General features: G+C 61.3%; 46 protein-coding genes and 4 pseudogenes (2 of these 50 running past the window's edge). 31 read left to right on the top strand and 19 right to left on the bottom strand.

Annotated features, from left to right (window positions below; translation table 11 throughout):
* Together OWC48_RS38250 and OWC48_RS38255 are read left to right on the top strand one after the other, a co-directional pair.
* Positions 1–1,378, top strand: the 3' portion of a protein-coding gene (locus OWC48_RS38250) for a molybdopterin oxidoreductase family protein (protein WP_282524626.1). The gene continues 713 nt to the left of window position 1, outside the view; 1,378 of the gene's 2,091 nt are visible here — the last part of the coding sequence; its start codon lies off the left edge, out of view; its stop codon occupies positions 1,376–1,378.
* A gap of 129 nt (positions 1,379–1,507) precedes the next feature.
* Complete coding sequence (locus OWC48_RS38255) at positions 1,508–2,290, top strand: enoyl-CoA hydratase/isomerase family protein (RefSeq protein ID WP_282524627.1); 783 nt, start codon at positions 1,508–1,510, stop codon at positions 2,288–2,290.
* A 77-nt stretch (positions 2,291–2,367) separates the two neighbouring features.
* On the opposite strand, the gene OWC48_RS38260 is transcribed toward OWC48_RS38255, so the two are convergent.
* The 3 genes from OWC48_RS38260 to OWC48_RS38270 all read right to left on the bottom strand — a co-directional run bounded on the left by OWC48_RS38260 (position 2,368) and on the right by OWC48_RS38270 (position 6,606).
* A complete protein-coding gene (locus tag OWC48_RS38260) occupies positions 2,368–2,796 on the bottom strand; it encodes a heme-binding protein (RefSeq protein WP_282524628.1) in 429 nt (142 codons plus the stop codon).
* Positions 2,789–5,764, bottom strand: coding sequence for an FAD-binding and (Fe-S)-binding domain-containing protein (locus OWC48_RS38265; protein ID WP_282524629.1), 2,976 nt, complete (start codon positions 5,762–5,764; stop codon positions 2,789–2,791). The genes OWC48_RS38260 and OWC48_RS38265 overlap by 8 nt, the downstream gene beginning before the upstream one ends.
* Before the next feature lie 104 nt (positions 5,765–5,868).
* The gene (locus tag OWC48_RS38270; protein WP_282524630.1) at positions 5,869–6,606 is read right to left on the bottom strand and encodes a GntR family transcriptional regulator; all 738 of its coding nucleotides are present in this window, start codon (positions 6,604–6,606) and stop codon (positions 5,869–5,871) included.
* Positions 6,607–6,739: 133 nt separating this feature from the next.
* Here OWC48_RS38270 and OWC48_RS38275 point away from each other — a divergent pair, with 133 nt between their 5' ends.
* The 4 genes and pseudogenes from OWC48_RS38275 to OWC48_RS38290 all read left to right on the top strand — a co-directional run bounded on the left by OWC48_RS38275 (position 6,740) and on the right by OWC48_RS38290 (position 11,434).
* Entirely contained in the window at positions 6,740–7,942 is a 1,203-nt protein-coding gene (locus tag OWC48_RS38275) for an alanine--glyoxylate aminotransferase family protein (RefSeq protein WP_282524631.1), read from the top strand.
* A 54-nt stretch (positions 7,943–7,996) separates the two neighbouring features.
* Positions 7,997–9,279: pseudogene (locus OWC48_RS38280) on the top strand (MFS transporter).
* A gap of 116 nt (positions 9,280–9,395) precedes the next feature.
* Entirely contained in the window at positions 9,396–10,595 is a 1,200-nt protein-coding gene (locus OWC48_RS38285) for an alanine--glyoxylate aminotransferase family protein (RefSeq protein ID WP_282524632.1), read from the top strand.
* A gap of 41 nt (positions 10,596–10,636) precedes the next feature.
* On the top strand, positions 10,637–11,434 hold the full coding sequence (locus OWC48_RS38290; protein WP_028156590.1) for an enoyl-CoA hydratase/isomerase family protein: 798 nt from the start codon (positions 10,637–10,639) through the stop codon (positions 11,432–11,434).
* Between the two features lie 83 nt (positions 11,435–11,517).
* Here the strand turns inward: OWC48_RS38290 and OWC48_RS38295 are convergent, their stop codons facing one another.
* Positions 11,518–12,129, bottom strand: a complete 612-nt coding sequence (locus OWC48_RS38295; RefSeq protein ID WP_282524633.1) for an A24 family peptidase — start codon at positions 12,127–12,129, stop codon at positions 11,518–11,520.
* 411 nt (positions 12,130–12,540) lie between these two features.
* Here OWC48_RS38295 and OWC48_RS38300 point away from each other — a divergent pair, with 411 nt between their 5' ends.
* The 7 genes from OWC48_RS38300 (at position 12,541) to OWC48_RS38330 (ending at position 17,814) form a co-directional block, all read left to right on the top strand.
* Positions 12,541–13,515 carry a tripartite tricarboxylate transporter substrate binding protein gene (locus OWC48_RS38300; RefSeq protein WP_049826303.1) on the top strand — a complete coding sequence of 325 codons (975 nt, stop codon included), beginning with the start codon at positions 12,541–12,543 and terminating at the stop codon, positions 13,513–13,515.
* Between the two features lie 204 nt (positions 13,516–13,719).
* Positions 13,720–14,262, top strand: a complete 543-nt coding sequence (locus OWC48_RS38305; RefSeq protein WP_282524634.1) for a tripartite tricarboxylate transporter TctB family protein — start codon at positions 13,720–13,722, stop codon at positions 14,260–14,262.
* A gap of 9 nt (positions 14,263–14,271) precedes the next feature.
* Entirely contained in the window at positions 14,272–15,786 is a 1,515-nt protein-coding gene (locus OWC48_RS38310) for a tripartite tricarboxylate transporter permease (protein WP_282524635.1), read from the top strand.
* A gap of 92 nt (positions 15,787–15,878) precedes the next feature.
* Positions 15,879–16,259, top strand: a complete 381-nt coding sequence (locus OWC48_RS38315; RefSeq protein WP_282524636.1) for a hypothetical protein — start codon at positions 15,879–15,881, stop codon at positions 16,257–16,259.
* Positions 16,260–16,265: 6 nt separating this feature from the next.
* Positions 16,266–16,496: a hypothetical protein gene (locus OWC48_RS38320; RefSeq protein ID WP_282524637.1), complete on the top strand. Its 231-nt coding sequence runs from the start codon at positions 16,266–16,268 to the stop codon at positions 16,494–16,496.
* Between the two features lie 121 nt (positions 16,497–16,617).
* Positions 16,618–17,481 (top strand): leishmanolysin-related zinc metalloendopeptidase, encoded by an 864-nt coding sequence (locus tag OWC48_RS38325; RefSeq protein ID WP_282524638.1) that lies wholly within the window; start codon positions 16,618–16,620, stop codon positions 17,479–17,481.
* Between the two features lie 60 nt (positions 17,482–17,541).
* On the top strand, positions 17,542–17,814 hold the full coding sequence (locus OWC48_RS38330) for a hypothetical protein (protein WP_245285670.1): 273 nt from the start codon (positions 17,542–17,544) through the stop codon (positions 17,812–17,814).
* 89 nt (positions 17,815–17,903) lie between these two features.
* Here the strand turns inward: OWC48_RS38330 and OWC48_RS38335 are convergent.
* The 3 genes and pseudogenes from OWC48_RS38335 to OWC48_RS38345 form a co-directional block, all read right to left on the bottom strand.
* Positions 17,904–18,092, bottom strand: a pseudogene (locus OWC48_RS38335) (CoA transferase); the annotation flags it as partial.
* A 186-nt stretch (positions 18,093–18,278) separates the two neighbouring features.
* Positions 18,279–19,277, bottom strand: coding sequence for a bifunctional 2-polyprenyl-6-hydroxyphenol methylase/3-demethylubiquinol 3-O-methyltransferase UbiG (locus tag OWC48_RS38340; RefSeq protein WP_282524639.1), 999 nt, complete (start codon positions 19,275–19,277; stop codon positions 18,279–18,281).
* Complete coding sequence (locus OWC48_RS38345) at positions 19,274–20,245, bottom strand: fatty acid desaturase (RefSeq protein ID WP_282524640.1); 972 nt, start codon at positions 20,243–20,245, stop codon at positions 19,274–19,276. Before OWC48_RS38345 ends, OWC48_RS38340 begins: the two co-directional genes overlap by 4 nt.
* A 237-nt stretch (positions 20,246–20,482) precedes the next feature.
* On the opposite strand from OWC48_RS38345, the gene OWC48_RS38350 reads away from it, so the two are divergent.
* A complete protein-coding gene (locus OWC48_RS38350; RefSeq protein ID WP_282524641.1) occupies positions 20,483–20,665 on the top strand; it encodes a hypothetical protein in 183 nt (60 codons plus the stop codon).
* Positions 20,666–20,870: 205 nt separating this feature from the next.
* Positions 20,871–21,062 carry a hypothetical protein gene (locus tag OWC48_RS38355; RefSeq protein ID WP_282524642.1) on the top strand — a complete coding sequence of 64 codons (192 nt, stop codon included), beginning with the start codon at positions 20,871–20,873 and terminating at the stop codon, positions 21,060–21,062.
* A gap of 7 nt (positions 21,063–21,069) precedes the next feature.
* Here the strand turns inward: OWC48_RS38355 and OWC48_RS38360 are convergent, their stop codons facing one another.
* From OWC48_RS38360 to OWC48_RS38375, 4 genes and pseudogenes are all read right to left on the bottom strand, one after another.
* On the bottom strand, positions 21,070–21,753 hold the full coding sequence (locus OWC48_RS38360) for a class I SAM-dependent methyltransferase (protein ID WP_282524643.1): 684 nt from the start codon (positions 21,751–21,753) through the stop codon (positions 21,070–21,072).
* An 8-nt stretch (positions 21,754–21,761) separates the two neighbouring features.
* The gene (locus OWC48_RS38365; RefSeq protein ID WP_248888709.1) at positions 21,762–22,760 is read right to left on the bottom strand and encodes a glycosyltransferase family 2 protein; all 999 of its coding nucleotides are present in this window, start codon (positions 22,758–22,760) and stop codon (positions 21,762–21,764) included.
* Between the two features lie 298 nt (positions 22,761–23,058).
* Positions 23,059–23,248: pseudogene (locus OWC48_RS38370) on the bottom strand (CoA transferase); the annotation flags it as partial.
* A gap of 885 nt (positions 23,249–24,133) precedes the next feature.
* A complete protein-coding gene (locus OWC48_RS38375) occupies positions 24,134–24,397 on the bottom strand; it encodes a hypothetical protein (protein ID WP_306664657.1) in 264 nt (87 codons plus the stop codon).
* Between the two features lie 461 nt (positions 24,398–24,858).
* Here OWC48_RS38375 and OWC48_RS46990 point away from each other — a divergent pair, with 461 nt between their 5' ends.
* Positions 24,859–25,011 carry a hypothetical protein gene (locus tag OWC48_RS46990; RefSeq protein ID WP_306664658.1) on the top strand — a complete coding sequence of 51 codons (153 nt, stop codon included), beginning with the start codon at positions 24,859–24,861 and terminating at the stop codon, positions 25,009–25,011.
* 483 nt (positions 25,012–25,494) lie between these two features.
* Here the strand turns inward: OWC48_RS46990 and OWC48_RS38385 are convergent.
* From OWC48_RS38385 to OWC48_RS38395, 3 genes and pseudogenes are all read right to left on the bottom strand, one after another.
* Positions 25,495–27,266, bottom strand: a pseudogene (locus tag OWC48_RS38385) (chloride channel protein).
* A 1,596-nt stretch (positions 27,267–28,862) separates the two neighbouring features.
* Complete coding sequence (locus OWC48_RS38390; RefSeq protein WP_282524644.1) at positions 28,863–30,056, bottom strand: CaiB/BaiF CoA-transferase family protein; 1,194 nt, start codon at positions 30,054–30,056, stop codon at positions 28,863–28,865.
* A gap of 128 nt (positions 30,057–30,184) precedes the next feature.
* Complete coding sequence (locus OWC48_RS38395; protein WP_282524645.1) at positions 30,185–30,511, bottom strand: hypothetical protein; 327 nt, start codon at positions 30,509–30,511, stop codon at positions 30,185–30,187.
* A 201-nt stretch (positions 30,512–30,712) separates the two neighbouring features.
* Between OWC48_RS38395 and OWC48_RS38400 the strand changes: the two genes are divergently transcribed.
* On the top strand, positions 30,713–34,090 hold the full coding sequence (locus OWC48_RS38400; RefSeq protein ID WP_306664659.1) for a M10 family metallopeptidase C-terminal domain-containing protein: 3,378 nt from the start codon (positions 30,713–30,715) through the stop codon (positions 34,088–34,090).
* On the opposite strand, the gene OWC48_RS38410 is transcribed toward OWC48_RS38400, so the two are convergent.
* Positions 34,067–36,658, bottom strand: coding sequence for an O-antigen ligase family protein (locus OWC48_RS38410; protein ID WP_282524646.1), 2,592 nt, complete (start codon positions 36,656–36,658; stop codon positions 34,067–34,069). The two genes, OWC48_RS38400 and OWC48_RS38410, sit on opposite strands and share 24 nt — an antisense overlap.
* A 778-nt stretch (positions 36,659–37,436) precedes the next feature.
* Between OWC48_RS38410 and OWC48_RS38415 the strand changes: the two genes are divergently transcribed.
* The 12 genes from OWC48_RS38415 to OWC48_RS38470 are packed head-to-tail and all read left to right on the top strand — an operon-like array spanning position 37,437 to position 49,950.
* Complete coding sequence (locus OWC48_RS38415; RefSeq protein ID WP_282524647.1) at positions 37,437–38,498, top strand: Gfo/Idh/MocA family protein; 1,062 nt, start codon at positions 37,437–37,439, stop codon at positions 38,496–38,498.
* Entirely contained in the window at positions 38,495–38,962 is a 468-nt protein-coding gene (locus tag OWC48_RS38420; protein WP_282524648.1) for an acyltransferase, read from the top strand. The genes OWC48_RS38415 and OWC48_RS38420 overlap by 4 nt, the downstream gene beginning before the upstream one ends.
* Before the next feature lie 11 nt (positions 38,963–38,973).
* Positions 38,974–40,071: a DegT/DnrJ/EryC1/StrS aminotransferase family protein gene (locus OWC48_RS38425; RefSeq protein ID WP_282524649.1), complete on the top strand. Its 1,098-nt coding sequence runs from the start codon at positions 38,974–38,976 to the stop codon at positions 40,069–40,071.
* 41 nt (positions 40,072–40,112) lie between these two features.
* Positions 40,113–41,666, top strand: coding sequence for a lipopolysaccharide biosynthesis protein (locus OWC48_RS38430; protein ID WP_282524650.1), 1,554 nt, complete (start codon positions 40,113–40,115; stop codon positions 41,664–41,666).
* A gap of 2 nt (positions 41,667–41,668) precedes the next feature.
* The gene (asnB, locus tag OWC48_RS38435; RefSeq protein ID WP_282524651.1) at positions 41,669–43,501 is read left to right on the top strand and encodes an asparagine synthase (glutamine-hydrolyzing); all 1,833 of its coding nucleotides are present in this window, start codon (positions 41,669–41,671) and stop codon (positions 43,499–43,501) included.
* A 9-nt stretch (positions 43,502–43,510) separates the two neighbouring features.
* The gene (locus tag OWC48_RS38440; RefSeq protein WP_282524652.1) at positions 43,511–44,599 is read left to right on the top strand and encodes a glycosyltransferase; all 1,089 of its coding nucleotides are present in this window, start codon (positions 43,511–43,513) and stop codon (positions 44,597–44,599) included.
* Between the two features lie 53 nt (positions 44,600–44,652).
* On the top strand, positions 44,653–45,492 hold the full coding sequence (locus tag OWC48_RS38445; RefSeq protein ID WP_049831947.1) for a methyltransferase domain-containing protein: 840 nt from the start codon (positions 44,653–44,655) through the stop codon (positions 45,490–45,492).
* A complete protein-coding gene (locus OWC48_RS38450; protein WP_282524653.1) occupies positions 45,489–46,064 on the top strand; it encodes a DapH/DapD/GlmU-related protein in 576 nt (191 codons plus the stop codon). Before OWC48_RS38445 ends, OWC48_RS38450 begins: the two co-directional genes overlap by 4 nt.
* Positions 46,048–46,899: a class I SAM-dependent methyltransferase gene (locus OWC48_RS38455; RefSeq protein WP_282524654.1), complete on the top strand. Its 852-nt coding sequence runs from the start codon at positions 46,048–46,050 to the stop codon at positions 46,897–46,899. The genes OWC48_RS38450 and OWC48_RS38455 overlap by 17 nt, the downstream gene beginning before the upstream one ends.
* A gap of 2 nt (positions 46,900–46,901) precedes the next feature.
* Entirely contained in the window at positions 46,902–47,828 is a 927-nt protein-coding gene (locus OWC48_RS38460) for an NAD(P)-dependent oxidoreductase (RefSeq protein WP_282524655.1), read from the top strand.
* A complete protein-coding gene (locus OWC48_RS38465) occupies positions 47,825–49,021 on the top strand; it encodes a glycosyltransferase family 1 protein (RefSeq protein ID WP_282524656.1) in 1,197 nt (398 codons plus the stop codon). The genes OWC48_RS38460 and OWC48_RS38465 overlap by 4 nt, the downstream gene beginning before the upstream one ends.
* Positions 49,018–49,950 carry an NAD-dependent epimerase/dehydratase family protein gene (locus OWC48_RS38470; protein WP_282524657.1) on the top strand — a complete coding sequence of 311 codons (933 nt, stop codon included), beginning with the start codon at positions 49,018–49,020 and terminating at the stop codon, positions 49,948–49,950. Before OWC48_RS38465 ends, OWC48_RS38470 begins: the two co-directional genes overlap by 4 nt.
* Positions 49,951–49,979: 29 nt before the next feature.
* Here OWC48_RS38470 and OWC48_RS38475 read toward each other — a convergent pair whose 3' ends face one another.
* Both OWC48_RS38475 and OWC48_RS38480 read right to left on the bottom strand, forming a co-directional pair.
* Entirely contained in the window at positions 49,980–51,224 is a 1,245-nt protein-coding gene (locus tag OWC48_RS38475; protein WP_282524682.1) for a glycosyltransferase family 4 protein, read from the bottom strand.
* A gap of 2 nt (positions 51,225–51,226) precedes the next feature.
* Positions 51,227–53,140, bottom strand: coding sequence for a nucleoside-diphosphate sugar epimerase/dehydratase (locus OWC48_RS38480; protein WP_282524658.1), 1,914 nt, complete (start codon positions 53,138–53,140; stop codon positions 51,227–51,229).
* 569 nt (positions 53,141–53,709) lie between these two features.
* Here OWC48_RS38480 and gmd point away from each other — a divergent pair.
* Positions 53,710–54,780, top strand: a complete 1,071-nt coding sequence (gene gmd / locus OWC48_RS38485) for a GDP-mannose 4,6-dehydratase (protein ID WP_282524659.1) — start codon at positions 53,710–53,712, stop codon at positions 54,778–54,780.
* The gene (locus tag OWC48_RS38490; RefSeq protein WP_282524660.1) at positions 54,752–55,741 is read left to right on the top strand and encodes a GDP-L-fucose synthase; all 990 of its coding nucleotides are present in this window, start codon (positions 54,752–54,754) and stop codon (positions 55,739–55,741) included. The genes gmd and OWC48_RS38490 overlap by 29 nt, the downstream gene beginning before the upstream one ends.
* Before the next feature lie 198 nt (positions 55,742–55,939).
* Here the strand turns inward: OWC48_RS38490 and OWC48_RS38495 are convergent, their stop codons facing one another.
* Positions 55,940–57,166, bottom strand: coding sequence for an ERF family protein (locus OWC48_RS38495; RefSeq protein WP_282524661.1), 1,227 nt, complete (start codon positions 57,164–57,166; stop codon positions 55,940–55,942).
* Positions 57,150–57,671: the 3' portion of a YqaJ viral recombinase family protein gene (locus tag OWC48_RS38500; RefSeq protein ID WP_282524662.1), read on the bottom strand. Its footprint extends 303 nt past the window's final position; the window shows 522 of its 825 coding nt (coding positions 304–825); the start codon falls outside the window, past its right edge; it ends in the stop codon at positions 57,150–57,152. The genes OWC48_RS38495 and OWC48_RS38500 overlap by 17 nt, the downstream gene beginning before the upstream one ends.

Raw genomic sequence — 57,671 nt, forward strand, 5'->3', positions numbered from 1 at the left:
GTTCCGCGATGGCTACGCCGACCGTGCCTATATGGACAAGTACACCGACTGCCCCGATGAGCTCGAGGCGCATCTGAAGACGCGCACGCCGGAGTGGGCGTCCGCGATCTCAGGCGTGCCGGTGTCCGAGATCGAGGCCTTCGCGAAACTGGTCGGCGAGACCAAGCGGACCTTCTTCCGGCTCGGCTACGGCTTCACCCGCTCGCGCAATGGCGCCACGCAAATGCATGCGGCGCTCTGCGTTCCCGCGGTGACCGGCGCCTGGCAGTATGAAGGCGGTGGCGCCTTCTTCAACAATTACGCGCTGTGGCACTTCAATGAATCCCTCATCGAGGGCCACGACGCGATCGATAAGACCACGCGTGCGCTCGACCAGTCGCAGGTCGGCCGCATCCTCACCGGCGACGCCGAAGCTTTGCTCGGAAAAGGGCCGATCAAGGCGATGCTGATCCAGAACACCAATCCGATGACGGTGGCACCGGAGCAGGCGCTGGTGCGTCAGGGGTTTGCGCGCGAGGATCTGTTCGTGGCGGTGCATGAGCAGTTCATGACCGAGACGGCCGAGATGGCCGACATCGTGCTGCCGGCGACCATGTTCATGGAGCATGACGATCTCTATTACGGCGGCGGCCACCAGCACATCTCGGTCGGGCCGAAGCTGATCGACCCGCCCGGCGAATGCCGCTCCAACCATCAGGTCATGCAGGCGCTGGCGCCGCGGCTTGACGCGAAGCATCCGGGCTTCGAGATGACGCCGCGCGAATTGATCGACGCGACGCTGAAGCTCAGCAACCACGGCGACATCGCTGGTCTCGAAGCCGACATCTGGCGCGACCTGCAACCGGACTTCCGGACCTCGCATTATCTCGACGGCTTTGCCCATGCCGACAAGAAATTCCATTTTAGGGCGGATTGGGCGCATCCGCCGTTCGGCCAGACGATGGGCGATTTCGACAAGATGCCGTCGCTGCCGGACCATTGGGCGGTGATCGAGCATACCGATCACGCCCATCCGTTCCGGCTCGCGACCAGTCCCTCGCGCAGCTTCCTCAACACCACCTTCAACGAGACGCCGTCCTCGCAGGCGCGCGAAGGCAGAGCGAGCGTGATGATCCATCCGCTGGATGCGGCCGCGCTCGACATCGCCGACGGCGACGCCGTGACGCTCGGCAACACCCGCGGCGAGACCACGCTGCTCGCAACGCTGTTCGATGGCGTGCGGCGGGGCGTGCTGATCGCGGAATCCGTTCACCCGAACAAGAATCATATCGGCGGCCGCGGCATCAACGTGCTGACTGGAGCCGATACGATCGCGCCGATCGGGGGAGCTGCATTCCACGACAACAAGGTCTGGATCAGGAAAACGGTCTCGGCCTGAGCGCACGCTTCGCTCGCCCGCCCATTTGTGTCGAGGCGCTAAAGCAAGGCCTCGTCGCAGATTGCCCTTGCGCCCGCCGCCCGAGCTGCCGCAAATGGCTGCAAACGGGAGCAAGGAAGCGAGCGTACCATGACCGACACCACAGCAATCATCACCGAAAAGCGTGGGCAGGCGTTCTGGATCACCATCAACCGGCCGGAGAAGCGCAACGCGCTGAACGGCGGGGTCATCGCCGGCATCACCAAGGGCTATCGCGACGCGCATGACGACAAGGACGTCCGCGTCATCGTGCTGACGGGGACAGGCGACAAGGCGTTCTGCGCCGGCGCCGACTTGCAGAATTCCGGCGCGGCGTTCGCGATGGATCATTCCAAGCCGAATGTCGACTATGCCGATCTGCTGCGGTTGTCGCAGAACGCGACGAAGCCGGCGATTGCGCGGGTCGGTGGCGTCTGCATGGCCGGCGGCATGGGCCTATTGTGCATGACCGACATGGCGATTGCGGCCGATCACGTCATCTTCGGCCTGCCGGAGGTGAAGGTCGGCGTATTCCCGATGCAGGTGCTGAGCCTGTTGCAGAGCATCGCGCCGCCGCGACTCGTCAACGAATGGGCGCTCACCGGCGAGCCGTTCGACGCGAAAGCGGCGCAAGCTGCGGGCCTGCTCAACTACGTCGTGCCGACAGCGGAGCTCGATGCCAAAGTCGATTGGCTGATCGGCCGCATTATCGACAAATCCCCGACCGCGATCCGCCGCGGCAAATATGCCATGCGCGCCATCGCTTCGATGTCGTTCGACGAGAGCATCGCCTACACCGAAAGCCAGATCGCGCTGCTCGCGATGACCGAGGATGCCAAGGAGGGGCTGAAGGCCTTCGGCGAGAAGAGGAAGCCGGTCTGGACGGGACGGTGAGGGGCCACGTCAACCTGGTCGTGCGCGCGCAGTTTGTAGGGTGGGTTACGCTTTCGCTAACCCACCCTACAGCATCGTCAACCCGCGTTCGCCTTCAACCCGGCCGCCTCGATGCCCGCCAGCGCACAGGCCTCGTCATTGTCGGAGGTGTCGCCGGACACGCCGACGGCACCCAGCAGCGTTGCGCCATCCATGATCAGCACGCCGCCGGGGACCGGCACCAGCGCGCCTTTCGCAATCGTGTTCACGGAATCGATGAAATAGGCCTGCTCCTGCGCGCGCTGGAACAAGGCGCGCGAGCCCATGCCCATGGCGAGCGCACCATAGGCCTTGCCGTGGGCGATCTCGGCGCGCATCAGGCTGGTGCCGTCCTGCGCCGCGGCGATCTTGAGCACGCCGCGTGCGTCCAGGATGGTGACGACCAGCGGCTTGAGCTTCAGCTCGGTGGATTTTGCGAAAGCGGCGTCGAGGATCTTGCGGGCGGTGTCGAGCGTGAGGTCAGCCATGGCTGGTTTCCTTTTTAGTGTGAGAAGTGGAATTTGCTCCGGCGCGGTCGAGGCTCATCGCCAGCACGCGCGCGACGTGAAGCGCTTCGCGCTGGGCGCCGTCGTGGATCTGATGCCGGCAGGAGGTGCCGTCGGCAACGACGAGTGTAGTCTGGTCTGCCCGCCGCACGGCGGGCAGCAGCGACAGCTCGGCCATCTCGATCGAGGCATCATAGGTGTCAGCGCCGTAACCGAAGGCGCCGGCCATGCCGCAGCAGCTCGATTCGATGGTCTCGACCTTCAGGTCCGGAATGAGGCGCAGCACCTGCTCGACCGGCTTGAAGGCGCCGAAGGATTTTTGGTGGCAATGGCCATGCACGACGGCCTTGTCGCCGACGGTGCCGAGCGGCAGTTGCAGCCTTCCGGCCTCCGCTTCGCGCACCAAAAATTCCTCGAAAGTCAGCGCGTGGGCGCCGACGGCCTTGGCATCCTTGTCCTTGCGCAGCGAAGCGAGCTCGTCGCGCAGCGTCAGCAGACAGCTCGGCTCGAGGCCGACGATCGGCACGCCGCGGGCGGCAAAGGGCGCGAACGCGGCCACCAGGCGGTCGAGCTCGGCCCTGGCTTCGTCGACGAGACCGGCTGAGAGGAATGTGCGGCCGCAGCAGAGCGGGCGACTGCCGCTCGCCGGCCTGGGCAGGTGCACGCGATAACCGCCCGCGGCGAGCACGCGGAGCGCGGCGTCGAGATTTTCGCGCTCGTAGATGCGATTGAAGGTGTCCGTGAACAGCACGACTTCGCGACCGGTCTCCGGCCCGACCGCTTCCGCGGGCGGCACGAACACGTCGCTGCGGAAGGCGGGCAGGGCGCGGCGCGCGCTGATGCCGGCAAAGCGCTCGAACAGCTTTCGCAGCAGCGGGCTGCGGTTGCGCAAATTGGCGAGTGGCGCGAAGCGCGATGCGAGTCCGGCATAGCGCGGGAGGTAGCCGACCAGGCGGTCGCGCAGGGTCAGGCCATGGGACGCGGCGCGAGCGGCGAGCACCTCGATCTTCATCTTGGCCATGTCGACGCCGGTCGGGCATTCGTGGCGGCAGGCCTTGCAGGAGACGCAGAGTTTTAGGGTCTCCATCATCTCGTCGGAGGACAACGCGTCGGGGCCGAGCTGGCCGGAGATGGCGAGCCGCAAGCTGTTGGCGCGGCCGCGGGTGACGTCCTTCTCGTTGCGCGTGGCGCGGTAGGACGGGCACATCACGCCGCCCTCGAGCTTGCGGCAGGCGCCGTTGTTGTTGCACATCTCGACCGCGCCCTGGAAACCGCCGCCGGCGCCGGGATAGGCGGACCAATCCAGCTTCGTCTTCAGCTCGTTGACGTGGTAGTTGGGTTTGAAGCGGAACAGCGAGCGATCGTCCATCCGGGGCGCATCGACGATCTTGCCGGGATTGAGGACGCCTTCGGGATCGAAGCGCCGCTTCACCTCCCTGAAGTCGGCGACGAGACGCTCGCCGAACATGGTCTCGTGGAATTCAGAGCGCACCAGGCCATCGCCATGCTCGCCGGAATGCGAGCCCTTGTACTCGCGCACCAGCGCGAAGGCTTCTTCGGCGATGGCCCGCATCGCCTTGACGTCCTTCTCCAGCTTCAGGTTCAGCACGGGCCGTACGTGCAGGCAGCCCTCGGAAGCATGCGCATACATCGTGCCGCTGGTGCCGTGCTTTGCGAAAACCTCGCTCAAGCGCGCGGTGTAGTCGGCCAGGTGCGGCAACGGCACGGCGCAATCCTCGACGAACGAGACCGGCTTGCCCTCCTGCTTCATCGACATCATGACGTTGAGGCCGGCGGCGCGGAAATCGGCAATGCCGCTTTGCAGTGCGGGCTCGGTGATCTCGACCACGCCGCCCCATTTGCGCTTGTCGTTGTTCCAGCCGAAGCCGAGATCGCCCATCAATTCGCCGAGTTGCTTGAGGCGCGCCAGATTGTCCGCCTGGTCCTCTTCAGCGAATTCGACCACCAGAACGGCATCCGGATCGCCCTTGATGGCGGCGGAGATGATCGGCCGGAACATCGCGATGTCGCGGCCGAGCGCGAGCATGGTGCGGTCGACCAGCTCGACCGCGATCGGCTTGAGCTTGACCAGGTGCTGGGCGGCGTCCATCGCCTCGTAGAAGCTGCCGAAATGACAGATGCCGAGCGCCTTGTTGCGGATGACAGGCCACAGCTTCAGCTCGACCTTGGTGGTGAAGGCGAGGGTGCCTTCGGAGCCGACCAGGAGATGCGCCATGTTGTTGCGCGCATTGCGTGGCGTCAGCGCATCGAGATTGTAGCCGCCGACGCGGCGCTGCACCTTTGGAAAGCGCGCGGCGATCTCGTCAGCCTCGCGGGCGCCGAGATCGAGCATGTCGCGGAACAGGGCGCGCGCGCGGTCGTTCGCATCGAGATCGGAGAGATCGCGCGACACCTCACCGTAGCGGCCCAGCGTGCCGTCGGCGAGCGCCGCCTCCATCGACAGGGTGTTGTCGCGCATGGTGCCGTAGCGAAGCGAGCGGCCGCCGCAGGAATTGTTGCCGGCCATGCCGCCGATGGTGGCGCGCGAGGCGGTGGAGACGTCGACCGGAAACCACAGGCCGTGTTTCTTGAGCTGACGGTTGAGATCGTCGAGCACGATGCCGGGTTCGACCACGCAGGTGCGGCCCGCGACATCGAGCGAGAGGATGCGGTTGAGGTGTTTCGAGAGATCGACCACGAGGCCGTCATTGACGGTCTGGCCGCATTGCGAGGTGCCGCCGCCGCGCGGGGTGACCTTCAGGCCCTCGTCGCGAGCGATCGCCAGCGCCCGCAAGGCCTCGTCCATGGTCCTGGGCACGACCACGCCGGCCGGCATGATCTGGTAGAACGAGGCGTCGGTGGCATAGCGGCCGCGGCTGAAGCCGTCGAACAGGACGTCGCCGGTCATTTCCGCGCGCAGGCGCCGTTCGAGCGAGGAGGCGTTTGTCATCCCTGGTCCCGGATTGGCCCAGCGAGGCCCAGTCTTGCTGAGTTATTCATTATTTCTCACGACCGATTATATTATGAATTCAAAATGAGCAAGTCGGCCGCCCCTCAGGGCGAGGCCGGAGCGTCCTCATGGGGCTCGGTCAGGTGCTCGATCGCTGCCGCCCGCTTGTTGCGCAGGTGCTGGAACAGGATGTCGCTGAGCTCGCTGCCGGCGCGGCGGCGCAGCGCGTCGAGGATGGCCTCGTGCTCGCGCATCGCTTCCGCCCAGCGCTGCCGCTTGCGGGCGAAGTTGGCGGAGTAACGGACCCGGCGGATGCGGCCTGCGAAGTTGGCGTAGGCGGTCTTCAGCGTCTCGTTGCGTGCGGCCGCGACGATGCTTTCGTGGATGCGCTGGTTGGTCTGGAAATAGCCGTGCATGTCGCGATGCAGATAGTGCCCGTACATCTCGTAATGCAGCTGCTCGATCGCGGCGATTTCCTCATCCGTAATGGCCTCGCAGGCGAGGCGCCCGGCAAGGCTCTCCAGCCCCGCCATCACGTCGAACAGCTCCTCGAGGTCGCGCTGGCTGAGCTGGCGGACGCGCGCGCCGCGGTTGGGCAGAAGCTCGATTAGCCCCTCGGAAGCGAGCACTTTCAGGGCCTCGCGCAGTGGCGTGCGGGAGATCCCGAGCATCGCGCAGAGCTGCCGCTCGGGAACACGCGCGCCGTCGGGAATGTTGCCCTCGACCACGTAGTCGCGCAGCCGCAGCAGGATCTCGCCGTGCAGCGAAGCCTCCTGGCGGTCGCCGCCATTTGCGGCGGTTGGGGCGATCGGAACCCCGGTGTCGGGAATCGTGGATTTCATTTGCAGCACAATAGTTTGCCTGTTTGATCGCGTCGATGTTCACAATCGAATACCAAAATTCAATTGAAATGACAAAAAATGAATGCAAAATGGTCTCTGAAGCAGGCCAGAGTCCGTCGCCAGGGAGGTTTTTATGCACCAAGGTCGCCATTTCCTTCAGATTCCAGGCCCGAGCCCGGTCCCAGAGCGCGTCCTGCGCGCCATGGACATGCCTGTTATCGACCACCGGAGCGCCGAGTTCGGTGAGCTCGGCCGCGCCGTGCTCGAGGGCAGCCAGAAGATTTTCCAGACCGCGGGCCCGGTCGTGATCTTCCCCTCGTCGGGGACGGGCGCCTGGGAGGCCGCGATCGTCAACACGCTGTCGCCGGGCGATAAGGTACTGATGGTCGAGACCGGCCATTTCGCCACCCTGTGGCGGCAGATGGCGGGGCGGTTCGGCATCGAGGTCGATTTCGTGCCCGGCGACTGGCGCCGTGGTGCCGACCCGGCCGTGATCGAAGCAAGGCTCAGCGACGACAAAGCGCGCGCGATCAAGGCCGTGATGGTCGTGCACAACGAGACCTCGACCGGCGCGACCAGCCGCATCGCCGAGATCCGCGCGGCTATTGATCGCACTGGTCACCCGGCGCTGCTGATGGTCGACACCATCTCCTCGCTCGGCTCGGTCGACTACCGCCACGACGAATGGAAGGTCGACGTCAGTGTGAGCTGCTCGCAGAAGGGTTTCATGCTGCCGCCCGGCCTCGGCTTCAACGCGATCTCGGAGAAGGCGCGCGCAGCCGCAAAGACCAACAAGATGCCGCGCTCCTATTTCGACTGGGAGGAGATGCTCAAGCCCAACGCCAACGGCTTCTTCCCCTATACGCCGGCGACCAATCTGCTCTACGGCCTGCGCGAGGCGATCGCGATGCTGCTCGAAGAGGGGCTCGACAACGTGTTCGCGCGCCATCAGCGGCTGGCTGCCGCGACGCGTGCCGCCGTCAATCACTGGGGCCTCGAGATCCTCTGCCAGGAGCCCTCGGAGTTCTCGCCGGTGCTCACCGCGGTGTTGATGCCGCCGGGCCACGACGCCGATCAGTTCCGCAAGATCGTGCTCGACAATTACAACATGTCGCTCGGCTCGGGCCTGTCGAAGGTCGCCGGAAAAGTCTTCCGCATCGGCCATCTCGGCGAATGCAACGCGCTGACGCTGCTCGGCGCGCTCACCGGCGTGGAGATGGGCCTGTCGGTTGCGGGCGTGCCGCATCGCTCCGGCGGCGTCGATGTCGCGATGAAGCTTTTGGAGCAGCGCCCGCAGGGCAATGCCTCGCCGCATCTGAAAGTGGTCGGCACCTAAGCCGCGCGGGGCGGGCGGGCGACAATCACAACAAGCAATTCGGCAGGGGTGGAGATGGGTATCAGGTTCAAGGCGACGCATGTCGTGCTGGCGATGCTGTGCGCGATGTATTTCATCACCTATGTCGACCGGGTGAACATCGGCACCGCCGCGAGCGAGATCCAGAAGGAGCTGGGTCTGTCGAACACCCAGCTTGGCCTCGTCTTCTCCGCCTTCGCCTATCCCTATCTGCTGTTCCAGGTGATCGGTGGCTGGGTCGGCGATCGTTTCGGGCCGCGCAAGACGCTGTTCTGGTGCGGCATGATCTGGGCGGCGGCAACCATCTCGACCGGCTTCGTCAACGGTCTTGCCGCACTGTTCGCCGCGCGCTTCGCGCTCGGCTTCGGCGAGGGCGCGACCTTTCCGACGGCAACGCGCGCGATGCAATACTGGACGCCCGCGAACCGCCGCGGTTTTGCGCAGGGACTGACCCATTCCTTCGCCCGGCTAGGCAATGCCGTGACGCCGCCGGTGGTGGCGCTGCTGATCCTCTGGTTGACCTGGCGCGGCGCGTTCGTCGTGCTCGGCTTCGTCAGCCTGGTCTGGGGCGTCGTCTGGGTCTGGTACTTCCGCAACGAGCCGAAGGAGCACGCCTCCATCACCGAGGCCGAGCTTGCCGCGCTGCCGCCGCGGCCGACCGGCGAGCGGCCGCGCGTGCCATGGGGGCCGTTGCTCGGCCGCATGTGGCCGGTGACGCTGACCTATTTCTGCTACGGCTGGTGCCTGTGGCTCTATCTCAACTGGCTGCCGCTGTTCTTCAAGAACAACTACAATCTCGACATCAAGAACTCGGCGCTGTTCGCCTCCGGCGTGTTCTTCGCCGGCGTTGTCGGCGACAGCGTCGGCGGCGTGCTTTCGGACAAGATCCTCGATCGCACCGGCAATGTCCGCCTGGCGCGGCTGAGCGTCACCGTTGCGGGATTTACGGGGGCGCTGCTCTCGCTATTTCCGATCCTGTTCGTCCACGACATCACGATCGTCGCGCTGTGCCTGTCGGCCGGCTTCTTCTGCGCCGAACTGGTGATCGGCCCGATGTGGTCGATCCCGATGGACATCGCCCCGAAATACTCCGGCACCGCCTCGGGACTCATGAACACCGGCTCGGCCTTCGCCGCCATCGTGTCGCCGCTCGTGGCCGGTTTGTGATCGACGCGACCGGCAACTGGTACCTGCCGTTCCTGATGTCGATGGGGCTGCTGCTGCTCGGCGGCTTCTCCGCCTTCCTGATGCATCCGGAGCGCCCGTTCACGGAGGCCGACGGGCGCCTGCCGGTCGGAAAGGTGGTGGCCGCGGAGTAGGGACGGCGGAGGCCCGCCGCCTATGCATGGGAGGCGCCTTTAGGAGAGGGGACAAGCCGGTCAAATGGTGCTATTCGGCGGCCATCAAAACCAAGGCTAGACCGGGAAGGACGCCGATGACCGTGCACACTGGAAGGCATTTCTTACAGATTCCAGGACCGACCAATGTGCCCGACCGGGTGCTGCGGGCGATGGACATGCCGACGCTGGACCATCGCGGTGCGGAGTTCGCCGAGCTCGGTTTTGCCGCGCTTGCCGCGATGCAGCGCGTGTTCCGCACCCAGCAGCCCGTGATCATCTTCCCCTCGTCCGGCACCGGCGCCTGGGAAGCGGCGATGGTCAACGTGCTCGCACCCGGCGACAAGGTTTTGATGTGCGAGACCGGTCAGTTCGCCGTGCTGTGGCGCGGCATCGCCGACAAGTTCAAGCTCGACGTCGACTTCATCCCGAGCGACTGGCGCCATGGCGCCGACCTCGCCGAGATCGAGCAGCGCCTTGCCGCCGACAAGCAGCACACGATCAAGGCGGTCTGCGTCGTCCACAACGAGACCTCGACCGGCTGCGTGACGCCGCCGCTCGAGGTGCGCAAGCTGCTCGACCGCGTCAAGCATCCGGCGCTTCTGATGGTCGATACCATTTCCGGCCTCGGCTCGATGGAATACGAGCACGATGCCTGGGGCATCGACGTCTCGGTCGCCGGCTCCCAGAAGGGCCTGATGCTGCCGCCGGGCCTCGGCTTCAACGCCGTCTCGGAGAAGGCGCTCGCCGTGGCCAAGGCCAATCCGGGCATGCGCTCCTATTGGGATTGGCAGGAAGTCATCAGCTTCAACAAGCTCGGCACCTTCCCCTATACGCCCGCCACCAATCTGCTGATGGGCCTGCGCGAGGCCGTCAAGATGCTGGAGGAAGAAGGCCTCGAGAACGTGTGGACCCGCCACAAGCGCCACAGCGCCGCGACCCGCGCCGCGGTCAAGGTCTGGGGCCTGGAGACGCAGTGCGCCGATCCCGCCGCGCACTCGCCGGCGCTGACCGGCGTGCGCGTGCCCGATGGACACGACGCCGACGCCTTCCGCAAGGTGGTGCTCGAAAACTTCGACATGTCGCTCGGCACGGGCCTGAACAAGGTCAAGGGCAAGGTGTTCCGCATCGGTCATATCGGCCATTTCAACGATTTGATGCTGATGGGCACGCTCGCCGGCGTCGAGATGGGCCTGGATCTTGCAAAGATTCCGCACCGGAGCGGCGGCGTTTTGGCGGCCATGGACGTCCTGAAGGGCCGCGATGCGGTGCCGATGGCCAAGGCTCAGGTCGCCTAAAGGCTCAAGTGGCCTGAACTAACTTGGAAAGTGAGCGCGCGATGAACGCACCGACGACGACCAACGAAGACCTGCTCTACTCCGTCCAGGACGGCATCGCGCGGATCACCTTCAACCGCCCCCAGGCGCGCAACGCAATGACCTTCGCCATGTATGACCGCATGGCGGAGATCTGCCAGGAGATCAACGCCGATCGCTCGATCAAGGCGCTGATCCTGACCGGCGCCGGCGACAAGGCTTTCGCCTCGGGCACCGACATTTCTCAATTCCGCGCCTTCAAGACCGCGCAGGACGCGCTCGACTACGAGGCCCGCATCGACCGCGTGCTCGGCACGCTCGAGCAGTGCCGCGTGCCCGTGATCGCGGCGATTGCCGGGGCCTGCACCGGCGGCGGCGCCGGCATCGCGGCCTGCTGCGACCTCCGCATCGGCACCGAGACCACGCGCATCGGCTTTCCGATCGCACGCACGCTCGGCAACTGCCTGTCGATGTCGAACATCAGCCGCGTCGTCTCGCTGGTTGGTCCCGCCCGCACCAAGGATCTGATCTTCAAGGCGCGCCTCGTCGAGGCGCAGGAAGCGCTGTCGCTCGGCCTGCTCAACGAGGTCGTGCCCGACGTCGAGACGCTGCAGCGCCGTGCCGACGAGACCGCCAAGCTTGTGGCAAGCCATGCGCCGCTCACGCTGGAAGCGACCAAGGAGGCGGTGCGCCGCATCCGCCGCACGCTGTCGCGCGAAGAGGGCGAGGACCTGATCCTCAAGGCCTATATGAGTGAAGATTTCCGCGAGGGTATGGACGCCTTCCTCAACAAGCGTACACCGAACTGGAAGGGCAAGTAGCGCGCAACACTACGTCTCCGCGTCTCGATCGCTCAATTCGCGGCCGCGGGACCGCCGAGGCACCGACCTTGCAAGCGACGAGGTCAACCTGGCCAGAAATAGCCCCAGCGCAAAAGTAATTGTTCGCTCAGCCAGCCGATCCAAATAGCTGGTGCCATAAAAAGTCCGAACGGCAGGAATGCCGTACCTCGCAGCGACCGCCGTCGCACGAGAGCATTGGCGGTGTATGCGGCAATCGCTGAAAGTGCGGCCAATTCGATCACCGCAGCCGCCGTTGGGAGTTCGAGCCAGGCACCGGCAACCGCGGCAAGCTTGACGTCCCCAAGTCCCAATCCGTCCCGGCCGCGCCAGTAACGGTAGAACAACAAGAGAAAAAACAACGGTAGACTTACCGCCGAGGCGCGAAAGACCGGCCACAATATCGATGCTGTACTGGCATTGGGTAAGATTGCTTCGCGCAACAAGGCAATTCCGAAAGCCGCGGCGGTCAGCTCGTTTGGAATGCGATAGTGGCGGGCGTCGTTACAGGCGATGCCGAGCATTAGGGCGGCGAGGTATGCACCTAACAGTCCATCCGCCCCCGGCACGATCATGAGGCTTGTGACAACGAGCACGAATACGACACCAGCGAATGCCAAAGTGCTTTGAATTCCTTCCGGTGTTTCTCCAGTGGAGTTCCGATTGAAATAGACCATAGACTCTCGGCATCTGCGAAGTGAGGAAACGATGCGCCCGCTCTTCAATGAAGTAACTGGGACCAGTGATCATATCGGTTGCATCTGGCACGCCGACCCATCCGTCCAATGGTCTCGCGGACTTTGTGGCACAAAGCTGTGACAAATTATCTCTCACCGCCAAACAGCAGGTAATTCCCGAACGATCGTAAGGGCAATCCCGAACTGCAGCGTCGATTTGGGCGCTCGACTTCTATTCCGGTCCCGAGATTTCAGCGGTCCTGCTTGCAATCGATCTCATTCCAAAGTCATAAGCGGAGCGGCACCGGCCCGCTTGAACTGGCCGGCATTCGCCCGCACAATGCAATTCGCATTACTTTACGAATTGCCAATCCGAACAAGAACATAGGGAAGATGCGCGTGAGACATGGAATGAAGGCCGCAATCACGCTGGCCGCCGCGCTTTGCGGCGCGCCGGCTTTTGCCGGCTGGGAGCCGACCAAGCCCGTCGAGATCGTGGTGGCCGCAGGCGCGGGCGGCGCCTCCGACCAGATGGCGCGGATGATGCAGGCCGCCATTCAGAAGAACAATCTGATGAAGCAGCCGATCGTCGTCTCGCTAAAGGGCGGTGCATCAGGCGCGGAAGCGCTGATGTACATGAAGTCCAGCGAAGGCGACCCGAACAAGGCGCTGATCGCCTATTCGCTGATCTACATGCTGCCGCTGTCGGCGAAGATCCCGTTCAACTGGCGCGAGCTGACGCCGGTCTCGGTGATCGCGCTCGACCAGTTCGTACTGTGGGACAACAGCGCAGGTCCGAAGACGGTGAAGGAATTCGTCGCGGCCGCGAAGGCGGCGAGTTCGCCGTTCAAGATGGGCGGCACCGGCTCCAAGCGCGAGGATCACGTGCTGACCGTCTTCCTCGAGCAGAAGACCGGCGCGAAATTCTCCTATCTGCCTTACAAGTCCGGCGGCGAGGCCGCGACCCAGCTCGTCGGCAACCATACCGAATCCAACGTCAACAACCCCAGCGAAAATCTCGAAGTCTGGCGTGCCGGCCAGGTGCGTCCGCTCTGTGTGTTCGACAAGGAGCGCATCTCCTACACCAGCAAGGTGACGGACACGCAATCCTGGGCCGACATCCCGACCTGCAAGGAGGAGGGCGTCGACGTCCAGTATCTGATGCTGCGCGCGATGTTCCTGCCCGGCAAGGTCACGCCGGAGCAACAGGCGTTCTATGTCGATCTGTTCCACAAGGTGACGCAGACCGCGGAATACAAGGACTACATGGAAAAGCAGGCGCTGAAGCCGATCTTCCTCACCGGCAAGGACATGGTGCAATTCCTCGAGGAGGACGACGCCACCAACAAGTCGCTGATGACGGAAGCCGGATTCGTCGCGAAGTAGCCGTCTCTCTTCTCCCTATCCCCGTTCTTACGGGGAGAGGGCAGGGTGAGGGGCTCCCTCCCCGAAGAGAGTGGCAGACGGACTCGCGGAGAGTCCCCTCACCCGGCGCTTCGGCGTTCTAGAAAACGGCCGCGGACGCGGCCTCTGCCTCTCCCCCGCAAGCGGGGCGAGGTGACATCATTCCCGGCTTTTGCAAAGCAGCTCATGTCCCAAACCGATCTTGAAATCGTCGTCGACGATCCGACCACACCTGAAGACGACTCACCCTCCGTCGTCTCCTCCGGCACGATCGAGATATTCGTCTGCCTGCTGTTGCTCGCGTTGGCCGCAACGCTCGGCTATGACAATTGGCGCACCGGCGCCTCCTGGGATTCGACCGGGCCGGAGCCCGGCTATTTCCCGTTCTATCTCTCCGTCATCCTCGGTGGCGGCAGCCTCTATGGCCTGATTGCGGCCTTCGTGGCGCACCGCGCGGCATCCGAAAGCTTCGTCACGCGTGCGCAAGCGCGCCGTGTGATGGCGGTGTTCGTGCCCACGCTGCTGTTCTGCCTGGTGATGCAGTTCCTCGGCCTCTACGTCGCGAGCTTTCTCCTGATCGCAGGCTTCATGCGGCTCGTCGGCAAGATCGCGCTGTGGAAGTCGCTGCTCACTGCCTTCCTGTTCACGGCGATCATGTTCGTCACCTTCGACATCGCCTTCGACGTCATCATGCCGAAAGGGCCGCTCGAAGCGGCCTTCGGCCACTAGGCGCTCACGATGGAAGCTTTCGGTCTCTTGCTTCATGGCTTCGCCGTCCTGCTGACGTGGAAGACGCTCGTGCTGATGATGGTCGGGCTGGTGCTCGGCATCTTCGTCGGCGTGCTGCCCGGGCTCGGCGGCCCCAACGGCGTTGCGATCCTGCTGCCGCTCACCTTCACGATGGATCCGACCTCGGCGATCGTGATGCTGTCCTGCATCTACTGGGGCGCGCTGTTCGGCGGCGCCATCACCTCGATCCTGTTCAACATCCCGGGCGAGGCCTGGTCGGTCGCGACCACGTTCGACGGCTATCCGATGGCGCAGCAGGGCAGGGCGGCGGAAGCGCTGACCGCGGCGTTCACGTCCTCCTTTATCGGCTCGCTGGTCGCGGTGCTGCTGATCACTTTCCTCGCGCCGATGATCTCGTCCTTTGCGTTGAAGTTCGGCCCGCCCGAGTTCTTCGCGGTTTATCTGCTGACCTTCTGCTCCTTTGTCGGATTGGGGCGCGAGGCTAAGCACAAGACGGTCATCTCGATGTCGCTCGGCCTTCTGCTCGCCGGCGTCGGCATGGACACGGTGTCGGGTAATCTGCGCATGACCTTCGGCTCGTCAGAGCTCTTGCGCGGCATCAACTTCCTCGTTGCTGTCATCGGCCTGTTCGGCATCAGCGAGATCCTGCTCACGATGGAGGAGCGGCTGGCGCTGCGTGGACACGCGGCGAGCATCTCGCTCCGCGTCGTGCTCAGCGTCTGGAAGGACCTGCCGAAATACTGGGTGACGCTGGTGCGTTCCTCCTTCATCGGCTGTTGGCTCGGCATCACCCCGGGTGGCGCGATCGCGGCCTCCTTCATGGGTTACAACCTCGCAAAACGCTTCGCCAAGGATCCCGAGAGCTTTGGCAAGGGCCGCATCGAGGGCGTGTTCGCACCGGAGACGGCAGCGCATGCCTCCGGCACCTCGGCGCTGCTGCCGATGCTGGCGCTCGGCATTCCCGGTTCCGGCACGGCCGCGATCCTGCTCGGCGGGTTGATGGTGTGGGGACTCAATCCGGGTCCGCTGCTGTTCGTGGAGCACAAGGACTTCGTCTGGGGCCTGATCGCCTCGATGTATCTCGGCAATGTCGTCGGCCTCGTGCTGGTGCTGACGACGGTGCCAATCTTCGCCTCGATCCTGCGGGTGCCGTTCGCCGCGGTGGCGCCGATGATCGTGGTGTCCTGCGCGATCGGCGCCTATGCGATCCAGAACGCGATGTTCGACATCTGGCTGATGCTGGGTTTCGGCGTCGTCGGCTACGTTTTCAAGAAGATCGGCATCCCGCTCGCGCCGTTCACCCTGGCGCTCGTGCTCGGCAACCGCGCCGAGGATGCCTTCCGCCTGTCGATGATCGGGGCCGGCGGCAACCTCAAGGTGTTCTGGTCGAACGGCCTTGTCGGCTCGATCACAACCTTGGCGATCGTGCTGTTGTTTTGGCCTGTGATCGACCGCTTGCTGCGCTGCGTCGGATGGCCGCGGCGGGCGAAGCCTGCCGCTTGACCCAAGCGGATTGGAAACTGGAGCGCTGAACGTCGTGAACACCACGGGATATGGGAGGCAGCGGCTTTACGATTGCAAGCGCGGCTGCGGGCTTGATCAAGGCGACGCTCAGCAACGTCAAGGTGATCAATGCGGCCAGCGGTATCGGCGTGGGTGCCGGCGCCGCCGTTCACCTCAGCAATTCGGTCGTGTCAAGCAACTCGGTTGCCGGCATTGCCATCTCGGGCGGCGGCATCAACATTGACGCCGCGACGATTTCCTTCAACACGATCGGCATCAAGCAAGTCGGCGGATCGGTCAACTGTCCAACAATGACCTTTCGTTCAACAGCACCGGCGTGTCCGGCACGGTCAACTCGCATTCGAACAATCGCTTCACGAACAACGGTGCCGGCGGAACGATCACGCCAATCGGCAGCACGACCAATCCGACCGGATTGCAGTAAGAACGAGAATCGCAGGGCTCAGCGATGACGTGAAATGCAAAAGCCCCGGCTCGCCGGGGCTTTTGGTGTTTGCAACGTTTTCCGTGCCGACGCGATGCGGGTCGTCGCGTTGGGCCGGCCCGACCAGGACCTGAGCGAAGCTGCCGCCGTTCAAATCGGGAGAGCGAAGCTGGCGAAAATCTACCGAGCGCATCCTGATCTGGCGCTCGGTATCTGCGGTGGTCCTCGTGATCGCGGTGACGAAGAATCGAAAGCCCGGCGGTGACGCCGGGCTTTCGTTATTTCATCGTGAAACGGTCAGAGCCTGTGACGCTTCCCGCGCTTGTCAACGACGTTAATCAGCATCAGGATACAAGCGTAGATAGAGCTTCATTGATCTGTTCTTTTTGGAGGACATCATGGCAGTTGAGCATTATCGAGCCCGGAAGGGCGAGGAGATTCCACACGCGGCCGCCGCTGCAGCTCCCGGAGGCTACACGATTGAAGTTCGGTTCCTGGGCGGGCTGACGCCCAAGCAGAAGGCCGCCTTCAAGCTTGCTGCGAACCGCTGGACACACGCGATCGTCGGCGATCTGCCTGATGTCATTGTCGGTGGCGAGAGGATCAATAACCTGCGTATCACGGCGCAGGGCACCGACATTGACGGTCCCGGGAGGATTCTTGGTCAGGCAGGACCGAACCGCCTGCGCCCGCAGAATGCGGGAGCTGCTGCGTTCCTGCCGGCGACAGGTGACATGCAATTCGATACGGCCGACCTCGCGGCGATGGAGGCGGACGGCACCCTGAACGACGTCATCACGCACGAGATGGGGCACGTGATCGGCATCGGGACGATCTGGACGAACAAGAAATTGTTGAAGAGGACCCACCCGAGCAATCCGACATTCAACGGCGCCAACGCCATGCGCGAATACGGCAAGCTCCGTGGTTCCGCGGGGTCGCTGCCCGTTCCCGTCGAAAACACGGGCGGGGAGGGGACGGTGGACTCGCACTGGCGCGACACCGTGTTCGGCGCAGAGCTGATGACCGGCTTCGTCAACGTGGGCGGTAATCCGATGAGCCGGGTGACGATCGCAAGCTTGCAGGATCTCGGCTATCAGGTGAACATGGACGCTGCCCAGCCGTATCAGCTACCTGATCATCTCCATATGGCTGAGGCGGGGCTCGTTGCCGCGCATGCTGAAAAGGCAAGAGGCATCGTGCTCCCGCGGATTCCGATCACGTTGCCCGAGGAGAGCCTTGGCCCCTAAGGCTAACTCATTGCCAACCAAGGCTCCTCGGCAATTCAGGGATACAGGATCATGGAGGGCATGAAGCGACCGGAAGCGATCGTGCTTCCAGATTCGTCACTGATCCCGTCGGACTGCCTGATCTCGCCGCCGCCCAACCAGTTCACCCACGAGGTGGCGAGATCGCAGCCCTTCTATGCCTCGCAGGGCGCGCCGAGCGACCCACCGACCGGACAGTTCGAGGCGGGAGCCAAGGTCGTGCTGCTCTACCATGACGGCGGCGAGCTTTGTCGTGTCGTCGATGCTGCCGGCCGCTATGTCGGCACGCGCTTCGACGGTTTGCGCAAGATCTAGATGGTTGCGTAAGCCGTCAATGCGCGGCCGATGGTAATCCCCGCGGCGATCCGGATCCGAAAGATCGGCCGTCGAGACGCGGCCGTTCTTCACACCACCTTGGCGTTCCGGAGCGTCGCGATCTCGTCTGCACTGAGGCCGAACTCCTTCAAGATCTCGTCGGTCTGCTCGCCGAATTCCGGCGGCCGCGCCACCATCTTGCTCGGCGTGCGCGACAGCGTGACGGGTTGGCCGACCAGTCGAATGTGGCGGTCCTCGTCGTTCGGCACGTCCTGAGCGCAGGTCTTTGCGCGGGGTAATGGCTGAGAGAGGTCGGAGAATTCTCGCCAAACGGATGATCTTGCACGCAGATCTCGCAGCTCTTTTAGGCAGCGTCGGGAGTCTTCTCAGCCATGGCATTCATATGGAGCCGGGATTCAGATTGCCGTCCGGCCCGCGCGCTGATTCCTGTTGGAGCGACCGGATCACGCACCGCCAGAAATCCTGTTTGACCCCAACTTCGCCCTCGAAAGTGTTGCCGATGATGTCTCAGAAATGGATGATTGGGCCGTGAGGATGCAATTCATCTGCGACGTCTTAGAGAAAGGCATCCTGACAAAATCGAACGCCGCAAAAAGCAGATGAAAAAAGGGAGTAAGGCTGTTCTGCAGCGATGGCCGTGCAGCTGACACCTCTGCGAGGCCAACGCGCTTTAATTCGTTAATGGCGCTTACGGTCCAGAATGGGGCGCCTTGCGTATACGAGCAATTCAAAACATGAAGGCCCGCGGATTCACAGTGACGAATGAAGCTAGGTTTGGTGAAGAGAACAAAATGTCGAGGCGTGTGATATCCTCCCCAGGAACGATATCTAAAAATACGAGCGTCTAGCGAGTCGTAGTTGGGCGTTTTAATCCAAATGAGACCACCAGGAGAAAGCAGGCTCTTTGCCTTTTTCAGTATCTGGATCGGATCTGGAACGTGCTCGATCAGGTTTAGCATCAAGATCAAGTCAAACGTTTTTTCAGTCTCGAAGCCTTCAATAGGCGTGAGGTGAAAGTTGTGACCTTTGGCGCGGGCGACATCGGCCGCTCCAGCATCAATGTCTACGACGGTTGTATCAGCAATTCTGGAATCGGCTCTCTTCAGCCCGTCGAGGAGCCAACCGATTCCGCCTCCAACATCTAATGCAGACAGGCGTTCTCCATTGAGTTGTTTGGTGATTGCTTGGAAAGCCCTGTCGTCAAGACGCTTCTTGAAGCGTAGTGCCAAGGTATCGGCTGCATTGGCGTGAAACGAATAATAGTTGGATGGATAGATTTCATTCAGCCGATCCGACAGCATCGGGTAAATGAACAGAATATCGCAGCTGTCACAGCGGTAGAAATCGAAGAGCCTGCCCGATGTAAAATACTCAACGTCGTTGGCTTTCGCGAAATGACGCACAGAACCATCGGCACAAATCGGGCACGTTATTTTGGTCATGTGAACCTGAAGAGACTGAGGAACGTTTTCAAATATGTGGAGCGACGCTGCTCGATAACCGATGCTAACTCCGTCTTGAGGAGATATGCCTCCATTTCATGCAAGTTGGTATAGGAAACCTGCGGCTCCCAGTGGTGTAGTAGGTGGCGATTGAATCCCGCGGCTCCGAATACCGAAGCGAATATGCCGGGTCCAAATACCCTCGTATAAGCGCCATGATCATGCTCATTGTAATCGACACATGGATCCGCAGAGGGGTCTCTATGTTCCAGCAACTGGCGAAGAGCGCCGAAGAGGGGGAAAAACATCACGGTCCCCAGGACCCACGCGGCGCAAAAAAGTAGCTCGCGAGAAAAGAAGGAAATCGTGACGATTGCAATGTGCGCAAGGAGACCCATGGGCCTGACCCACGTGCCTCGATCGACCCTCTTGGCCTTAGCTTCGAGTTCGGTGCGCGACCGCAGCACTTCCATCACTCGGACGCCAAACAGGGCCTTGATCAGAAATGCCAGATTAAGCGAGGAGAAATAAGTCGATTCGCTGTCGTCGATTTTGCCGAGCGCGCGATGATGCTGAAAATGGGTGATGCGGTACTGCTGAACAGATGTGCCTATCATCCAAGCAACCAGAATGTTGCATAGAAAATCACTCTGTCCTCTATCAGGGGCGAAATTGAAGTGAGCGCCTTCATGAAGGAACAGTTGCAGGTAGGCGATCCAGAAGCCAATAGAGATTGCACCGGCAAACACAGTAAATAGCAGTCCATAGTCCGTTTCCATGGGCACGGCGCGGACAAACGCAAAAGTAACAATCAGCGCAAAGTAGCCGAGCGCAATATCCAGATAGAGCCTCGTATAGTTGGGCGTCAGCGTCTTGATGAAGTCCGCGTATCTGAGACCTTCGTCATTTACGAGAAATGGCCTTAGTTCCTGAAACCTTCGCGAATAGTCATCATTACTATCGATCATTGGCCGTCACCCCGGAGATGGTTCGCCGCCTGAGCGTGCGCCGAGCGTCATTGGTTTCGCCCCCGTCTGGCTCAAGTTGAAGAGGTCAGGTTAATATTTCCATTCCCGGTCCATCCTCCGATAGACGCGTTGAGCGAGAACGGACAGCGAACGGCAGCCGGGCGCAACAAATCGATGGATCATTAGATTCCCCCAGCGGGGCGACAATTTAATTCGCAACCTTTAATCGAGCAACTCATGACCGACCCTTCGGCGCCGATACCAAGTTGCGCACCGTCTCACTTCTACAATTCGCCTGGTGGCGCTACGGCTATCGCGCAGTCGCCGACTACCGGCGCGAGCGGTGGCGTTAACGGTGGGCTCGGCGGCTCCGAGGCGCGGCCGCGCAATATCGCGCTGTTTGCGTGGATCAAATACTGAGAACTCGCTATGAAAATCTGGAATTACAGCTCAGAAGCCGGCGAGGTCCTTACTGAGAGCGCCGCCGATCCCTGTGCCGTGCAGGAAGACGTTTAGTCAATCCCGGCTTTCGCGACGAATGTCCCATTCGCGAACGGAGCTTGATTCGTCATGCTGGAAGCCGTTCTTCTGCTACTAGGAATTGGAGCGCTGGCTCTTGTAGTGATTGCCTTCTGGGGCGCGTCAATTTGGCCCCATCAGGCGCGATTTTCTCAAGCTGCTCGACGAATACAAGCTTGATGCGACACTGCTTGAGCTGGACACGCCGGGGGTCACGCTGCTCCACTGCCTGCCGGACTGGCAATGCATCTTCAGCGACAATGTGGCGGTCGCCCATCGGCGGTTGGATGTGTTGTAGAAATAGTTCAGGCGGTACCAAAGGCGGCGTATTGGGCGCCGAGCGGAATACGCCTCAAGGCGCCCTCGACGCGGCGTGCCGGCTCTGCCTCCCAGGGCAACAGTAGGAAATGATGCGCGCCGATCTTCTGCAAACCGCTAGCCGCCATCAATCTCCGAGCCTTGCGAGCGCTGAGCAACACGGCGTCGCGATCGAATTCGCAGCGCGCAACGGCAAGGCGGGTAAGCGGATTGAGGGGATTGTGCTCGATGATGCAGATAAGGCCCCCCGGGCGCGCCACGCGCCGCATCTCATTGATGAAGTTGGTCCATTGGGCAGGCGCGACGTGGTGCAGCACGCAAATCGCAGTCACGATATCGAAACTGTCGTCGTCGAAGGGAAAGCTCCTGCCGTCGAAGGCGCGGTACTCGCTGCCGGGATTGTCGGCGCGCGCCTGCTCGATACTCTCCGATGAAACATCGATGCCGGTCAGGCTGCCGACCATGCCGCGCAGCAACGGATGAAAGCTGCCGACGCCGCAACCGACGTCGAGCATCGCGGGTCTCGCCGATCCGAGACGCCGCGCCATCAGGTCGCGCAGGAGGTCGGCTTTGGAGCGCATGAAGAAGCTGTGGGGCAGGCCCGAGAAGTCGATCGATGATTGGACGACGTCCCGGTAATTGCTGCGGTACTGGTCGAAGAGCTCGCTCATGTGGCTCACTATTCGTGCATGGCGTGAGCTGCGGCGCTCGCCGGCGCAGCCTGGGCGCGATCGAAGCCCAACCGCTTCTGCACGACGTAGAGTGGACGGTGTTTCACCTCGGCATGAATTCGGCCGATGTAGAGGCCGACGATGCCCGTCATGAGCATGTTAAGTCCGCATAGGAGCGATATGACGACCATGGTCGAGGACCAGCCGGCAACCAGGTGGCTGTCCTTGCTCATCCACAGCACTAGCACCCAGCCGCCGTAGAGGAGGGCCAGGCACGACACCGCGAGCCCACACCAGATTGCCAGGCGTAAGGGCACATCGGAAAAGCCGAGCGCTGCAGCCAACGCAAGACGGGTCATCTTGAGCAGAGGATATTTTGTCTCGCCGGCCGCGCGCTCAAGGCGATGGAAGGTCACTTCAGTCTGCCGGAAGCCGAGCCAGGCGATCATGCCGCGCACGAAGCGGTCCCGCTCCGGCATCTGGCGCAGCGCGTCGAGCACCTTGCGATCGATCAGGCGGAAGTCACCGACGTCGGCCGGAATCCGAACCGAGGTCATGCGCCCGAGTATCCGGTAGAACAGATGGGCCGTCGAGCGCTTAAACCGGCTTTCACCAGCGCGCGACAGGCGCCGCGCATAGACGACTTCGTAACCTTCTTCCCATTTGGCGATGAGTTGCTCCACGACCTCAGGTGGGTCCTGCAGATCGGCATCCATAACCACAATCGCTTGGCCCTGCGCCGCGTCCATGCCGGCGGTAATAGCGACTTGGTGGCCGAAATTGCGCGACAGGCCGATCAAGCGATAGCGCGGATCGCGTTTGACGAGTGCTTCCAGCACGATGGTGCCGGAATCGCTGCTGCCATCGTCGACGATAATGACCTCCGCCGCGCCGTTGAGCCGGGTCAGCAGCAGGTCGAGCCGGCGCAGCAATATCGGGAGAACGGCCTCCTCATTGAAGACCGGGACAATGATGCTGTAGCTAACCGTCCGGGAATCGATCGCCATTGGGGTTCATTCCGCTTTGATGGGTTGAAATCTAGAGCACTTGTGGTTAAAGCAGCCTTGCATGAACAACTAGGAACGGCCGGAACGGAGACTCTTTTTTCGTGAAAACCGGGATGGAGGGTCAATCAGGCTTATCCGGTCGGGGCCGGCGGCCCCGAACGGACAGGCATCCAACGTTCTACCCAATGCGAGACTGCCCCTGTCGTGAGCGGACTCAGACGACGCCCGCCTCCCTTAGTCATTCGATGCCCTGCGCGGTCTGATCGAAGCCCGGCCGCTTGTGATAGGGGCCGTCCTAGCCGAAGCCGGAGATGCTGCCATAGACGATGCCCGGATTGATCGTATGCCGAGCTTCTTCTAGACGTCGGGCCGGAAATTCTCGACCACCACGTCCGCCTTGGCCGCGAGACGCTTGAACACGGCGAGCTCGCGTTCGTCCTTCAGGTCAGCGTCATCACCCGCTTGTTGCGGTGCAAGTTCTGGGAGTCCTGGTCAAACGGTTTGGGCGGCTCGACCATAAGCTGGCAGTCTGCCGCTCTTCTGGGCGAGGCGGATCGAGGCAGCGGCCGAACCCGCGTTGCAGCAACCAGCGCAGAAGATCTCCTGCGTATCATACGGTTATTTGTCATTTCAAACTAGGCCACTGTCGCCGGACACAGGCCAGCGCCAAAGATATGTGAGAACAAAGCGCGCCACTATGGAGAACGGGCCCGCCAGCTATCGATCGTCCTGGGAGGCAAGAACGGCGGCGAGCCCGCCATAGACGCTCAGATCGATCTTCCGCCAGGAGGCTTCCACTCCACCGACCAGCGTTCAAGCCCCTGATTCCAGTCACGAACTAGCGACCGCACGCGCCAGCGATGACACGAAGATTTTGAACCTTTCTCGGGGCCAAGGCACTACCCTGATAGTCTTGAGGGTACGGTTCTATGACTATCGTTCATATCGTCGGCTGGGTTTTATTGGCAGCGGTGCTGGTGGCTACGCTGAGCATAAAGAAAAGGCCGTTGTGTTGAGCGGAGTTGCTTGGTGCCTTACCAGGGAAGGTTAGCGATCGCGTAGGCAACAATCGCGAGTAGCGCAATCCAACCGAACGACACGCACCAAGACCTAACCGCACGATGCGTGCTAAGGCCCCGCGTAGCACGGCTCACAGCGATAAAATCATCCATACCACCCCCAAAGCGTTGTAGATCGACAGCACGACAAAGCTGAACAGATAAGTTCGTTCCGCCCAATCCATAAGCGTCCCCTGCTTATGCAACCTTTGGTATTCCATATCGCGCTTAATTGCATGCGAAAAGAAAGCAACATTGACCTAAACGCACCGGCGTCGCATTCGAATACGATGTGATCGAGTGATGAGCGGATAATCAGGGCCACATCGTTGGTGGGTCGAGGGCCTTGCGGCCCGCCGCTTTCAACGCGTCGGTTGAGAGCTGTCCGTGTGCTGCGGCATCCAGCAGCTTCGAGGCAACGTCCGCTCTGGCGCCCGTCTCGCTTACAGGAATATTTTCGCAAACTTCCTCGAGCACCGCCCTGAGCAGCGCAGTTATTTCAGCATCAAACACGCCGAACTCCCGAAATTGAGAGGATACTGAACGCTGCACAAGCGGAATATATTCGCTCGGCAGCATTCGCCGCGTATTCCGGTCTGGGCTCTGAAATCCCAGCGCCCGCCAAACTGGCACCCGCCTGTCAAAGTAATGTGACAGCCTTCTCGGCCGCGTCAACGGGGAGTTTGCCGGGCGTGCAAAAAAGCGCCCCAGCGCGAACGGACGGGTCCTCTATACTCATATGCGGACCCGAGGTAATTGCGTCACCGTCTCCGCCGATCAATGTTACTGTGGCCCAGGAAGAACAAACCCGCCAGCATGCCAATAGTGGCCGGTATGACAAACCTGAGACAGTCCATGACGCACCGCCTCTCAGCAAAGGAATCGCCCGTTCAATAAAACTGACGGGCCTTCGGCGGGGTTCCGCGTCAGCGATAAAAACTCGCCAGCCGGAGTTGGCGTGGCGCAGACGTACGACCGGACTTCAACTGGAACGCCAAAGGGCCTATCGGTGGCATGGGCTATTGGTAACCGGGGGCGGTGTGAAGGAACGAGGATGGCGTCGGCCGTTCGAGGATCCGACCAGGATCGGTGATCGCGTACTGGTGACGCTGATCGACGCCGGCGAGTACATCGCCACGCTGCCGAAGAAAGAGCACTCCGCGCCGGAATGGCAAGCCGCGATGCAGCACTGATCCTGGCGGCGGAAGGCGGCAGCCCGACAATGTTTGCCCGTATCGGAATCATGCGACCATTGAACCGCCAAAAACCGAATGAACAGAGGCGGCCTTACCGTTGGCGCCTGCGCTCAGCTCTAACATCGAAATAGGTAATCACCGCGAACGTGGCGCCAACTGCCAAAATGGCCACAACGCCGACAATTAGCAACAGGGGATCCATAGCCGGGTCAGTATTTCTGCAGCGTCCGGTATGGGCAACTCACGAATGATTAGCGCATGCAACAAGCTCTCGCTGTAATTGCTTTTGGAACGGCTCTTTCTCTTGCTAGGACGAGCCTTTGGCAGGGAATACGGCTCGCTTGGGTCTGCTATACAGCGTTTTATGGCTCCTTCTTCCTCGCTGGATAGCTATCGCATGATACGAACTAGCAAAGAGAGTTGTATGACATCGTCGGCGAGGCGCATCCGCTGTCTAAAGCCGCGCTTCGTTAAGGGCGGTTACCTTTTCTGACGGGCTGCGGCGCCAAGGCCGATGAAGGCCGAGCGCTGCTTCTCGACGGACCTTGCGGTGGCTCGAATGCGCAGGATATCCTTGCGGGCAACCAGGCCGACGAGATGCCCGGTCGCGCGTTCGACGATCGGCACGCGCCCGACGTCGGCCAGAACCATCCGATCCGCAAGATGTGACACCGGTTCGTCGGGATAGCCGAGTGTGAGCGAGCGATCCGATGCGCAGTCGAACAAGGTGTCGCGACCGTCGGCGCTTTCCGCGCGCCAGCGCAAGACGTCCGCGCGGCCCACGAGACCCGAGACCTGACCGCCTGCATCGATCAGCGGGTAGGACTTGTGACGCCGCTCGTCCCCGGAGAAGAACGACATCGCTTCGCCGACCGTCATCGTTCCGGGCAGCGTATCGACGTCCGTCACCATCACTTCGTTGACGCGCAGCAGTTCGAAGGGATCGATACCGTATTCGCGCACCACATGCTGGCCGCGCCGCGCGATCTTCTCCGTGAGGATCGAGCGCCTGAGCAGCAGCACGGTGAGCGCATAGGAGGCGCTCGTGGCAATCAGAAGCGATCCGAGCAGCGGAAAGTCGCCAGTCAGTTCAACGGCGAACAGGATACCGGTCAACGGCGAGCGCATGGTGCCGCCCATCATCGCGGCCATGCCGGCGAGCGCGCATGCCCCATGCGGCCCCGGCAGCAATTGTCCTTCGAGCCAGCCGACGCAGCCGCCGAAAACGAGAAGCGGCGCGAGGACGCCCCCGGATGTGCCCGACGCGAGAGCGACGATCCAGATCGCGGACTTTACCAGCAGGATCAGCACCGCGACTGATACCACAACGTTGTCGTTGAGCAGGTCGCCGATGATGTCGTAGCCGACACCGAGGGCCCGCGGTTCGATCAAGCCGCCGGCGCCGACGAACAGTCCGCCGATCGCCGGCCACCACATCCAGTGGATCGGCAGGTGACTGAAAAAAACCTCGACCTTGTACAGCAGCGTGGTCAGCAATCCCGATTGCAATCCCGCGACCACGCCGACGCCGACGCAGGCAAGCGGCCCCCACCGCCGGCGAACGGAAACAATGCGCCGCTGCCGATCAGCCAGGGCCGCAGCGACGACGAGACCACGCAGGCGGCGATCACGGGGATCAGGCTGCGCGGCTTCAGCTCGAACAGGAGAAGCTCGACGGCGAGCATGACGGCCGCGATCGGTGTTCCGAAGATGGCCGTCATGCCTGCCGCGGCACCGGCCACCAGCAACGCCTTGCGTTCGGCCGCGCTGAGGTGGAAGCATTGCGCGAAGAGAGAGCCGACCGCACCGCCGGTCATGATGATCGGACCCTCTGCACCGAATGGCCCGCCGGTGCCGATCGATATCGCCGACGATAGGGGCTTGAGGACGGCGACTTTCGATTGCAAACGGCTGCCGCCGATCAGAATCGCCTCGATCGCCTCGGGAATACCGTGGCCGCGAATTTTGTCGGAACCGAAGCGCGCCATCAGGCCGATGACGAGGCCGCCAAAGGCCGGGGCCGCAACCATCCAGGCGTCGGGTTTCAAATTGGCTGTCGGGAGGGTCTGCGTGCTCAGCGTGTGCAGCCACACGGCATTTGTGACGAGCGCGATGGCGCGCAGCAACAGCCATGCCGTACCGGCGCCACCCGCGCCGACAAAGACCGCCATGGCGACCAGCATGAGAACGCGCCGGTCTGTCGTGAAGTCGCCGAGGCGCGGCAGGGAATTGGCGGGGATGGGGCGGGGCATCTTGTCCGATCGGGATAACGCGATTGTGAGGATGATGAAGCGGCGCCGATCACATCGGCCGGCGCCGGAAATATATCGTAGAGCGATATAAATCAACGGATCATTGCTGGCAGGAAGGCCGGTTCGCAGATCAGGCGAGAAGGCGGCCTAGCGCGGCAGCTCGGGAATCCGGGTGATGCAGGCATGGGCTCGGCACCGCCTCAGATGCGCGCCGGAGCAGACCGCCAGGTACGATTTGAGCTGGACAACAACGATGACCCGCGGTTCTGCTCCCCTGGAGCTTGATATTCTTCGGTCCGAGATCGCGTTGGCAGATCGCTTCAGGCAGGCCCGCGAGACGATCCCCAAGCCGTGCGCAGGCCCTAGCGGGCCGTGCGCGTTAGCGCTGCACGACGTCAAACGACCTTCGCTCGTCTCAGTTCGGAAGTTTCGTCAGGCGCGAAGCGGCGGCCGCGCCACCGTCTTGCTCGGCGTACGCGACAGCGTGACGGGGCTGCCCGACCAGGCGGATTGAAAGTCGAGCATGAAGATCTGGGCTTGGAGCAGCGAGGTCTGCAGGCACTGGCACTTGCCCGGGACCTCGCGCTCGAGCAGGCCGGTGAGGATACCATGTTAAAGAAAGGCCGGCCGCGGGTCGGCGACGGGAAGGCTAAAATCCGCAAGCTCCCGCACGGGAACTCCGTGCCGGCCCTTCGTTTATCTGCAATTGTCGATCGTCCCATTTTGTTCCGCCATTGCGAGAAGGCCGGCAAGCCCTGTAGGCATGCTGCTGTTCCGCGGCAGACAATGCAGTGCCGACTTGTTAACATGTCACTTTTGTGCCCAATTGCGCACTGTTTAAGACACCTAGATCCTGTGGTTTGAGAAGATCATGCGAGTAGAGCGCCTTCGCCTTTTATTTTTTGGAGCTTTGTTCAAGTTCCGAGATCAGTGGAAAGTTCGGTCCATGCCCCTCGTGTGTCCGAACTGTCTTGAGCGCGCATCAGACGGTGCTTTTGCGAAACGACGATGGTCGGTAAGCGAGGAGGAGCTGCGTTGTGATGCTTGCGGCACAGCAAGCGACATCTCCGGATGGCGACTGGCGGCGGACTATCGGAGGCCCGACAAATTTCCTCTTTCAGCAGCGCAACATTGAAAGAGCTCTCACCACTTGTCTTCTTAACATGAGGGTCCCTGCGGTGTTTTCTAGGTGATCCGACCACGCCTAAGTTGAACGGGTCAGAAGCAGGAAGTTGGTGAAGGGGATTGGCGGTTTTGCAATCGCGCACGTGGCCAGCGCTCAGCTTGAGGCATGATACAGGAGGGAGCAACTGGGAGTCCGCGCGTTAGGCTGCGAGCGTGACGTGTTGATCGAAGAAGCGCTGCTTCAACCTCGAATTCAGCCTGTAGTGCGAAGATTTTCTACTGCCGTTAAAGGGGTTTTGCGGTTGGAGACGGCCCAATGGATCTCGCATCAACCCGAGCCTTTGGCCCCGTGCAGTTAGTTTGGTTGGGGACGTTGATTCCCGCCTGCCGCCACCGGGCAATCAACGACGCGCGCCGTCTAGCCACTCACCCGTTGGCCCCCACTCTCCTGGCTAGGACCAGATTCGGGACCTACACCACTTTGGCTCGCTTTAATACGGCGATTTCATCAACCTCGAACCCGAACTCCTTCAGCACATCGTCCGTCTGCTCCCCAAACTCCGGGGGCCGCGCCACCATCTTGCTCGGCGTGCGCGACAGCGTGACGGGCTGCCCGACCAGGCGGATTGCGCGGTTCTCGCCGTTCGGCACATCCTGCGCGATGCCGAGATGTTTGACCTGCGCGTCCTCGAACATCTGGTCGATGGCGTAGATCGGCCCGCAGGGCACGCCGGCGTCGTTGAGCTCCCTGACCCAGGTCTCGGTCGACTTGGTCACGGTGCGCTTCTCAAGCTCGGCGTTGAGCGCGTCCCGGTTCTTGGAGCGTGAGGGCGCGGTCGCATAGTCGGGATGGCTAAAGAGCTCGGGGGCGCCGATCGCCTGCGCGCAACGCTCCCAGATCCGTCCGCCCGTGGTGGCGATGTTGATGTAGCCGTCCGAAGTCTTGAACACGCCGGTCGGGATGCTGGTCGGGTGGTTGTTGCCGGCCTGCTTGGCGACTTCCTTCTCCATCAGCCAGCGCGCGGCCTGAAAGTCGAGCATGAAGATTTGGGCCTGCAGCAGCGAGGTCTGCACCCATTGTCCCTCGCCGGACACCTCGCGCTCGAGCAGCGCGGTGAGGATGCCCATGGCGCAGAACAGGCCGGCCGTGAGGTCGGCGACGGGAATGCCGACCCGCATCGGTCCTTCGCCCGGCGCGCCGGTGATCGACATCAGTCCGCCCATGCCCTGCGCGATCTGATCGAAGCCGGGGCGTTTGTGATAGGGCCCGTCCTGGCCGAAGCCAGAGATGCTGCCATAGACGATGCGCGGATTGATCTCGCGCAGACTCTCATAGTCGATGCCGAGCTTATTCTTCACGTCGGGACGGAAATTCTCGACCACGACATCGGCCTTGGCGGCGAGGCGCTTGAACACGGCGAGCCCGCGCTCGTCCTTCAGGTTCAGCGTCATCGCCCGCTTGTTGCGATGCAAATTCTGGAAGTCGGAACCCCGCCGCGGCCCGCCCGGCTGCTCGCCGCCGGAATCCTCGGTCAGCGCGTCAATCTTGACGACATTGGCGCCCCAGTCCGCAAGCTGCCGCACGCAGGTGGGCCCGGACCGGACACGGGTCAGATCGAGCACGGTGAAGCGCGACAGGGCTTCCGAGGCTTGCGGAAAGGGCATTTAAGGGCTCCGGGGCAGATTCGGGAGCCACCATAGTGCCGAAACATCATGCGGCAAGTCTGCGCCGGCGCGGATGCCGCCTGTCAAAATGCAGTGCTTGGTGCGGTTTGCTGCGCTGCATGAAGGGATCAGCGCGACAGGCGCTTCAGCTCGTCGCGTGCCTGCTCGGCCAGCGGGTCATCGCCGTGGCGCGCAATGAAGAGCTCGAACGCCTCCCGGGTTCCCTTCTGACGCGCGGTCTCGTATTCCCGGGTGACCGTCGCCGCGGGGTCGCGGGCCATCGGCATGGAGGGGGCGCGTCCCGCCTTACCGCTTTCATTGCCTTTGTCCTTGCCGCCGTCGTCTGCATTGGCTTTCCCGACCATGGCGAGCTGTTCTCCGATGGGCAGACGATCCGGCCCGGCGAACACGGCCAGGAACCCGATGAGACCGACTGAAAATGGGCCTGGTTTCATGATTTCCTTTACAGATCATACCCGCAGGCGGGACCTGAATCCTTGCCCTTGGCCCGTACCGCTACTTGATTTGATGGCTAATACGGCCTTATGAAAGGGGGCCGGAGGCCGCTGCCGAATTTTAACCAAACGTATATCTCTCAAGTTAGAATCACGCGCCTTCGTCCGCGAATCGCGTGATCCGTTGCTCCGGAGAGTCCATTGGCCAATTCTGTCACCGTTGGTGCCACCAACAACGCCGATATTGACGGCTTGCTGTCGGGCTACAAGTGGACCGGCACGATCACCTACAGCTTTCCCGACTCGGCCAGCGACTACTCCAATCCTTATTACGGCGGCAACAGTGAGCCGACATCGTCTGGCTTCGCCGCGGCGCCGAGCGCGATGCAGGCGGCGATCAACTACGCGGTCGGACTGATCCTCGGTTACACCAATGCCAGCATCCAGTACGTGGGCACCGACGGCGCGAACATCATGATCGCTCAGTCGTCGAAGCCCGCGACCTCCTACGCCTACTACCCCGGCGACTATGCGGCCGGCGGCGACGTCTGGTTCGGGACCCAATACAATTACTCGCTGGCCAAGCTCGGCAATTATTATTTCACGACCGCGATGCACGAACTGGGCCACGCTCTCGGTCTCAAGCACAGCCAGGAGACCGGCGGCCCCGCCAATGTCGCGGTGCCGAGTGCGCATGACGACAGCGAATACACCATCATGAGCTATCGCAGCTATGTCGGCGCCTCGACGACCGCCGGCTCCAGCAACGAGGCTTACGGATATCCGCAGACCTATATGGCCAACGATATCCTCGCGCTCCAGACGATGTACGGCGCGAACTACGCGACCCAGGGTGGGAACACCGTCTACTCCTGGAATCCCACCACGGGTCAGGAGTTCATCAACGGTGTCGGGCAACTCGCGCCGGGCGGCGGCACCGGCAACTCGGCCAACCGCATCTACGAGACAATCTGGGACGGCGGCGGCATCGATACCTATGATCTGTCTAACTACACGACGAATCTGAGCATCAATCTCAATCCCGGCGCGACGTCGCTGTTCTCAACCGTGCAACGAGCCAATCTCGGCGACAACCAAAATCTCGGCTACGACCACTACGCCTCAGGCAACGTCTACAACGCCTATCTCTACAACAACGACGCGCGCTCCTACATCGACAATGCCACCGGCGGCTCCGGCAACGATACGATCATCGGTAACGCCATCGCCAACGTGCTGAACGGCGGCGGCGGCAACGATACGATCACTGGCGGCGGCGGCAACGACACCATTATTGGCGGCGCCGGTACCGATACGACGGTGTATTCGGGCAATCAGTCCAGCTACGCCATCTCGTACAATCCGGCGACGCAGACATTCACACTGGCCGATCAGCGCGCCGGTTCGGCTGACGGCACCGATACGGTGACGGGCGTGGAGAACTTCCAGTTCGCCGACGGCACGGTGACCAGTGACACGCTGATCAGCCAATTGGGTCCCATCGTCCTTGAGTCATTCGGCTCCACGGCGCTGCTTCAGGTCGGGAGCAACTATGAGCTCGGTAACGCCGGACCGATGCTCAAGTACAACGGATCCCTGGTGACGGCCGGGCAGTTCGCACCCTGGGTTCCAATAGGGGCGGAGCAGACCGCGAGTGGTTTCGACTTCGCCTGGAAGACGCCGGGGACGGATAATTATACGGTGTGGAGCACTGACGCGAACGGCAACTATACCGGAAACCTGACCCAGATTGTCTCCGGCGGCACCAGCGCGCTTGAATCACTGGAGACGGTCTTTCACCAGGATCTGAACGGCGACGGCATGATCGGGGTGCTCTCGGTGACTATGGAGTCGTTCGGTTCCACGACGTTACTGCAGGTCGGGAGCAACTATGAGCTCGGTAACGCCGGACCGATGCTCAAGTACAACGGATCCCTGGTGACGGCCGGGCAGTTCGCACCCTGGGTTCCAATAGGGGCGGAGCAGACCGCGAGTGGTTTTGACTTCGCCTGGAAGACGCCGGGGACGGATAATTATACGGTGTGGAGCACTGACGCGAACGGAAACTACACCGCAAACCTAACCCAGATCGTCTCCGGCGGCAGCAGCGCGCTTGAATCACTGGAGACGGCCTTTCACCAGGATCTGAACGGTGACGGCACGATCGGAGTGCTCTCCGTGACTGTAGAATCGTTCGGTTCCACGACGTTGCTTCAGGTCGGAAGCAACTATGAGCTCGGTAACGCCGGACCGATGCTCAAGTACAACGGATCCCTGGTGACGGCCGGGCAGTTCGCACCTTGGGTTCCAATAGGGGCGGAGCAGACCGCGAGTGGTTTTGACTTCGCCTGGAAGACGCCGGGGACGGATAATTATACGGTGTGGAGTACTGACGCGAACGGCAACTATACCGGAAACCTGACCCAGATCGTCTCCGGCGGCAGCAGCGCGCTTGAATCACTGGAGACGGTCTTTCACCAGGATCTGAATGGAGACGGTACGATTGGGTTGCTCACGACGACGCTCGAGTCGTTTGGCTCAACGAGTCTGCTCCAGGTCGGCACCACTTATGAGCTCGGCAGTTCTGGTCCGATATTGAAGTACAACGGAGCAGCAGTCGTGAGCGGTCAGTTCTCACCTTGGGTGCCGATCGGGGCGGAGCAGACGGCTAGCGGATTTGACTTCGCTTGGAAGATGCCGGGCACCGACAATTACACGGTGTGGGGCACGGATGCGAACGGGAATTACCTGACGAACCTCACGCAGATCGTATCGGGCAGCAGCGCGGCACTGGAAAGCCTCGAGACGACCTTTCATCAGGATTTGAATGGAGATGGCACGATTGGGTTGCCCACAACGACGCTCGAGTCGTTTGGCTCAACGAGTCTGCTCCAGGTCGGCACCACTTATGAGCTCGGCAGTTCTGGTCCGATATTGAAGTACAACGGAGCAGCAGTCGTGAGCGGTCAGTTCTCACCTTGGGTGCCGATCGGGGCGGAGCAGACGGCCAGCGGATTTGACTTCGCTTGGAAGATGCCGGGCGCCGACAATTACACGGTGTGGGGCACGGATGCGAACGGGAATTACCTGACGAACCTCACGCAGATCGTATCGGGCAGCAGCGCGGCGCTGGAAAGCCTCGAGACGACCTTTCATCAGGATCTAAATGGAGATGGCACGATTGGGTTGCTCAAAACGACGCTCGAGTCGTTTGGCTCAACAAGTCTGCTCCAGGTCGGCAACACCTATGAGCTCGGCAGTTCTGGTCCGATATTGAAGTACAACGGAGCGGCAGTCGTGAGCGGTCAGTTCTCGCCTTGGGTGCCGATCGGTGCCGAGCAGACGGCCAGCGGATTTGACTTCGCTTGGAAGATGCCCGGCACCAACAATTACACGGTGTGGGGCACGGATGCGAACGGGAACTACCTGACGAACCTCACGCAGATCGTATCGGGCAGCAGCGCGGCACTGGAAAGCCTCGAGACGACCTTTCATCAGGATCTGAATGGAGATGGCACGATTGGTCTACCCGCTCATATCAGCCCCAGCTTCACCTTAATCGACTTTCACGTAGCCTGAGCGCCCGTTTTCCGCGATCGAGTGCTGAGGCCCGGATGAGAATGCGAGCAGGCCGGCATCGACTTGCGTCGGCTCGACCGCTATCTCTTGAGCCGGAGTGAGCCACCATAACACAAATAGCATACCGAGACCGTTGGACAGCAGTGCAGTTGAGAGTGGCACATTCATAATCAGCTGGACGCCTAGCCCGGACGAGACTGCGATAAAGCGTGCATCGAGGTGTCGCGACGCGATCGTTCCGAGGGAGAGTATTGATCCGCAGACGAAGGCGGACACTGGTGCGAGCAGAAGACCGACCGACGCTATACCTTCCGTGGCAAGGAAGGACGCGTTGAAATTGCCATTTCGATACGCTGCTCCGATTGTTGGCCCGAGCTCGCCGTACATGCAGCCAAAAAAACGCCTTACGATCGAGATCTGGCAAAAGTGAGTGTTCGGATTGTGTGTGAAGAAGTCGGCGTACTGATCCAGCGCGAGAACGGGTACTCCAACGAACCTCAAACTCACAGTCCCAAGCGGGTACAATGCCAAATATGGCGAGAAAGGTCGAAGTAGCATGAACGCGCCCATGCCGATGAGCAACGGAATCACAAATGCTAAGATAGTCGCAGCGCGAGGTTCGAATCGGCTGTATAGCCAAAATAAGAGCGGAAGCCAAAGGGGAACCAAAAGAACCGTTTTATTCAATACCACCGGATAAAAGCTCAGTGACAGCGCGAGTACACCAGCTGCGAAACCCCATTGCTTACGGGCTGCGAAGCTCGCGAAGAGATAGGGAATGATTGTGCCAATTGTGGTCAAGGTCAGATAATTTAGTGTAGTCGGACGGATCACTGTGTTGCGCAGATCCCCGTAGGGATCTCCGAACTGAATTCCATAGGATGCGTCAGCGATGAGCACCGCGACGCAGATCAAGGACAAGAGCGCGCGCAACAACGCTGGACGCACTGTCCATGGTCTGATCGGGACCGCACGAACGAAGAGTAGTGGAACAAGTGCAGCTAACAGTCCAGCGACCAAGGCCCATCGCGTAGTCGAATGGGGGTAATCGAACTCGCTGAAAAAGCTTAGCCAGACGAAGCCAAATACGGCTGAGAACAATGAAAAGGCGACGGTGTAGCCGAAAGAAAACCTTGCAATCAAAAACAGCGGCACAAAAAACGTCATAGCCATCGCAGCAGTCATCGCTTCAATAGTCGGCCACGAAGGCCAAAAGTGCATGGCTGGGAACATGCGTGCGGACACGATCATTGAAATAATGTCGATGACCATGAAGCTCATCATCGTGACGGCTAGTGCGCCAAACGGTTGGATCTTCGCCTTACGCAGAGCATTGCCTATCGATGCTGTTTCGTCGGACGGCAGCCTCGGTATGACCGCCGCGCCGCTCCCGAGAGCGAAGAATAGCAAGCAATCCTCGCTTACCCGGCCGTAGACGAGTGACATCAGTAAGGCGAAAGTGAGTACACACAAGGCCAGTGCAGCCTCGGTATTCCCTCGTTGCAACCACAGCGAGCGGAAAACTGACAATATCAGCAGCACAAAAAGCAGCGCAGCAGGCAGGCCGAACTCGACGGCCATTTGCAGGATGGAATTGTGCACCTCAGCACCGACGCACGAGCGCTTTGCAAATTCGTTGAAGCCAATCCCAGTCAAGCCTGCGGATGGGAGCAGGGCGGCGGCTTGCGAGTAGATGCGTTTCCGAATATCGATCGAGTTGTCCAGATTTACTTGCGAGCAGCCCTGCGACGGACTGTCAATCTCCGTCTCCGAAGATTGGGGGCTTTTCGATTCCTGCCCCATTTGGGTGATTGGCAGTACAAGGCTTGTCTCCGCGTAGCGAAGGAATTTCAAGGTAGTCGAGCCGCGCAAAAGCGCTCCGGCAGAGATTGAGATTGTGATGAGGCCAATAATGCCCATGATTCGGAAGCGTTGTGCCGGTCTAGCAGCAAAGCCGACGACTAAAGCTACCATCAAAGCAATGAAGGCGAATCGGACTTGAGCTGCCGCAAAAATACAAACAAGCGGAACCGCGGGCGCCGCTATTCTGCGAAGGGAAACTCCGGCAAGCGAGATGCACACTAGGGCGAGTGAAACGAGTATCGTAAATTGGGCTGGGGCATGTGAGTACTTGTCGAACACCATCGCCTTGCCGTGCAAGGCGCTCAAGTCGGTGGACAGCGCAATTGTCGTCGCGACAGCGCCCACTGCGGCTATGACCGCGAGCACCGACATGAATGTTTGACCATACAGTGGAGTGGTCAGCCCGCGCGCGGCAGGATAAGCCGCAAATGACAAGACGAGAAGCGCCAAATCTTTGTAATCGGCCGGGGGGTGCAAAGCGAGAGAAAGGCCGCAACAGAGAAATAAAGCGATCGCTAGATAGTCAGCGACGTTCAAAGAAGTAGATCGCCACTTGCCGAGCCAGATGAGGCTTCCAGTGACGACAATAAGGTAGATCGCAGTGAAAGTGGATCCTAACCCGAACACCCCGTGGGAAAAAACCGCAACTGAATTTGCCGAAATCAAAAGAGCCGACATGATCTGGCTCGCAATATTTCCGAGCATGTTCAGAAAGTCCCCATGATATCGAACACGGCACTTTTTGCGGCTTAATCTTGGAGAATACATGAGTGCCGTCCAGCATGATCATGATGGCGGCACCCGCTCCGAGGAGTAAGTGCGAGTTGATAAGACGAACTAACGTTCGGGCGCATTCGAGATTCCCTTGGACTCTCATCCCTCACGATTCCGGAGCTTTAACAGCGGATCGAGCGGATAGCCAGATTTCGGTTCTAGTCTCTCGATCTATCCGGGAATCACGCTGAGAGCATCGCCTGGTAGCGATTACTAGCAAATCATTGTCTCACCTGTGGCCAAATTCCCAATAAAACCTGACCTTGTCATCAAGCGTCACAACCTTGCCTTTTTACTTCCGCTTCTCTGGTTTTTACCGCTGTCGGCTCATGCGTATCGACGCTTTACACAAATCGACGAGAGTTTTTTGCCTCCAACGCAGGTTCAGTTCCAGGACATTGAAGGAATAGAGGACCGCAGAAAAGTGGTTCAAAAAGCCACGAAATGCACTTCGAATTCTGGCCCGGGCAATTCTTGTCAATTGGAAGCAGTTACAAGCATCTAATGCAGTCACTTGATTCCGAACGGCTTTTTCCTGTAAAGGCTACTCGTGGGATGGGGCGTGTTTCACAGAAGGATGCGACTTTGGTCTAGGGGATTGATGGTTCGGACCGGTTTGCGTGCGATTTCGTGATTGACATGACCGGTGTTCCGACGTTGCGTGCGCCCGCACGCTGGCAGGTCCGCTGCGTTCAAAAAGGGATAAGTAATGATCAGGTTTGGACTGCTCGGTTGCGGACGCATTTCCAAGCGTCATTCCGATCTGCTTGGCGGGCGTCAGGTCAATGGTGCCTCGCTAACGGCGGTCTGCGATCCTGTTCAAGAGCGAGCGGAGGCTGTTGCATCAAAATTTTCGGTGCGCCCCTACTTCGATATGGATGAGTTCCTTTCCCAGAAAGACATTGACGCCGTGGCAGTGCTCACGCCAAGTGGTCTGCACCCTCAGCATGCGATTGCCTGCGCCAAGGCAGGCAAGCACGTGGTGGTTGAAAAGCCGATGGCGCTGCGCTTGCAAGACGCTGACGCCATGATCCGAGCGTGCGACGAAGCGGGCGTCAAGCTCTTCGTGGTGAAGCAGAATCGGTTCAATGTCCCTATCGTGAAAGCGCGGGGGGCCCTCGAGGCGGGTCGGTTCGGGCGCCTTGTGCTCGGGACGGTTAGAGTGCGCTGGTGTCGCGACCAGACCTATTACGATCAGGATGCCTGGCGTGGCACTTGGGCTTATGACGGCGGCGTACTCACCAATCAGGCAAGCCATCACATCGACATGCTGGAATGGTTCTTCGGCGACGTCGTCAGCGTCCATGCGCGGAGCACGACTGCGTTAGTCAAAATCGAAACGGAAGATACGGCTGTCGCGACGTTGAAGTTTCGTAGCGGCGCGCTTGGGATAATCGAGGCGACAACCGCGGTGCGGCCGGCTGATCTCGAAGGCTCACTCTCCATCCTCGGCGAGCAGGGGACCGTGGAAGTAGGCGGCTTTGCTATGAACAAGATTCGTCATTGGCGCTTCGTGGACGAGTTGCCTTCGGACAAAGAGGTTATCGAGAACTTCTCGGTCAATCCGCCGAATGTCTACGGCTTCGGCCATCAGGCCTATTACCAGCATGTCATTGATTGCCTGATCAATCAGCGAGCGGCGCTGGTGGACGGGCTTGAGGGCCGCAAGAGCCTGGAGCTGATCTCCGCGCTCTATGAGTCGATCGAGACCGGGCAGGAAGTCCCGCTACATTTCACGCCGCGGCTGTGTCGCCTCGGTATGGCGTCGTGAACCGGCCGCAATCAAATCATGTCGCTGTGCGCGACGTGACGTTCGGCGCCCGGGTAAAGATCGTCGAACCCTGCAATCTCTATGGCTGTGAGATCGGCGACGATTGTTTTGTCGGACCTTTCACCGAGGTCCAGAAGGGCGTTACCATCGGCGCCCGCAGCCGGGTGCAGTCGCACGCCTTCATCTGTGAACTGGTGACGATCGGCGAGGATTGCTTTGTCGGTCACGGCGTGATGTTCATCAATGATACCTTCGCCACCGGCGGCCCGGCCCGCGGCGACAAGACGTTGTGGCGGAACACAGTGATAGGCAACCGAGTGTCGATCGGCTCTAACGCCACCATCATGCCGGTGCGCATTGCTGACGATGTGGTGATCGGGGCGGGCTCGGTCGTCACCAAGGACATCGCGGCCGCCGGCACTTATGCCGGAAATCCCGCGCGCCGGTTGGCGCCCCGGAGTTAGAAGGTGGATTCATGCTGGTACCCTACGCGGATCTGCAGCTGCAGTATCAAAACATCAAGGGCGATATCGATGCGGCGATAGCCGCGGTAATTCGCGACAATTCTTTCATTCGCGGACCCTACGTCGATGCCTTCGAACGGGACTTCGCCAAAGCCGTCGATATCAAACATTGCGTGTCCTGCGGCAACGGGACCGACGCGCTCTATATTGCGATGTCGGCACTCAAGGTGCAGCCCGGCGACGAGGTCATCACCACAGCGCATTCGTGGATCAGCACATCGGCGATGATCACACATGCCGGCGCGACGCCGATATTTTGCGATACCGACGGCGCGAACTTCACCATTGATCCGGCGGCGATCGAAGCTGCGATTACGCCGCGAACGGTTGGCATCATTCCGGTGCATCTGTACGGACAGCCGGCGGACATGGACGCGATCATGGCGATCGCGCGCAAGCACAAGCTATGGGTAATCGAGGACTGCGCGCAGGCGCATCTGGCGCGCTACAAGGGCCGGCAGATCGGCACCTTCGGGCAAGCGGCGACCTATTCGTTCTATCCGGGAAAGAACCTAGGCGCGATGGGCGATGCCGGCGCCATCGTCACCAATGACGATGTGTTGGCCGAGCACATGACCATGCTGGCTCGCCATGGCGGCCTCGTCAAACACCAGCACCAGATCGAGGGCATCAACAGCCGGCTCGACGGCCTGCAGGCCGCGATCTTGTCGGCCAAGCTGCCGCATTTGCCGGCTTGGACCCGGGCGCGCCAGGAGGCTGCGAAGGTTTACGACGTCGGCCTCAACCAGATCGAAGGTGTCGTTGTGCCTTCGGTCGCGAGAGACCGCACCCACGTCTATCACCTCTACACTATCAAGCATCCGCGCCGTGATGCGCTGGCCGCACACCTCGGCGCCAAGGGCGTTCAGACCGCGATCAACTACCCGACGGCGCTGCCGTTCCTCGCCGCCTATGGACGGTTCAAGCATCTCCCCGAGCAGTTTCCGAACGCGCATCAGGATCAGGGCCAGATACTGTCGCTGCCGATGTTCGCGGAGATCACGCGGGAGCAGCAGAGCGAAGTTATCGATTTGATTCGAACGTTCTAAATTCCGCAGCAATCAAGATAGGCAGAGGCCTGATCGCCCACATGGCTGAGCCAGACGGCACTTTTCGTCTATTGGGAAATTCCGCTTGGAATGCGGCGGCCTTTGTCATCGGTGTTGGCTTGAATCTGATGATCCTGCCGTTCGTCGTCTTCCGGCTGGGCCTCGCCGCGTTTGGCGTCGCCGGTCTGGTGATGGCCTGTCTCGCGCCCGCTCTGGCATTCAGCAATGCCCTCGCATTATCGACCGCGCGTGAACTTGCCCACCGTCTGGCGCCGGCCGAACGCGACGATGCCCGACGTTTCTTCGCCACGGCGTTGCTACTTGCCGTCGGGATCGGCGGGCTGATCGTGATCGGCTTTGTCGCGGCTGGGCCGCCACTCGCGCGCCTTGCGTTTCATCTGAACGGCGACAGTGCCAACGATCTCGGACGCGCTTTTGCCCTGGGTGCTGTCGGGTGGCTGTGCCAGTGCCTTTCGGCGGTGTTTCTCACGCTGTTCACAGCGCGCCAGGATTATCGGCGGATTTCCTCGATCAACATTACCAGCGCCGTCGTCGCGACGGGCTCGATGGTAGTGCTGATCCCGTCCTGGCCGCAGGCGTCGACGTTTCTAGGCTGCCAGGCGCTGGGCTTTGCGACAGGCCTGCTGATGGTGTTCGTGCTGTCGCGTCTGCGGCTCGGCGAATGGCTGGCGCGTCCAGCGCTTCATCGCGGCCCGCTTGGCGATCTCGTCAATGTGGGATCCTGGCAACTCGCCGCTCAAGGTGGGGGGTTGCTCTCCGGGCAGGTGGATCGATACCTGCTTGGCGCGCTGTTGCAGCCGCAGTTTGTCGGATTTTATACCATCGCGCAGCGGCTCGAAGAGGCGATGTATATTGGCATCCTGAAAGTCGGCGAAATCTTGTTCCCGTATTTCAGCGCCTTGCAAAGAGAATCCAGCGATCGGAAAGCCGAACTGTTGTTCCGCTCCTCCTGGATCCTCAACGTGCTTGCGGCGAGCGTCCTCGGGGCCCTGGTTCCGGTGGCCGGCCCGCTGCTTTATCTATGGACTGGCCCGGAAGTGGCTGCTGAAGCCCAGCGGGTGTTGGTCGTGCTCGCGATTGCCGGCATGCTTGGATGCAGCGCCAACGTCTTCGCATTCTATCTTCTGGCGCACGGCCAGTCCCGCTCCATTGCATTGATCTCGCTGGTGACAGCGGTGTTTACCGTGGCCACCAGCGCAATCGCGCTGCCCTATTTCGGATGGCAGGCAGCAGGCTGGAGCGCCTGCGTCGGCATGAGCGCCCAAATCGTCACGACCATCCTGCTGCTGCGACGAAGTTTCAGCATCGCCGGCATGTGGTCGCGCGTCGCCCATTTCGTATTGCTGCCGCTCGGAACCGGCATCGCGACCGCCCTTGCCTTGCGATATGCGCTTCGCGACGCGTTATTCGACCATGTGTCGCCCTGGTGGTATGTGGGGGGCCTTTATTGCGTTGCGGCCGCCATTATTTTCGTCGTCGTAGTTACGGTTTCGCGGGTTGGCCCGCACGGCGCCGCCTGCTGGCGGGATTTGCGCGTCATCGCCACTCGTTTCTTACCTGTGAGGGCTACGTAACCATGTGCGGGATTGCTGGCATCCTCAATATTCGCGGCAACCCGGTCGATCCCGCGGAAATTTCGCGACTGACGAACCTGCTTGCGCATCGCGGCCCTTTTGGCGAGGGAACCTGGTTCAGCGCCAACCGAAACCTGGCTTTCGGCCACCGCAGGTTGGCGATCATCGATCCCGGCGAGGGTGGCTTTCAGCCTATGGTATCCTCGGACGGTCGTCATGTGATCGTGTTCAATGGCGAAATCTACAATTTTCTCGAGCTTCGGCGCGAGCTAGAGGCCCAGGGCGCGGTCTTTCGCAGCCAGTCCGACACCGAGGTCATTCTCGCCTCGTGGCGGGCGTGGCAGGAGGGCATGTTGTCGCGCTTCAACGGAATGTGGGCGCTGGCGATCTTCGATACGGAGACGGAGGATTTATTTCTTGCGCGCGACCGCTTCGGTATCAAGCCGCTGTTGTATTCGTGGTCGCCGGAGCGCTTTGTTTTCGCATCCGAGCAACGCGCGCTGGTGCGAAGCGGCCTGATCGACACCGCGCTGGATGTCGATGTCGCACGGCGAGTGTTGATCGATGCTTTCGGGGTGGAAGGAAGCGAACGGACGCTCTGCCGGGAGGTGCGCCGCCTGCAGGCTGGTCACTGCATGTGGCTTCGTCACGGGCGATTGGAGATCCGGCGCTGGTGGCGCACCGTGGATCATCTGCCGGAGGTGCCGGCCACCGAGGGCGAGCGCGTCGAACGCTTTCGCGAACTGTTCCAGGATGCGGTCGCACTGCGGATGCGCAGCGATGTGCCGATCGGAACATGTTTGTCAGGCGGGTTCGATTCGTCAGCCGTGATCTGCACCATGGCGGCGCACGAAAAAGCCGGCATGGGACCGCGCGACAATGCCTCCTGGCGCCACGCCTTCGTTGCGACCTTTCCCGGCGCGATCAATGATGAGCGACCTATGGCCGAGGAAGCCGCCGCCTGGGCCGACGTCGCTCCGTCGTTCCTTGAAATAGGTCGCAACAACGCGCTCGCCGATATCGACCGAATTTTGGACGACAATGACGACGTCTATATCGGGCTGCCAAGCGCGGCTTGGTTGATTTATCAGGAGCTCAGGCGCCAGAACGTGACGGTATCGCTGGATGGCCACGGCGCGGACGAGTTGATGGGAGCCTATCTCCAGGAGGGGAAATCGATGGCGTTCTGGGCCAGAAATACGCTGGCGGGGCTGTCGTCCAATTCGGCAATGGCCAGACGCGGTGTGGATTTGATGCGGGCGATGATGATCAAGCGACAGCGGCATTATTTTTTGCGCGGCGGTATGCGCGGTATCCCGGCTCAGCTCAGCCTGGTCGGCGAGGACGACATGCTGCCGCGCCATTGGGGATCATTGAACCAGCGCCTCTATCGAATGTTCCACGCCACCGTGTTGCCGACGATTCTGCGGAATTTCGATCGCCTTTCGATGGCGCACGGAATAGAGGTCCGGATGCCGTTCATGGACTGGCGTTTGGTGACCTATACGATGGCTTTGCCGGATTCCAGCAAGTCATCCGACGGCTATACTAAGGTCATCGCACGGCGCGCGATGGCTAATCAGATGCCGGAGTCCATCCGCATGGGACGCCGCAAAGTCGGCTTCAATTCGCCAATGCCGGAGTGGTTGAACGGGCCTCTTGCCGGCTGGACCAGTGATCTGCTCGATCGACAGGTCCCGGCATTCGCCGAACTGGTGGACGAGACCGACCTGCGGAAGACCGTCACACGCCTGACGTCTTCCAAAACCTGGGATTGGGAAACGGTCGGACGAATCTGGCCGTATCTGAACATGAAGTGGATGCTGGCGAGGTAAGCGTAACCAATGCGGTTATTCCAGAATAGCGGTCTCTATCCGTCCTATTTGAGACGCCTGAATCAGCTTGCAGCGGGAGCCCGGGGTTTCGCGGAGCGGCGCCGCGTCTTTCTGGATGACCGGTTTGGCGCCCTGCATTTCCTCAAACCGGTACTCGGCGACGCGCCGGAGGCCTTCTTCACCAATGCTGACGATGAAACCCTGCAGCGTCATTGGGCGCGTGAGCAGGGAATTCAGGGCAAGTCGTCGCTAGAGACCATATTGCTCGCCCAGATCGAGCATCACCGCACCGAGGTATTTTATAATCTCGATCCCGTGCGCTATCCGAGTGCATTCGTACGCAAGCTTCCAGGCTGCGTCAAAAAAACACTCTGCTGGCGGGCTGCGCCGTCGGGAAAGGCCGACCTGACGGCTTACGGTGCCGTCCTCGGCAACTTTCCCTCGATCCTGGATTCCTGGCGCCGCGCCGGCTGTCGCGCCGAGATTTTTTTTCCCGCGCTCGACCCGCTCATGGAAAACTATGGTCACGGCGATCGCCCGATTGACGTGCTTTTTGTGGGAGGCTATTCGCGGCATCATACCGCGCGGGCAAAGACGCTCGAGCAGGTGGCCAATTTAGCCGATACCCACCGGATCGTCTATTGCCTTGACTCTTCACGGCTGACATGGCTTGCGGAGAGCGCGCTCGGCAGCCTGCTGCCGTTGAAAAAGCATCGGCGTCCCCAGGCCATTGCCAGCATCGCACAACCGCCGGTATTCGGGAAATCGCTTTACGAGCTTCTCGGATCGTCGAAGATCGTGCTGAATGGTGCCATCGACATGGCGGGGAGCGATCGCGGCAATATGCGTTGCTTCGAGGCCATGGGCTGCGGCGCGTTGCTTTTGTCCGACGCCGGCAGCTATCCAGACGCAATGACAGCGGGCCTGACTATGGAAGTTTATACATCCTCGGAACAGGCCACTGAAATCGTTTCCAAGTGTCTGGAAAGTTGGCCGGGATCGGTCGAGATGGCCGCTCGGGGACGGAGCCAGATGTCGGCGGCCTATGGTAAGGCTGCGCAATGGGAACGATTTGTCGATATCGTCGCACGGATCTAGGCATGCTGGCGCGGACACGACATCAATGTTGACAAGATAATTAGGGTTTGACGATGAGAACGGACAATCTGGCCCAGGGGATCAAGTGGTTGCTCGACGGCGCCGCCGCGCCCGTATTCAAGATGCGACCGCGGCCCTTTGGTCCGGGTTATCAGACGGTGAAACGCCGGATCATAACGTCGGCGGTCGACGGCGGCCTGCTTCGCGACGGCGATGACTTGCCACCCGGCTACGGCGTCGCCATGGACGAGCGGGTTGTTGAATACCCGTGGGTGTTCGCCCGGTTGGCTAATGTCGGCAAAATGCTCGATGCCGGATCGACCTTCAATCACGACTTTCTTCTGGAACGGCCGCCGTTGCGGGGCGCTGATCTCACGATCATGACGCTGGCACCTGAAAAGCGCTGTTACTGGTACAACGGCTATTCATATGTGTTCGGCGATCTCAGGAAAACGATGTTTGCCGATCATGCCTTCGATACCATCGCCAGCATTTCAACCATTGAGCATATCGGCCTGAACAACACGATGCTCTACACGGGAGATCCCGCAGATACGGAATCCGATGAGAACGGGTTCGTTCCCGCGGTGAAGGAATTCAAGCGTATCCTCAAGCCCGGCGGCACCTGCTTCATTTCGGTGCCTTTCGGCAAGCGAGACAATCTCGGCTGGTATCAGGTCTTCGACCTTGCCATGATCCAGAAGATCGTCGAGACATTTGCCCCGGTTGCGCACCAAATCGATTACTTCGGTTACTCGCTCGATGGCTGGTCCCGAAAGTCCGCGCATGCCCTGGCGAGTGCCACCGTATATGACGTTCACACGGGTAAGGGATGGAGCACTGACCTGGCGGCATCGTCGCGTGCCGTGGCGTGCCTGCAGTTGACCGCATGAACGTCGATTATCTAATCCAGCGACTTATCGGGCGCGCAACCTGCCGGCTGCAACAGAACGCGGTGCTTGGCTCCAGGGCAAGGATCAGGAATATTCGCGGCGATTCGGATAAGATTACGGTCGGCCAGCACTCCCGGATTTTGGGCGAGCTATTGACCTTCGCGCATGGCGGCGAAATCAGCCTTGGCGAATGGTGCTATGTCGGCGAGGGAAGCCGGATCTGGTCCGCGGCTTCCATCATCATCGGCAATCGCGTCCTGATCTCGCATTCCGCGAACGTGTTCGACAATCTGACCCACCCGTTGGGGGCGGCGGCGCGGCACCAGCAGATTAGGCAGATTTTCTCTCATGGCCATCCTCGCGACATTTCGCTTGACGAAAACCCGGTCCGGATTTGCGATGACGCCTGGATTGGTGCAGGAGCTATGGTCTTACGTGGCGTGACCGTGGGCGAGGGTGGCGTTGTCGCCGCCGGGGCTGTGGTCACCAAGGATGTTCCTGCGTTTTCCGTTGTGGCGGGCAATCCTGCCGTATTGATCAAGGAATTGCCCGCCGATGCCCGCCAATCCTGAAATCACCACTTGGGAAAATGCGGTCGTCTGGCTTCGCAATCAGCCGGACCAGCGTCAGCTCGTGCTGGACGCGTTTTATGATGATCCCTTGATCGCCGCGGCCAAACGTTACTTCGCCGGCGACGAATGGCAGGCGGTTTCAAAGTTGCTGCGGGACCGCACCGGCCGGGCCCTCGACGTTGGCGCCGGGCGCGGCATCGCCAGCTACGCCCTCGCGCGGGAGGGGTTTGCAGTCACCGCGCTCGAACCGGACCCCAGCGCCATCGTCGGAGCGGTGGCGATCCGGACGCTGGCCGCCGAGGCCAACCTGCCCATCGAAGTCGTCGAGGAATTTTCCGAACGCCTGCCATTCGACGAGAGCGCGTTCGATGTCGTATTCGCCCGAGCTGTGCTGCACCACACCCGCGACCTCGACAGCGCCTGCCGTGAAATGTTTCGCGTGCTTCGTCCAGGCGGAATTTTCATTGCAGCGCGCGAGCACGTGATCAGCAAGGAAGCCGATCTCGGGCAGTTCCTCGATCAGCATCCGCTGCATCACCTCTATGGGGGCGAGCATGCGTTTCTTCTCGATCGCTATACCGGTGCACTGCGCGGAGCCGGGTTTGAGCGGGTAGAGATTCTCCCGCCATTGCAGAGTCCGATCAATCTGTTTCCCTATACGATCGATACCCTGCGAGCCGCTGTTGTGGAAAAGCTATCGCGGAAAATTCCCGCCGGTCCATTGTGGCGCGCCGCGTTGGGTTCCAAGGCCGTCTTCACGTCGCTGCTGTCGGTGGCGGAACGATTCGATAATCGTCCGGGCCGACTTTATTCATTTGTCTGCCACAAGGCGTAAACATGACGACGTGGATCACGGGCGCCAACGGCTTCATCGGTCGACACCTGGTGCGCGTGTTAGCTGACCAGGGCCATGCCGTACATGGCATTGGTCACGGCGCCATCAATGAACCCGAACGGCAGCGCATCGGTCTCGGGCAGTGGCTGAACGGGGAAATCGAGGCGGCCAATCTCAACACGCTGGCCGGCGAATCCGGGCTGCCGTCCACGATTTTCCACCTGGCTGGCGGATCCTCGGTCGGATTGTCGATCGCGCAGCCACTTGAGGATTTTTCGCGCACCGTCGCGAGCACGGCCCGGTTGCTGGAATGGCTTCGCGGCTCGGCCCCCGGGTGCCGGTTGATTGTCGCGTCTAGTGCGGCGGTCTATGGCGCCCATCATGCTAGCGCGATTTCAGAGGATGCCGAAACGCAGCCGATGTCGCCATATGGCCATCACAAGCTAATTATGGAGCAGCTCTGCCGCAGTTACGCGATCTCGTTCGGCATCCGCGTGATCATCATCCGGTTATTCTCAGTGTACGGTCCCTCACTCCGCAAGCAGTTGCTCTGGGACCTCTGCTCCCGTCTAGCGCAAGGCCAGTGCGAGCTCGTCCTGGGCGGCACCGGCAACGAAGCGCGTGACTGGATCGATGTACGGGACGTCGTGCGGCTGCTTGCGGGGCTCGCACGGACTGACGGGATGCCCCTGAAGGTGCTGAATGGCGGCAGCGGTATCCCTACCAGCGTTGCCGAGATCGCCGATATGGTGACAAAAGCCTGGGGCGGCGATATCGCAGTTCGGTTTTCGGGCCTGGTCCGTGCGGGCGATCCCTTCAGCCTAGTCGCCGACGCGAGGGAGCTTTCCGCCATTCCCTTCAGTTGGCACATCCCGGTCCAGGACGGTATTACTCAGTATGTAAGCTGGTTCAAGGGGCAGGTCTATTGAGCGACGCTCGCCCCATCCGGCTCGCCTTCACGTTAATTTCTCGCAAGGCTTGGGCGGGCGGCTACAACTATCAACTGAACCTGTTCCACGCGCTTGCGAAATACTGCCCGGGCGCTATCACGCCCGTGGTGTTTGCGAGCGAAGCTCACGATGCTGGCGAACTCGCGCCTATCCGAAAGGTGCTGGGGGCCGAGACTGTTTGCTCGGTGCACTTCGATCGGCCTGCGCTGACCTCGTTGCTGCCGACCATGTTCGCTCAGGATCGGCGTGCGATTGCCAGCTTTCGCAACCACAAGATCGATGCGGTCTGGGAGAACGCCCGCTTCTTCGGATGGAAGTCTCCCTATCCGACGGTGGCTTGGATTCCTGATTTCCAACATCGGCAGCTGCCGCATCTGTTCTCTAACAATGCGAGACGACGGCGTGAATTGGGTTTTCAGCTGCAGGTCCTGTCTGGCCGCACCATCATTCTGAGTAGCCGCAGCGCCGAGCGCGATTGCGTTTCTTACTATCCCCGGACGAAGGGCCGAACCGCCGTCGTGAGGTTCGCCAGCGAGCCTTCGGCCGAATTGCTCAAGCTGGATCCGGTAGAAGTGCTCCAGAAGTACGATCTGCCGAGAACGTACTTCTATGTCCCCAACCAGTTCTGGCGCCACAAGAACCACAGGATTGTCCTAGACGCGCTTTCATTGCTTGCGCAGCGAGGCGTTCATCCGGTTGTCGCTGCATCCGGCGGCGGTGATCCGAATGATCCGGTATATCTCGATCAAATCGTGCATGAAGCGGCAGGCCGCGGCCTGGCACAGCAGTTCCGCTACCTCGGCATGATTCCGCTCGCCGAAGTCTATGCCCTTCTCCGTTCCAGTGCAGCGCTGATTAATCCATCTCGCTTCGAGGGCTGGAGCACCACGGTCGAGGAAGCAAAATCGTTCAGCGTGCCGATGATGCTGTCAGATATCGACGTGCACCGTGAGCAGGCTGGAGAGCGCGCCCGCTATTTTGGCGCCGACGATGCCGCAGCTCTGGCCGCCCATTTGCAGGATTTCACGCACCCCGCGTTTGTGGTGCGCGAGATGAACGATCAGTTGGGCGGGCGGGTGCGGGAGTTCGCCGAGAGCTTCTCCTCGACCATTAAACGGGTCGTTCGAGCGCATCGATATGGACTGGGTCTGCTGGAGCGCGCACCGCCATGAATCAACCGGTCGTCCTCGTCACCGGCGCAACCGGATTTGTCGGACGCAATCTCGTCCCGTTGCTTGAGAGCCGCGGCTATCGGGTACGCCGGGCGCTACGGGCCGGCCGGGCCGGAGAGAACGATGTCGTGGTCGGTTCGATAGGGGCAACTACCAGTTGGGACGCAGCCCTTGTGGGAGTGGACGCGGTAGTCCATCTGGCCGCCCGGGTACACCACCCTAATGAGGAGCACGCGGACGAGCTGTACGACACAGTGAATACACAAGGTACGCTGCAACTGGCCCAAGCCGCCGCGCGGGCTGGGGTGTCCAGGTTCGTGTTTCTGAGCACAATCCTGGTCAACGGAAGCTCGACGGATGGGCGAGGGCCGTTCATGCCGGATGACGCAGTGGTGCCACGCGGCGTTTACGGACGGTCCAAGGCTGCGGCTGAGGCTGCCCTGCAGCGCCTGGCGTCACAATCCAAGATGCGGGTAGCTGTGGTGCGCCCGCCATTGGTGTATGGACGCGAAGCGCTCGGTAATTTCCGTCACCTCGTTAGCGCGATCAGACGGCGGATCCCGCTTCCGCTTGGCCTCGTCGATAACAAGCGGGCGTTCGTCAGCGTGCAGAATCTCGCGTCCTTTGTCGCACATCTGGTGGCCCTGCCGGTGGCGCGTCCTTACCAGATTTTTCTGGTCGCGGATGACGAGCAGATTTCGACGACTGCTTTCGTTCGTCGGATCGGGCAGGCGATGAACCGGACCGCTATCCTGTTGCCGGTGCCCTCGGTGGTTCTGACGCTCGCCCTCCAAGCGATAAGGCCGGAGCTGCGCCACAGCTTGGTAGGATCTATGGAGATTGACACTTCCGCCGCGCTGTCGACCGGCTGGACGCCGCCGCTCAGCATGACCCATGGATTGCGGCTGGCGGTGGGCTCCTCGTCCTAAACACCCTTGCGGTCGAGTCCGGCAACTACTCAGTCGATACCGGTGTAATATCGTCGTGCGTTGCTCATAAGCTCGGGGTTGCGCAACAATTCGTCGACCAGGGCGGCGTAGGCATTCATCGCGGTGGCGCGATCGAACTTTGCAGCCGCCTTCACCGCGCGTTCCGCCATGGCACCCTCGTCGGACCGGGATGCCGCGCGGATTGCGTCGGCGAGCTGATCGGCGCGGCCCGGCGTCACGACCCAGCCGAGCCCGTTCTCCACCACCGTCAACGCAGCCTCGGCTTCCGGCTCCGAGACCAGCGCCACGGGACGGCCGACCGCCAGCAGATTATAGAACCGGCTCGGCACCGACACCCCCGCCACGTCCTTCCGGTACGGAATGATCCAGAGATTGGCAGCCGCCAGGAACGCCTCGAGCTCGGCATCCGCGACCCGCGCCACGAAGGACACATTGGGCAAGTTCGCTTCAGCCTGCAACTGCTTCAGCCGCTCGAAGCCGATGCCCCAGCCGGACAGCAGGAAGTGGAAGTCCGGCTCGTCCTTCAAGAGGCGTGCCGCCTCGAACACGATCTCCGGATCATGGGTGAAGCCGAGATTGCCCGACAGGCCGACAATGAATCGCGCGGACAGCGCTTTACGGAACGGATTGTCCGGCGCCACGGGACGTGCCGCGGGTACCAGCGTCGCCCAGTTCGGGATGAAGCGGATCTTGTTCCGCGTCATGCCGGAATAGCTCAAGAGCGGCCGCTCCGCATCACGGCCGATGGTGATGACGGCATTGAGCGCGCGGAACATCAGGCTGTTGGCCGCGCGCATCGTCAGCGTCACCAACGAGCCGGGTTTGAGGATTTCCGCCATCACGAGAACATCGGGGAAGAGGTCGTGCATGATCAGCGCCGAGCGCGCGCCCTTGCATCTTGCCGCAGCCGCGACCGCGTAAGGCAGCATGAACGGCGCGGTCACGGTGAGCACGACGTCACCTGACTTGAGCTCCCGGATCAGCGCGAAGAAGGCACGCGCCGCGAACAGCAGCTCGGACAATCCACGTCGCACCAACGCGGCCTTTCCCGCCATCCGGTTCCTGATGGCGATTACGCGCGGCTTGCCCGGGCCGGTTTGCGAGGCCGGCAATACGCCGGGCGAGCCCGACAGCACGATGACCTCGTGGTCGACGGCGACGCGACAGGCGATCTCGGCCATGATCGCCGCGGTCGTGCTCGGATCCGGCGGGTAATGCTGGCTCGCGACGACGATCTTGCCTTGAGACTGCATGGTCAAGCCGCGGTCGATCCGAATTCCGGGACCGCATCCTTCAGGATCGTCCTGATCGTGGCCCGATCGTCCCGCGCGATCGCCTGCTCCAGCGCCGCGATCCATTTGCGCAGCGTCTGCATCGGCGGCTCGTTGGGCTGCGCGGCCATGATGCCGGCGACACCGATCTCGCGGGTCGGCTCCTCGGAGGCGAACAGGATCTCGTGCAGGCGCTCGCCCGGCCGCATGCCGGTGAACACGATCTCGATGTCGTAGCCGGGCTGGAGGCCCGAGAGACGGATCATGCGCTCGGCGAGATCGACGATCTTCACCGGCTGGCCCATGTTGAGCACGTAGACCGAGACATCGGGGCGCGCGGTGCCGAGCGCATGCGTCGCCGCCGTGATGACGAGATCGCAGGCCTCGCGGATGGTCATGAAGTAGCGGACCATGTCCGGGTGCGTCACCGTCACGGGACCGCCGGCCTCGATCTGGGCCTTGAACTTCGGCACCACCGAGCCGTTCGATGCCAGCACGTTGCCGAACCGGACCGAGATCAACCGCATCGGCGGCCTGGCACTGCCGCCAGCTGCGGCAAGATCGTGGTCCAGCGCCTGGCAGTACATCTCGGCGAAGCGCTTGGTGAGGCCGAGCATCGACACCGGCTCGATCGCCTTGTCGGTCGAGATCATCACCATGGCTTCGGCGCCGGCGCCGTGCGCCGCATCGGCAACGTTGATCGAGCCGAAGATGTTGGTCTTGACGCCCTCGCTCCAGTCGCGCTCCAGGATCGGCACGTGCTTGAGCGCGGCGGCATGGAACACGATGTCCGGCTTGAACTCCGCCATCAGGCGGATGATGCGCCCGCGGTCGCGGATGTCGGCGATCCGCCCCTCGATCGCAGCCGCCGCGCCCCGCGCGGCGAGCGTCTCCGTAACCGCGTAGAGCGCCGGCTCGGAGTTTTCTACGATCAGGAGACGCGCGGCGCCGAAGGCAACGACACGCTCGCAGATCTCGGAGCCGATCGATCCGCCGCCGCCGGTGACGATGACAGCCTTGCCCTTGATCAGCGCTTCGAGCCGCGCATAGTCGATCTTTTCGCTCGGCCGCAGCAGGAGGTCCTCGACTGCGACGGCCGTGAGGCGCGGCGTATCGCCGCCCTCAAGCGATGGCATCCGGTTGACGATCATGCCTAACTTGCGCGCCCGCATCAGGATCGATTCCGGATGAGCGTCCGGCTCGAACGCGGACGGCGTCATCACCAGGCGCGCAATCGCCTTGTCGCGCTTGGCGAAGTCGCCGACGACGTCCTCGATGTCCTCGATGTCGCCCAGCACCGGCACGTTGCGGATGAACTGGCCGCGATCGGATCTCGACGGCGACAGCACGCCCACCGGCCAGATGCGCTTGATCGCCCCGCTCTCGATGCCGCGCAACAGCACCTCGGCATCCGCGGCGCGGCCGATCAGCAGCGTCGGCGCGGCATTCTGGCCCTTGGCACGACGCCGCACGCGCGTATAGCGGAAGTGCCGGTAGGCTATGCGCAACGCGGTGAGGAACGTTATCTCGAGGAACCAGTAGAGGACGATCGTCACCTTGCCGAGGAAAAAGGCGCCGCGGACGTTGGGGGCGACGAAGATGTAGTCGAGCGCCAGGAGGGCAACCGTCAGCACGGTCGCGACGCGGATGATGTTCAGAGCGTCAGGCAGCGAGATAAAGCGCCATTTCGTCGTGGTCAGGTTGAAGAGGAAGAACACGACCATGCTGAAGGCGAGGAAGTAGGGCAGGATCTGGAATAGCAGCGGCAGGCGGTCGAAGAAGCCGTGGCCACCCTCGAAACGCAGGTAGACCGCTGCGAACAGCGCCGCCGTGGTCGCCAGCAGGTCGTGGAGCGCGATCAGGAAATTGCGCAAGGTGAGATGCGAAAGACGTGTCATTAATTCGCTCATCTCGGACTTCGTTATTTACCGGTGTTTCGGTTCCAGCACCAGAGAGAGGTCAACCCATGTTCAATGTTCCACGGGCGAAAAGCCCGCAGGGCAAAATCACATTCAGAGATCGCTACGCGGAGAACCGTTGATTCCCAACCGCGTAACTGCCGCCGTCAGAGAGTTTCCTTCTCCAATTGAATAGGCCCGAGACAATTATTTAAGCGGCACAGCAGCTTGATTTTCCTAGCACGCTTGGTAGGCGGTCGGTTGTGTAACGGCGTCTTAGCGGCCCGACTCCGGCGAGTCACGAAATACTTTTGGCGAGCTATCTAGCTGGTTTGGGAACATGTTGCAATTTGCCTTGTAGTATACTTAGAAGTGTATCCCGATTTGAATGCTCCTTTTGCGCGACGCGGCCATCAAGCGTTTCAGTCTTGTTCGTTCGCTCTTCCGGAACTCGTGTTTCTTGTCGCGGTGACCCGAGCTTGACGAGGCGACCGCAATGTTCAAATGGTATCAGCGGTACTTTATGATTGATCGCAACGCGCTCGCTCGAATTTGGGGACAAGGATAGTATGACGAAGCGGGTGGCTTTAATCACCGGCGTGACTGGCCAGGACGGCGCCTATCTCGCTGAATATTTGCTGTCGCTCGGCTATGTCGTGCACGGCATCAAGCGGCGTTCGTCCTCGTTCAACACCGCGCGCGTCGATCACCTCTATCAGGACCCGCATGTCGGCAACGTGCCGTTCCTGATGCACTACGGCGACATGACGGATTCGACCAATTTGATCCGCCTGGTGCAGCAGATCCGGCCGACCGAGATCTACAATCTCGCCGCCCAGAGCCACGTCGCCGTCAGCTTCGAGAGCCCGGAATACACCGCCAACGCCGACGCCATCGGCGTGCTGCGTCTGCTGGAAGCGATCCGCATCCTCGGCATGGAGAAGGAGACGCGGTTCTACCAGGCCTCGACCTCCGAGCTCTACGGCCTCGTGCAGGAGATCCCGCAGAAGGAGACGACGCCGTTCTATCCGCGCTCGCCCTATGGCGTCGCCAAGCTCTACGGCTACTGGATCACGGTGAACTACCGCGAAGCCTACGGCATGTTCGCCAGCAACGGCATCCTGTTCAACCACGAGAGCCCGATCCGCGGCGAGACCTTTGTGACCCGCAAGATCACCCGCGGCGTCGCGCGTATCGAGGTCGGGCTGGAACAGGCGCTCTATCTCGGCAATCTCGAAGCCAAGCGCGACTGGGGCCATGCCAGGGACTATGTCGAGGGCATGCACAGGATTTTGCAGGCCGACAAGCCCGACGACTTCGTGCTCGCCACCGGCGAGATGCGCTCGGTGCGCGAGATGGTCGAACTGTCCTTTGCCCATGTCGGCCGCCGCATCGCTTGGCGCGGCAAGGGCGTCGAGGAGACCGGCGTCGACGAGACGAGCGGCAAGACGGTGGTGAAGATCGATCCGACCTATTTCCGTCCGACCGAGGTCGATCTCCTCGTCGGCGACGCCAGCAAGGCGCGCGAGGTGCTCGGCTGGACGCCGAAGCGCAGCTTCGCCCAGCTCGTCGAGGAGATGATGGCAAGCGACCTGGCGGAGGCAAAACGGGATGCGGCCAGTGGCAAACGCAGCGTTTGAGCTGAGGGGCAAAAGCGTCTACGTCGCCGGCCATCGCGGCATGGTCGGAGCCGCACTGCTGCGCCGGCTGGCGCGGGAGGACGTCAACCTCGTCACGGTCGACCGGCGCGAGGTCGATCTCTGCAACCAGGCCGCCGTGTTCGACTGGTTCGCCAGGACGCGGCCGCAAGTGATCTTCCTCGCCGCGGCCAAGGTCGGTGGCATCGTCGCCAACGACACGCTGCGCGCCGAGTTCATCTACGACAACATCGCGATTGCGGCGAACGTGATCCAGGCCGCGCATCAGAACGGCGCCGAGAAGCTGATGTTTCTGGGTTCGTCCTGCATCTATCCGAAGCTGGCGCCGCAGCCCTTGCGCGAGGATTCCGTGCTCACCGGCCCGCTGGAGCCGACCAACGAGCCCTATGCGATTGCCAAGATCGCCGGCATCAAGATGGCGGAGGCCTACCGCAGCCAATATGGCAGCGACTTCATCAGCGTGATGCCGACCAATCTGTACGGCCCCGGCGATAATTATCACCCTGAATTGAGCCACGTCGTCGCCGCCCTGATCCGCCGCTTCCACGAGGCGAAGGTTTCGGGAGCGAAAAACGTCATCGTGTGGGGTACCGGCACGCCGCGGCGCGAGTTCCTCTATGTCGACGACATGGCGGATGCCTGCGTGCACCTGATGAAGACCTATTCGAGCACGGAGCTGGTCAACATCGGCACCGGCGAGGACATCACCATCGCCGAGTTCGCGCGGGTCGTCGCCGACATCGTCGGTTACGGCGGCGAGATCAGCTTCGACAGCTCGCGTCCCGACGGAACGCCGCGCAAATTGCTGGACGTCAACCGGCTCGCCAAGCTCGGCTGGCGCGCGACGACCTCGCTCGAAGATGGAGTCCGGCGCGCTTACGAGTCCTATTTGTCCAAAACGTCTTCACCGGCGCTTTCTGCGCTCAAGTACTTTGAAAGCTGAGCGGTTCGGATCAGCTGCTCGTACCTGTAGTCCGCACAAGCGTTGGGGGATCATTACACTTCCGAGCTGATCGACTGACTGTCAGGCTAAGAAGGCATTGAGCAGATATTCGTTTGCAAGCAGTGCAGAATTGGGGGCTATCCTTCTCTGATAATCGTGGCAATCCGAACCAGCATGCATGCGGCATCGTAGAGTCTTCTAACCTCGTAGACGAGTTGCTCGATATCCATTGAGACCCGTGGCCTCCAGCCGGGCCTGCGATGAAGCATCATAAGTGGCCGTGCTTGGCTTGGCGGGATCATGAACGGGACTAGCCGCCCATAACTCGCTGGCAACAGGCAAGGGCGATATATGCATATCCACCCACCATGCCTTTTCGTTCCCGTGCCGGTGGAGAGCCTGGTGGTGAGAGCGGCATAAGGGGACGGTGAATTCGTCGCTGACCTTGCGCCCCAATGTTCGCGGCTGGGCGAACTTGAGGTGATGGGCGTCGGACGGAGCCTGCTTGCAGATCACGCAAGGCTGTGCCCGGACAAAAGCAAGATGGGCCTTGCTTCGCTTGCGCGGAGGCTCCTTGGGGAAGGTGAGGCGCCCCTCTCTTTGATCCGCCGGCTCACCGGTATCTGGGCCTGCGATAACGGCTTGGTCTGGGGAGGGCCCTTCCACCGGTCCCTCTCCTGGGCTGCTCCCAAGCCCAGATCGAGGCATGTCGTTTTCAGTCTCGGGCCGAGCCATTTCCTCGAGCCTCATCTGATAGGCCCGCTCCAAGGCCCGGGCGTCGGCCTCCAGCAGCGTGTTCTTAAGTGGAAGGCTGGCTTTGGCCCAAGCCAGGAGGTCGTTGCTATCCCTTAGGGTCGTCAACTGGGCTAACAACCGCTCCCGTAGGTCAGCAGATTGCGGAGGCTCGAGGACCGCCGGTCGATTTAACACCGCCTTGCCCGGCTTCCCCTTGGGGCTCGGAGCCACTTGCGACCCGGCGGCAGCGGGAGGTCCGGCGATTACATCGGGGGTATCCAGATCGTCCTCACCGGCAATGCCGACCAGAGCGAACAGGGCGTAGCGACGGGCATAGGTCAAGGACGAGCCCATTCGGTGCGGAGCCTCGACGTCCTTTGCGGCGCAGACCGGCAGGTCAGAGGAAATCCATTCTCCGGAAGCATGGGCCAGTAGCGTCGAGAGGTGTATCTGACCTGAGACCTGCTCAACACGCGTGGTCTGGACCGTTGCGATCTCCTGCTGGCTCAGTGTCTTGCGGACAATGTCCAAGCCGGAGGCCAAAGAGGCGTAGCGGAAAGTCCTGTCATCCTCCCGCGGGAAGGGGGACCGGATTGTCGCCGTCAGGTTTTTTTCGGGGTTGATCAGCACAGCCTGGGCCTTGGCCAAGGCCGCAGCGAGGGCGCCTATGCGCTCACTGGACCGATGCATGAGCGACCTCCACCCGCAGAGTTTCGAAGCTAATCGCGCCAGATTTGGAGCGCTTCGCCCTTATACCGTGTCCGCTGGCTTCCTTCGCATCTTCCGGAACCAGCTTCTTCAATTCGGCTTTGGCGAGCTCATGGTCATCGTGAGCATCTCGGGTGCGCAGGTAAGTCGCGGCAAGTCCAGCCCAGGAGTTGGATGTTGCCATATCGACGATCTTGATGGCCTCGAGCCGAGGACGCGGCGTTTCAATTCCGAACAGGGCCGGTGCATCGCCGCTTTGCACGCAGCGCCAAAATTGCTTTTCGGCCGTTAAAAGAAGGTGTTGGTATAGAGGGTCAGCATGTACCGTGATTTCAACCCACTTCCCACCGCCCGTGATGATGGATAGCACCGCGGAACGTGCCGACACGACCCACATGTTGTGCTGCAGTTGAGCCATGTGCTTCTCCGCTGCAGCTTCCTCTGAAAAATTCCAAGGCAACATGAACTTGGCTTCGAATACTGCCCC

This window comes from Bradyrhizobium sp. Arg816 (assembly GCF_029989365.1).
Taxonomy (GTDB): Bacteria; Pseudomonadota; Alphaproteobacteria; order Rhizobiales; family Xanthobacteraceae; genus Bradyrhizobium.

What these genes read in the sequence shown, in the direction of transcription:
- OWC48_RS38255 (WP_282524627.1), top strand. Translation starts at nt 1,508, where the DNA reads ATGACCGACACCACAGCAATCATCACCGAAAAGCGTGGGCAGGCGTTC.
- OWC48_RS38295 (WP_282524633.1), bottom strand. Translation starts at nt 12,129, where the DNA reads ATGGTCTATTTCAATCGGAACTCCACTGGAGAAACACCGGAAGGAATT.
- OWC48_RS38430 (WP_282524650.1), top strand. Translation starts at nt 40,113, where the DNA reads ATGGCTGAGCCAGACGGCACTTTTCGTCTATTGGGAAATTCCGCTTGG.
- OWC48_RS38480 (WP_282524658.1), bottom strand. Translation starts at nt 53,140, where the DNA reads ATGACACGTCTTTCGCATCTCACCTTGCGCAATTTCCTGATCGCGCTC.
- OWC48_RS38490 (WP_282524660.1), top strand. Translation starts at nt 54,752, where the DNA reads ATGCGGCCAGTGGCAAACGCAGCGTTTGAGCTGAGGGGCAAAAGCGTC.
- OWC48_RS38390 (WP_282524644.1), bottom strand. Translation starts at nt 30,056, where the DNA reads ATGCCCTTTCCGCAAGCCTCGGAAGCCCTGTCGCGCTTCACCGTGCTC.
- OWC48_RS38445 (WP_049831947.1), top strand. Translation starts at nt 44,653, where the DNA reads ATGAGAACGGACAATCTGGCCCAGGGGATCAAGTGGTTGCTCGACGGC.
- OWC48_RS38365 (WP_248888709.1), bottom strand. Translation starts at nt 22,760, where the DNA reads ATGGCGATCGATTCCCGGACGGTTAGCTACAGCATCATTGTCCCGGTC.
- gmd (WP_282524659.1), top strand. Translation starts at nt 53,710, where the DNA reads ATGACGAAGCGGGTGGCTTTAATCACCGGCGTGACTGGCCAGGACGGC.
- OWC48_RS38265 (WP_282524629.1), bottom strand. Translation starts at nt 5,764, where the DNA reads ATGACAAACGCCTCCTCGCTCGAACGGCGCCTGCGCGCGGAAATGACC.
- OWC48_RS38260 (WP_282524628.1), bottom strand. Translation starts at nt 2,796, where the DNA reads ATGGCTGACCTCACGCTCGACACCGCCCGCAAGATCCTCGACGCCGCT.
- OWC48_RS38455 (WP_282524654.1), top strand. Translation starts at nt 46,048, where the DNA reads ATGCCCGCCAATCCTGAAATCACCACTTGGGAAAATGCGGTCGTCTGG.
- OWC48_RS38425 (WP_282524649.1), top strand. Translation starts at nt 38,974, where the DNA reads ATGCTGGTACCCTACGCGGATCTGCAGCTGCAGTATCAAAACATCAAG.
- OWC48_RS38320 (WP_282524637.1), top strand. Translation starts at nt 16,266, where the DNA reads ATGCAAAAGCCCCGGCTCGCCGGGGCTTTTGGTGTTTGCAACGTTTTC.
- OWC48_RS38285 (WP_282524632.1), top strand. Translation starts at nt 9,396, where the DNA reads ATGACCGTGCACACTGGAAGGCATTTCTTACAGATTCCAGGACCGACC.
- OWC48_RS38305 (WP_282524634.1), top strand. Translation starts at nt 13,720, where the DNA reads ATGTCCCAAACCGATCTTGAAATCGTCGTCGACGATCCGACCACACCT.
- OWC48_RS38350 (WP_282524641.1), top strand. Translation starts at nt 20,483, where the DNA reads ATGACCGACCCTTCGGCGCCGATACCAAGTTGCGCACCGTCTCACTTC.
- OWC48_RS38310 (WP_282524635.1), top strand. Translation starts at nt 14,272, where the DNA reads ATGGAAGCTTTCGGTCTCTTGCTTCATGGCTTCGCCGTCCTGCTGACG.
- OWC48_RS38495 (WP_282524661.1), bottom strand. Translation starts at nt 57,166, where the DNA reads ATGCATCGGTCCAGTGAGCGCATAGGCGCCCTCGCTGCGGCCTTGGCC.
- OWC48_RS38270 (WP_282524630.1), bottom strand. Translation starts at nt 6,606, where the DNA reads ATGAAATCCACGATTCCCGACACCGGGGTTCCGATCGCCCCAACCGCC.
- OWC48_RS38345 (WP_282524640.1), bottom strand. Translation starts at nt 20,245, where the DNA reads ATGATCGATAGTAATGATGACTATTCGCGAAGGTTTCAGGAACTAAGG.
- OWC48_RS38360 (WP_282524643.1), bottom strand. Translation starts at nt 21,753, where the DNA reads ATGAGCGAGCTCTTCGACCAGTACCGCAGCAATTACCGGGACGTCGTC.
- OWC48_RS38340 (WP_282524639.1), bottom strand. Translation starts at nt 19,277, where the DNA reads ATGACCAAAATAACGTGCCCGATTTGTGCCGATGGTTCTGTGCGTCAT.
- OWC48_RS38290 (WP_028156590.1), top strand. Translation starts at nt 10,637, where the DNA reads ATGAACGCACCGACGACGACCAACGAAGACCTGCTCTACTCCGTCCAG.
- OWC48_RS38450 (WP_282524653.1), top strand. Translation starts at nt 45,489, where the DNA reads ATGAACGTCGATTATCTAATCCAGCGACTTATCGGGCGCGCAACCTGC.
- OWC48_RS38415 (WP_282524647.1), top strand. Translation starts at nt 37,437, where the DNA reads ATGATCAGGTTTGGACTGCTCGGTTGCGGACGCATTTCCAAGCGTCAT.
- OWC48_RS38330 (WP_245285670.1), top strand. Translation starts at nt 17,542, where the DNA reads ATGAAGCGACCGGAAGCGATCGTGCTTCCAGATTCGTCACTGATCCCG.
- OWC48_RS38300 (WP_049826303.1), top strand. Translation starts at nt 12,541, where the DNA reads ATGAAGGCCGCAATCACGCTGGCCGCCGCGCTTTGCGGCGCGCCGGCT.
- OWC48_RS38375 (WP_306664657.1), bottom strand. Translation starts at nt 24,397, where the DNA reads ATGCTGCCGAGCGAATATATTCCGCTTGTGCAGCGTTCAGTATCCTCT.
- OWC48_RS38410 (WP_282524646.1), bottom strand. Translation starts at nt 36,658, where the DNA reads ATGCTCGGAAATATTGCGAGCCAGATCATGTCGGCTCTTTTGATTTCG.
- OWC48_RS38470 (WP_282524657.1), top strand. Translation starts at nt 49,018, where the DNA reads ATGAATCAACCGGTCGTCCTCGTCACCGGCGCAACCGGATTTGTCGGA.
- OWC48_RS38275 (WP_282524631.1), top strand. Translation starts at nt 6,740, where the DNA reads ATGCACCAAGGTCGCCATTTCCTTCAGATTCCAGGCCCGAGCCCGGTC.
- OWC48_RS38460 (WP_282524655.1), top strand. Translation starts at nt 46,902, where the DNA reads ATGACGACGTGGATCACGGGCGCCAACGGCTTCATCGGTCGACACCTG.
- asnB (WP_282524651.1), top strand. Translation starts at nt 41,669, where the DNA reads ATGTGCGGGATTGCTGGCATCCTCAATATTCGCGGCAACCCGGTCGAT.
- OWC48_RS38475 (WP_282524682.1), bottom strand. Translation starts at nt 51,224, where the DNA reads ATGCAGTCTCAAGGCAAGATCGTCGTCGCGAGCCAGCATTACCCGCCG.
- OWC48_RS38440 (WP_282524652.1), top strand. Translation starts at nt 43,511, where the DNA reads ATGCGGTTATTCCAGAATAGCGGTCTCTATCCGTCCTATTTGAGACGC.
- OWC48_RS38395 (WP_282524645.1), bottom strand. Translation starts at nt 30,511, where the DNA reads ATGAAACCAGGCCCATTTTCAGTCGGTCTCATCGGGTTCCTGGCCGTG.